This window comes from Desulfitobacterium hafniense DCB-2 (genome assembly GCF_000021925.1).
In the GTDB taxonomy this organism is placed as follows: domain Bacteria; phylum Bacillota; class Desulfitobacteriia; order Desulfitobacteriales; family Desulfitobacteriaceae; genus Desulfitobacterium; species Desulfitobacterium hafniense.
In genome coordinates this window covers 2,693,772-2,751,442 of sequence record NC_011830.1, presented here as the reverse complement: position 1 = coordinate 2,751,442, position 57,671 = coordinate 2,693,772, and the positions used below count along the sequence as shown (strand labels likewise).

Genomic DNA, 57,671 nt, shown 5'->3' with positions numbered 1-57,671 from the left:
TGCATCATTTCTTTATATTGGGTCAAGGTCAGGGAACTGCGGGCTTGGGAGCGGCTCATGAGGCGGCCGGCTCCGTGCGGAGCTGAATAGTTCCAGTCCGGGTTGCCTTTGCCGATACAGATCAGGCTGCCGTCCCGCATGTTGATGGGAATCAGGAGCCGTTCATCCTTTTGGGCTGAGACTGCGCCTTTGCGCAGAATCATGTGCTCTGTATCAATGTAATTATGAATGGTCGTGAACTGGTCCACGGCCTTGAGTTTCATCCCTTTAAGTATTTCATCCGCCATGGCTTTCCTGTTTAGGGCCGCGAAATGCTGGACAATTTTCATATCGTGGATATAGTCCTGAAAAAGTGCTCCCGAAGCATAGGCTAAAGCCTTGGGAACATCCGTTAGGACCTCTGCCTTTTTCCGTCTGACCTCTTTGGGAATTTCCTTATCCCGCCCTGCGGCTTTCAATTCGGCGATCAATCCTTCGATATCGGCCTTTGTGGACTTATTTAAAGCCCGATAAGCCTCCTCTTGATACAGCTTAGCTACTTCATTGCCTAAATGGCGGCTCCCTGAGTGAATTACTAAATAGTAAATTCCCCGGCTGTCTTGATTGATCTCGATAAAATGATTGCCCCCGCCCAGAGTACCGATGCTTCTGCGGGCACGGGTTAAATTGACTTCCCTTTTGCATTTGAGATCATCCAAATCAATACTCTCATGAAAACGGTGCTCCTTATTGCGGATATTAAAGCCGCTGGGAATTTTCTCATAGATCAGCTTATCCAGCTTTTGCAGTTCAAGGTGTGAACCTTCAAGCTGGGTTACTTCCATGCCGCACCCTATATCCACACCGACCAAATTAGGCACCACTTTATCTTTAATGGTCATGGTCGTGCCAATGGTACATCCCACACCGCTGTGAACATCAGGCATGATGCGAATCTTGCTGTCCTTGACAAATTCTTGATCGCATAAGGTTTCGATCTGTTGGCTGGCTCCTGCCTCCATCGTCTCGGTGAAGACCAAAGCGTGATTGTATTGACCCGTGATCTTGATCATGGTTTATCCTTTCGCAGCTTACTCTTAACACTCTGTCTTCTATTTGAAGAATAGTACAGACAGCTTCCAATCGGAGTAAAGGTGACGGCAAACAAATTATGCTTGGACAAGAATTCTTTCGATCTCTACTACATACATGGTGTGATAATCTTTCAGGGGATAATTCTTTTCATCCAGGCCCTCCACACTAAAGCACTCAGGTTTTAGTTCCTGGGCATAGAGCTTCTTGCCGAAGAGTGTCATGTTTGCTTCTTCAAAATAGGGAGTTCCATCACCTGCTTTGAGCACGGTTAAGCCGGATTCTTTAATCTTCTCCACATCTCTCCCGGATACACGTCCCAAATAGCCCAGCTGTTTTTTGTAAGAGCCGGGGAAAAAGGATAGAGACAAGGTAGTGGAACCATCCACAAACTCCTTGGTGTAGCGTGTGGGGCGAATAAAAATATAAGCTACATTCTTATTCCACAATACCCCAAAACCGCCCCAGGAGGCTGTCATGGTGTTGACTTTTTCATCTATGCCGGCGGTAATAAGCATCCATTCTTTGTCCAAAAGCTGAAAAGGGCTATGTACAAATTGTTCCGGGGTAATCTCTTTAAATTCGCGCATTTTACAAATCTCCTTTAACCTTGAAGTATTTCCATACACCGTACTAAGAATTTCTCTATGGTCTGCTCTTCTTCCTGCTTTTTTTGAGGAGTCATTTCACCTCTTCCTAAACGGTCGCAAAAACCAAGCAGGGCTATTTCCTCAATAGAAACTTCCGCGGCCATTTTTTTAACATTGGCAAAGGGCAGGCCTTTGACGACAAAGAGAATCTGCATATGCCAGCGGACCATTTTGGCGACTTGGTGGATGAATCGTTCATCCCGGGTTAACTCCCGGAGGAATTGGCCGGCCAGCTTCTCCCCCACTGCATCATGATCATAGGAAGTGATCCGCCCTTTGCGCACACGGGTGGTGGGGGCTTTGCCCAGGTCATGAAGCAAGGCGGCCCACATCAACACCTGGGGGTTTTGGCTGAGATGTTTTCTCTCCGCCGCGTTATCCAGAACCATCAGGGTATGATTCCAAACACTGCCTTCAGGATGATGCTTTGGAGATTGAGGGGTATCCTTCAGCGCTCCCAGCAGAGTAAAAGGATATTCAGTCTCAATTATTCCTGCCTTGTTTAATTCTATTATGAAGTTTGACGGTTTATTATCATTCATGAGGTGATTGTCGATTTCCTGAAAAGTTAGGCTTGGCATAGTCATTTCCCCTCGAATCATTTGATCTTTTTCCTACCTGCCTTTTAGTTTACCCAAAACAGGCAGGATATGACATAAAGAAAACCTGGCCGTTCAGCCAGGTCGGTAGCGTAATCCGTATGTGTTTCCAACGGGGTTTCAGCGGAATATCCTGACTGCTCAGAACGAATCGTCCATGATTTCGGGATAGGTTAAGACCATTCCTGTCACTTTATGGTCGGGCTTGATTTGGCGCGGATACTGTGCGGGATCTGTATCAAAATTAAAAGCTAAGGCAGCGGCGCCTTCCACCTTGAAGATGCCATAAAGAGTTCCGCCATGAATGCTTTCCGGCTCTACATACTTAGAGCGATAGGCGGCGAATACTTTCTCTGCCTTATCTCCCACCTTAACACCTAAATCCGTAACGGCTTGAGGGGAAGTGGCATTGATCTCCAAGACTTTCCCTGAATCCGCCCCGATAAAGACCTTGATTCCTTCGTAATCCCAACGGTAGACCGGCTCAGGAAAATGTCCCGTTTCGCCGCTGGGTGCTGTTTCCTGATAGTTCTTCCCTAAGGCTGCCATCACCTGTTCTCTGGTGTCCCCCAGATGGACACCGGAAATGCTGGGGCGGATGTTTTGGGTGCTCTTCTTTTGGGTCTTCTGCCCGGGAATGTCTTCTTCAGTATAGTTGATATTCCCCTCCTGATCCCAGGACTCTACCCTATAGTAAGTGTCTTTCGCTTTCCAGAGATAGTCGCTGTCCTGATCGCCCAGAGTATAGATTTCTAAAAAGCCCCAGGTTTCGCCATACTCATGGAATTCATTGCCGTAAGCGATAGCTGTGCTGTCCGGTTTCCAGACAGGGGTATCCATGCTCTTGGGTTTAAAAGGGCTTTCCTGCAAGGTCTCAGCATTGACAATGCTGTTGATGGCTCCTTCAGCCAATTTCTCGCTGATGATAAAGTGCTTGCTGTCAGGAGACCAGGATAAGCTGCGGACTGTGGGCTGAACATCCCTGACAAACCGAGCCTCTTCTTTCCCGATCTGCCAAAGGTAAGCTTCGTCCAGGCCCTTTTTACTGGCACCGCCAGGCTGGATATAGAGCACTTGCTCCTGGTCGGGAGACCAGGTGATCTGGAAAATTTCCTGATTGGCATTCAGGGCGGATTCAATCTTCTCCCTGGCTTTACTCTTTTGTTGGTCAGTTAAATCGGCCGAATCAGGCTCCTTTGAGCCTGCCTGATCGACGGGCTGCGGATCGCCCTTGCTTTGACCGGGAAAAGCGGAGCAGCCCGTTAAGATTAAAGATAAGCCAAGGGCAACTATTCCTGCCGTTTTAGTTAGTTTATTCATAAGCTCCTCCTCAGACCATTTACTGCGCTTGCCAAATATATAGACGTAAGCCCACAGAAAATTCTGTTGCTGCGAAGCTTAAATTTCAGAGGACATGAGTCCCGCAAGCATCAGGCCCCGTTGATATTTGCTTCGCTCTTCAGGGGTTAGCCGATAGGCTTCAGAAAGGGCCTCTCCTAATCTCACCACATCCTCCACTTGACCGCTTTTAAGTTCAAGTTCAAGCTCGCAGATAGATTCCCTTCTACTGCCTGCTACGATCTCCCCGATATCCAGAGCTAACTCAATGCGGCTGCCGTCCTGGCCGATGAGGTCAAGGGTGCTGCGCTTAAAGCGGGTGCAGAATATGGGGAGAAGTTCTTCATCTTTAATAAGGCTCTCCAACTCCCGGCCTATGGCCAAATCCAGAAAAGGCTCCAGCGTGGGGGCGTTCTCCGGTAGTTGCCGATTCCATTCACTTCTTATGGACAGCCCCTTCCGGGAAGAACCGAATCCTTTGATAGCGGCGATATACATCCCTGCGAAATTCCGTATTCTGTAACATACTTGATGATTGATGAGCAGATGGCTGGGAGTGTCATAATAGGTTGTCTCATATTCCCTGACCCGGAGCTGGAAATCCCGGCTTAACTCCTTAATTAAAGGGTCCTGAAGTATCATCTCCCCCAGTTGGGGATTAGGCACCTTGAGTTTTAGTTCAATTTCCTGAAATTCCTGAAATTCTTGAGCCGTTGCCGTGTTTTCCCGGCACTCTCCAGTATCCGCAACAGCCCCGCAGCCTTTCGGGACCTCCTTAGCTTTCCCAACCTTCAGCTCCTGAGCAATATAGGTTATGGCTTCCTCAAGAGCATGCTGGTATGGAAGAGGCAAAGCCTGTACTTTTTCCTGTATTTGTATGAAAGCCTGGAGATGAGCCTTTAGAGCGTATCTATCATTGCTATAACAGGAGTCTACCAACAGGCTCAAATCATAAGCTTCTTTCGTTTGTCCCTTTTGCATGAGATAGTCATAGAGAACAAGAGCAAATTTAAAGACGTCGGATTGATTGGCAATAGTAAGACTCATAGAAATTTCTCCTCGTTTACTTTTTTGGACAAATAAGAGTATGACAATTAAGAGTATAGATTATTTTAACATCCTACGATGGGAATATCTATGGAAAGGGATTTACCTTGAATAGTTGTCTGAATTTTGAAGGAATTACCTTGGAAATGTTTAATTATTATATTTAGGTTATGTATTAATTTTTATTTAAGGAGGAGTGCTCTATGAATTGTGAACGATGCGGTGATCTCATCCCTGACGGTGAAAGCTTTGACCATCGAGGCAAGATCCTTTGTGAAGATTGCTATATAGGTGCTCTGCAGCCGCCCAAGTCCTGTGATGTAGCCGCAGTCCATTCCGCTAAAACCCATCGCCAGCTCTCCAGAGAAAGCGGAGCCGACGGGCTCACCGAACTCCAGTCCACTATGTATAACCGAATTAAGGAGAGCGGAAAACTTACCCGGCCTGAGTTGATGACTTTGTTTAACCTGAAGGAATGGGAGCTCGATAAACAGATTGCCATATTAAGACACTGCGAGTTGATTAAAGCCCGTAAAATAGGCGAGCAGATCTATATTGTACCTTTTGAACTGGAATAGATGAATAGAAAGTCATGTTAAGAATAGCTTCCATTAAGAAATAAAAATGAGAAACAAAAACAGAGTGAGGCATCTCCATTTTGGAGATAGTCCTGACTCTGTTTTGCCCATATATATCAGTGGCATGTATAGCAAGTAAGCTCGCCCGTATGATGACAACTTAAACATTCGGCTCTATTGTCGTATTCCTTATGCATTTTATGGCATTTATAACACTCTACATCAGCATCATGGTTTTCATTGGGGCGAACATGGGGATTGGCATAACCGCCATCTTTCTTAGGCAGTACGGTGCTGTCTGCCGTAAGAGCGGCTATCTCTTCATAGGAACCATGGCACTGGAAGCACATCTCTTTGGGCATTCTTACGGTGATATTGCCGGGGACTGTTGTGGCGCCTTGATGGGCTTCCTGGAGGGTTTCCAAGCCATGACAGTCCACACAGTTTTGTCCTTCCTGAGCATGAGCCGAGATGGTAAGCTTGGTGTTCTGCATAGATTCTACATTGCTGGCATGGCAGAGAGCGCAGTCCATATCCGGTGTCCACCAATCCTTGGTGTCCGTCGCCGGTGCAGTGGGTTCTCCTGTGGTCGGTGGTGTTGGAGTCTGTGCGGTATCCGTGGTTTGGGGAGGAGTATCCGCAGTGTTTGAACATCCGGCAATCACGCCGATAGCCAGAAACATGATGATAAGTGCCATCATCCGTAATCGATTCTGTCTTTTCAGTTTAACCACTCCTTAGGAATGAAGATTTTCTTTTGGCTACAATATTGGGCAATATTCCAGCTCTGCCTTGATCGCGATTCCTTTGCTGATCACAAAGGAAGTCTGAAAAGACAAGAAATCATCTTTGGTTACATACAATTCCTGCCTGCCCTCAGGCACTTCTAATACGGCCACCCCATTGGCATCGGTGGTTGCTTTGTATAAGCCCAGCATCACATAGGCTTTAGCAATGGGGGTTTGCTCATATTTGTCGAGGACCTCAATCATGACTTGATGTTCAGAGGGCTTGGTGGTACGGCATAAAAAGGTCTCCGGCTGAGCGTGGTGTTGAATCTCCAGTTCCTGTGTGCAGCATTGGATCACCCATTTATGGAGGGTTTCTTCTTCTGGGGAACTGAGCTCTTGTTCTGTCCAATAGACTCCATTGGTCTGGGGCAATACTGCTTCCCCCAAATGTCCGTAAACCACACGATGATTGTCATCCTCGATGACTAAAGGAAGGCCCGCCAGAGAGCAACCGGCAGAGCATTTGGCGCCAATACTGACTTTGAAGGTTTCACCCTGAGGGACCGGGGAGGGCACCCCCCAGACGTTTAAGGTGATCCGATGGGGTTTTACTATAAAGGACAATTGCCCGGAACTTCCCGCAAAAGAAGTGCCTTCCTTTTCTTGATTGGAAAAGAGCACGGTCCAAGTGTATTCGCCAGGGTCTTGGGGCGCTGGCAGTGAAAATTCATGGGTATCATTGCTTATTCCGTCAAGAACTGCCAACTCAGTTTCAGCTACACTATGATTAAAAAGATCCATGACCTGAATCCTGCAACCTAAAAGGTCGTCATGAGCCTCGCTGATCACCCTGACTTGCAGCCATAGCTCCTTTCCCGCATCTACTTCTTCAGGGCGGAGATTCAGGATTTCAATCCGGGTCTGCCGTTTTGTCTCAGCTTGTGTATAGTCTCCCATTGCACCATTCTCCTTGATGATAAAGTCGAGTCAGGAAAGAGGGCCGGAAGCTTTGGCCCTCATCCCTTTGATTATTTTAAGCTTATGACCACGGGGTCTGTCCGGCGGCATTCTTACCTGCCACCCGTCCGCAGACGATACATTCGGTCAAATTGCCGCCGGCTTGATAAGTAAACTTAAAGACTGAAGATATTTCACCGGCTGTGTAAAGTCTTGGTATGGGCTTGGCATTCCAATCAAGGGCCTCCCGCTTGGCATTGGCATCAATACCACCCTTAGTGTTTGGTCCTCCCGGATACAGCTTCATAGCATAGAAAGGCGGTTTCTCAACGGGACCCATGGTGGCAGGAGTTCTGCCAAAGTCTTTATCTACACCGACAGCACAGTATTCATTAAATTTCTTCACATTGTCGATCAGAGTTTGCGTATCAATAAGCTCACGGTTTTCCGGATCGGCTTTGATCTTGGCCGCTAATTCTTCAAGGGTATCGGCTTTAAGGATCCAGCCCCGTTGGATGGCATCTAAATTATCCTTACTCCAAGGCAGGAAGCCATAACCCACGGTTGAGCCGCTGGTTCCTACCACCGGACTGGAGGTTCTGCGGGTTTCATCAAAGATGATCCAGCTGGGAATCCGGGGGTAGTTCATGGTTAAGAGATCATAATGGACAGCTTCTTTATAGAATTGATAACGATAGGGGCGTGTGGAATCGGTGATGATGTGTTCATCAGTATAGCGCTTGCCGAAGTTATCGACGATGACACTGTTCTTCGAAGAGGTTACGCTGGTGTTGGAACCCATTTTGAGGCCTTTTTCATCCCAATTCTTCCCGTGGGGGAAGGCTGACTCAATCCGAGAGGCTGCTTTAGCCACTTTGACCAAACCGGCGCCCACCAGGATAGCCATTTCAATGCCGTCACCCGTATTATCCGGTGATCCGTAAAATCCCCACCCTGTTACTCCGGGACCTTCCAGGAAAGCTCTGCGCATGGGGAGATTATATTCATATCCGCCACTGGACAGCACGACTGCCCTTTTCGCCTTAACTTTGATTTCCTTATCGCCTTGGGTAGCGATAACCCCACGGATTTCACCGTTCTCCCCTTGAATTAACCTTTTGGCCGGGGTACTGAATAAAATCTGAATTTCCGGACGTTTTCCTTTGATTCCCTCTTCAACAAGGGCCCAATAGAATGCTTCCCCTGCGGATTTCTGCTCTTTGGGCTGCTCATAGGCCGGGACATTGTCATCAGCATTCTGAAAATCCTTATAGCGGGTATTAATGGTTTTGCCGTATTTGGCTTCCTTAAACTTCGGGAACATCGGGAAGGATGCCTCCCCTCCGGGTGCCATGCCGGCGGGATCGAGGTCAGGAGCCTGGGTCATCAGGAAGTTTTCTACATCCATAATACCGTCGGCAAACATTTCCGCCATTTCAGCGGATACATGTTCCTGCTCGCCTTCGTTCTTCCAAGGAATATTTTCCCCGCTCATCATAGCTTTGATATACTCAACCCGGGCTCCCCTATCGCCCATTGGATCAGGGTTATGCCATACGCCGCCGCTCATTCTCGTATTGGGGTAATGAGTCTTTTCTGCCTGCTTTTCGATAACGAGAACTTTGGCGCCGGCATCGTGAGCTTCAATGGCTGCCGATGCACCTGCGCCCCCCAGACCAATGATGACGACATCGGCTTCATAATCCCAGGTTTGCTCAACCGGAGGCGGAGCCTCCGCCTTGGCGGCACTGTCTGAACAACCGGCTAACAGACCGGTGCCGAGAACAGCTCCTCCGGCCAAAATACCGGTGTTGCGCAAAAAATCTCTCCGGGATAAACTTTTTTCTTCAGTAGCCGTTTTTTTCTCAACCATGGTTTTTCTCTCCTTTTCCTTATTCGGTTTAGTTCCATCTTAAACCCCATTTCTTTAAGACATCACCTCCACTCGGCATCTTAATGTGTTAGTGATAATAATCTCTTCAATTATCATTAATTTACAATTTAGTATAATTTTATATGATTATCCTTCAAAAACCCAAATACTATGTTATAATAGTAACAAGCTCACCTGCCAAATAGAAGTTACAGATTGCTTAAAGTGTCTCAAGTTTCCCGTAGAAATCATAATAAGGAGCAACAAGTGATGCAAGAGTACCATGAAGTACAGTGGCGCATTTTTCACACTCTTGGTTGTCTTCTCGAAAAAACCAACCTTGATTCTATTAGCACTAAACAGCTCTGCGAAGAGAGCCATGTATCCCGTCAGACGTTTTACCGCTATTTTCACGATAAGTATTCTGTTGTTAACTGGCATTTTGATCTTTTAGCTGAAGATACTCTCCTGCAAATCGGCCGTACCCTGACCTGGCTGCAAGCCCATATTAAATTATTTGCCGAACTGTATAAAGAACGCTCCGTGTATGTTTATGCTGCCCATTCTGAGGACTACAATGCCATCGGCAAATATGCCTATCGCCGCTCAAGGGACATCTATACCGGAACGCTGACTAACTACATAAAGCTTTCACCCACGAAAGCCTTGCTTTTTCAAATTGATGCGGCAGCCTTGCTTACCTCACAATGTATGTTTATCTGGGGGGAGAAAGGTATGAGAGAGCCCCCTGAGGAGTTGGCGGCCTTGATGGATACTGTCCTTCCACCGGAGCTGAAGGGAATTTTCGATCATAACCTGCCCTCACCTGGTCTTTCACATAATCCTTTGACAAAAATAGAAATGTGCCAAAGAGCCCATTGATAATCCCATAACAGCAAAAGCAGCACCGGCAGTTCATGAACAGCTTTTGAACTCATCGGTGCTTTTTTAAATCTTCTTTCTTAAGTAAAAATCACTTTCCTATAGAGTGCAAAATTCCAAAGTGTTGCCGCGGCCATCATCATAAATTTAGCCCAAAAGTCGCTCACTCCCCAGCTTACCAAAAGTGCGATCAGCCAAGTGGTAAAAACCATATTGAACAGGATCAGGGAGATATATAAGACAAAACTGCGGCTTACCCTGGTACTGCTGCGAAAGGACCAATTCCGGTTCATTAAGAAATTGACTCCGGTGGCAATTCCCATGGCGAGAATATTTGCCGATGCCAGATCGAAACCGACGCCCCGCCGTAAGCCAAGGAATAGGAGCAGTTCCAAAAGGGCTGTGGAACCGCCGACAATGACGTATTTGAAAAATATGATATTCCCCTCCCCAGCCTCAGTCCGGAAATTCCAGTTTACTGGATTTTTCTGCGGATCGTTTTGAGTACACTTTTTTTCTGTTCGGAGATGATATAGCGGGGTCTTCCTTTGACTTCATCATAGATTTTTGAGATATAGATGCCGATAATGCCAAGACTGATCATGACACAACTGCCGATGCCCAGGATCAGAATGATCACTGTGGTAAACCCTGTAAAGGCCTGACCGCTGAACTTCATATACAGAGTCTGCCCTACTAGGACCACATCGAAAAGCAGCAGCCCGATCCCCAGTCCGGTGATGATTTGCAAAGGCATGGCACTGAAGGAAGTAATGGAATCAATAGCCAGCTTAAACAAGCTTGGCAAGGACCACTTGGATTTCCCTTCCCTTCGCTCCTGAACCGGAAAAGGAATCTGGATTCGTTTATACCCCAGCCAAGCCGACATGCCGCGGAAAAAGGTATCCTTTTCTTTAAGGGTTTTCCAAGTCTCCACTACTTTCTGGTCTAAGAGTTTAAAATCCGAGGCATTGGTTAGATTAATGCCAGTAGCTTTATTAAACAGTCTGTAATAGGTCAAGGCGGCTATTTTTCCCCACATCGTTTCCCTGCCCCGGGTGGCTTTGATTCCTTCAACCACTTCATACCCTTCATCCCGCCAGAGGCGGATCATTTCCGGAATGTATTCAGGAGGGTGCTGAAGATCCGCATCAAGGATCACACAGGCATCTCCTGTGGCGGTCTCCAGTCCGGCACATAAAGCAGCCTCTTTGCCAAAGTTCCTGCTGAATTTGAGAAGGAGTACATTATTAAAATCCTCGGCTAATCGCTGCAGCTCTGACCATGAACCATCCGTTGACCCATCGTCAATGATGATCAGCTGATGCTTGATCTTGGCACCTAATAAAATTGAACGGATTCTTTGGACATTGACATAGATTTGCTTTTCCTCGTTGTATACAGGTAGGATGATGGAAATCAATGAACTGCCCCCAAAATTATCGTATTGAGCAGGTCGAAAATTGCCCTAATTAAATTATTGACGCATTGCTTGCTTTTTTAAACAATTCCTTTAATTGGAGTGATACTTTGGTTAAGAATCTACGTGCTTATTGGCAAGCCAGAGCCAGTTTATTAAGGAGAGAGTGGCTGATGCTCCTTGTTTTCCTTTTCGCTATGCTCTGGATTCATCGTTACATTTTCCTTTATGCTGATGATTTATACTACAGCCGGGATGCTCAATACGGGCTGAATTACCTTCCCGAAGCTCTCCTGGATGAACTGAACTCCAATGGGCGGGTCTGGATCGGCGGCGCAATGGTTCTGGCCCTTAAACCCCAGATAGAGTTTTTCCGCATTCTCAATCCTCTTATCTTGATGCTGACAGTCTACATCCTGGCCAAAATGGCTGCTTTCTCCTATTCCTCGCGCCAGGGAAAAAAGGGCAATCCTGCTTTGGGGCTTGCCCTGCTCTGTGCTTCCTTGTTCTTTCTCTTGTTGCCTCTGAAGATTGCTCATACGACCATTTATTATGCTGCCTGTGCCTTTAATTATCTCTATCCCATGGCCCTTGTTCTGGTCTATGCCTATCTGCTCTACACCCGGATAAGTTCCGGGAGTAGAGGTGAAAAAGTTTTGCTGCTGATTCTGGCCTTTTTTGTCGGCTCCTCCACGCAGCAGGCGGGAATGATCGGCATCGGCTTTACAATAATGATCTCTCTCTATCTTTCTTTGATCCGCAGAAAGTTACCCTTCAGAACCTTTCTTCCCCTTTACGGAGTCATGTTATTAGGATATACACTGATCATCTATGGCTCTTTAAAGCGTTTGCTCTGGGAGAAGACGGCCGGTAATGAGGTTGTGCTTATGGACGTCATAACCGAGCTGATCAAGACGAATATTTTCTCTTTACCTGCGGCTCCTTTCGTGCTGCTCATCAGCCTTAGCTGTATTTTTTGGCTTGTTCTCTTTTCCCGTCCCGGCTCCCTGGCCGATGATTGTCCTGCCATAGCGGCAACCCTCTCCTCTTCGGAATGGTCAAGAGCCGCTGCACCTGAATTTGAGGACGGCAGACCTCTGGGCCGAAAACAACGCCTGTTTAATCGGGCCTTTGCTGTTCTTCTCGGTGTGGCTCTCATAGGGTATATATACTTTCTTCTGTACAAAAATATCCCCTTTGAACTTACTCATGAGAATCTTCGTTCCTTTTCTGGGTTAAGCGTAATCGCTTTTGTTTTTCTCTACCTTTCTGCCTTAGTCTATCTATCTGTGGTCCTGCTGATGAAAAAGAATGCTCCTTTCCTGTTTTTCAACACCATTAATGCCCTAGGGGCCCAGATCATGCTGATCGTTGTGGATGCGCGTTTTGCGGCAGCCTATAAGGTCATGTTTCCCTCTTTGCTCCTCTTAAGTGTCTTTATCTTCTATTCAGTCCTTGCTTTTCGTCAGAATATCCTTTATTTAGTTTTGGCTTGCTTTTTGGTTGCTTTAAGTCTTCAGCAAAAAGCCCTTATCCTTGTCGGCGTTGTGTGCCTTGGACTATCCCTCATTCATTGCCTCTACTCGATTTATCATGAAAGGGAGTCTCAGCGCAGGCTGAAACTTATGCAAACCAGTCTGGGTGTATTTTTCTGCTTTATCTCGGTCCTGGTTTTTGGCGCTACCCTCCAGGGCTACTATCAAGCATCCATCCCGCAGAATTATAATCTGGAGGCCATCAAAGAATACCACGAGGCAGAAAAAAAAGGAGGCCTCCTCCTGAAAAAGGTGCCTCCAAGTTATTATGGTTATGGTCTGGGGAATTGGAATGATATGCCCTACTTTATGAAAGAATGCTATGGCATTAAAGAGGATACGCCTATAGATTATATCGACTGAGCAGCTACTTTGACAAATCCTTTAGCTTTTCATACAAGCTCTTCATTTCCGGGCTGATCGAGGTCGGGTTGATGATTCGTACTTTGATATAGAGGTCTCCCCGGGTCCCCTTACGATCGATATATCCTTTGCCAGCGATGCGAATCTTACTATCCGTCTGTATTCCTGGGGGTATTCTGACTTTGATGGTGGAATCCAGGGTTTTCACGGTTACTTCCGATCCTAAAGCAGCATCCCAAGGGAGCACATCCACTGTGGTGGTAAGATTAATTCCTTCCTGAATATAGTTTCTATGGGGATGTAAGCGAATAGTGAGATATAAATCCCCGTTTTCTCCGCCGTTAATCCCTTGCTCACCTTGTCCTTTAAGCCGGATCTTTTCTCCTTCGTTAATCCCCTTGGGAATTTTCACAGAGAGACTTTTCTGTCCATTCCTGCCTCTTAGAGAGAGCTGTTTTTCCGCGCCATGAAAGCCTTCTTCCAATGTGATGTGCAGCTCCGACTCAATATCCTCCCCGGGATAGGCAAATTGGGAACGTGCTCCCCGGGTGCGGGGACCTTTTTGACCAAAGAAGCCGTCCAAACCGCCTTCGCCAAAAAAGAGGTTGAAGAAATCGCTGTAATCACCTGCTCCGGCAGTCTTAAATTCAAACTGGCCATTCCCGAACCCAAATTGGGAGGGGTCAAAATTATAGCCGTTATGGTAGTTGAATTCATTGCCAAAGTTGTCGTATTTCTCCCGTTTTTCAGGATCCCCCAGAACTTCGTAGGCTTCATTGATCTCCTTATACTTTTCCTCAGCTTCCTTGTTGCCCGGATTAATGTCCGGGTGATATTTTTTGGTCAGGCCTCGATAGGCCTTTTTGATTTCCTCAAGGGTCGCCTTTTTATCTACACCGAGAATTTGATAATAATCCTTATATTGCAAGGGACATCCCCTCCCTTCATCTCCTAGTTTTATAGTTTCTTTCCCTGGGTATTCATCAACAGGGTTCAATCCATAATATGGTGAGGAGAGGAACTGTGCATCCCCTCTTACCGTATCTATTCTTGACCTTCTTTGACATTAGTATAACTTTTTCACCCAAAAAATTCAATATTAATTTGACCAAATCTGACCTTTGACTTTGACAAATGTTTTGGCACTTTGACCATTTTTAAAATCCGGCCGCAGCTGGCCTGCCTTAAATCTCAATCTCAGTTGAAAAAGCAACGACCGCCTCCCCTGTTATCTGAACAAGTACGGGTTTATTGTTTTCTTTCTTCACATGTACACGCATAGTTCCATCTCTTTGAATTGCCTCACCCTGCATTATTGTAAACTCAAAGGCATCACTGCTTTCCAGATTCCTGCAAATTCCATAATGAACCAAATAAATGCCAAGGGGTCCATTTGCATTTCCAGTAACCGGATCTTCTGCGACGCCAATTGCAGGGGCGAACATTCTTCCGTGAACCAAAACTTCATCTTGAGGATTCAGCGTAAATACATAATAACCGTTGCATCCGATTTCCTCGCTTATGGCGGACAGCTTGGCAAGATTCGGCTGCAGACTATGCAGTTGACTATTGGATTTGAGCCCGACCATTACCTTGGCGTGACCAGCGGAGGCGATAGCTACCGGGCAATGTTCATGGAGATCACAAACGCTTATCCCCAGGGCATCTGCAATCCATTCGACCACTTCAGAACGAAACGGTTTTCCGACCTCGGGAGTTCCCTGTGTCATCACAATAGAATAATTGCTATTCTCCTGAATAATGTCAACAGGCAAAATTCCCGCTTTAGTCTTCTGCATCACTCGTCCTGAAACGGCGTCTCCTTCAACTGCCCGGACATAATGTGCAGCAATTGTTGCATGCCCACAAAGAGGAACCTCCGTTGTCGGCGTAAAGAACCTTACTTCCACATCATAGTCCGGTGATGTGGATGAAAAAATAAAAGCTGTCTCTGAGTTGTTTAGTTCTCGGGCAATTCTCTGCATCTGTTCTTCCGTTAGTCCATCAGCATTGGGGACAACGCCGGCCGGATTTCCGTGAAATCTTTGCCGTGTAAATGAATCGACCTGATAGATTCTATATTTTTTCATAATGATCAGTCACCTTTCGCTCGCTTAAGGCATAAAACATAATGGAATACTTTGGCTTTGAACGAATTTTTTATGTAACATAATCCAAACCCTTCGCCAGCAGATTTTACCTGTTGATGAAGGGTTTGGATTATGTGCGTTTAGACATAATAGTGAGATCCAAACGGGCCTTCCACTCGTTTTGGGCCCAAAAGGCAACCCCTTTTTCATTCTCCCGAAAAACAAAGATGTGACATTTATCGATACCTTCAGCCTTGAGGTTTTCCAGGCTTATATCAACCAACCGCTTGCCAATTCCCTGCAAGCGCCGGTCACTTCTGACCGCCAGGTGATGGAGATAGCCACGGCGGCTGTCATGCCCGCATAACACAGCACCCAGGATTTCCCCATCCTTTTCCGCAACTGAGCTCAGGTACGGGTTTCTAGCCAGGAAACGCCTGATGTTCTCCCGGGAATCCGTCTCACTGAGTCCAATTCCCTCGGTGTTTTGCCAAAGTTCGATGACTGCATCATAATCTTCTATCACCAAAGCTCTGATGGCTGCCGGTTTGGATTCTCCAGACTTCACGCTATCCCCCGCCTGCTTCCATGCCTTATTGATCACAATTTCCCCGGTTTCCGTTTGAAGTTCTTCATTGGTTTTTCTGAACCCATGCTTTCTATAAAAACCTCTGGCAGCAGAATTTTTGCTGTAGACCCCCACAGTAAGGTGTCCTTTTTCTTCCTGAGCCCGTTGGATGAGCTGGGTACCCGCACCCTTTCCCTGCTGGGAAGGTTCAACAAATAATCCACCTATATATTGGTCAAGCAAAGAGATAAAGCCAATCACCTTGCCCTCTTCCTCTGCGACCCAAGTCTCAGCCAGGGGAAGGTATTGATCCCTTATCGTCGTTTTTTCCGCTTCCCATATCTCTTTAGGGATGAAATCATGGGCTATGATGCTGGCTTTATACCAGATTTCAACGATTGAATCCCTGTCCTTTGGTTCAAACTTTCTAATCTTCATTGTACATTTCTTCACTTCACATTCATTCTTGTCATGGCCCTTAAATTTTGATAAAGAAGTAAACGATCATGAGGATTTCCACACCAAGCTTGATGATTGTTCCTCCCAAAAGACCTGTCAGAGTGCCAAAGCCTACGCGAATGGCTTGGCTGAGCTCTGTTTTGCGCAGCAATTCCGCCCCCATCGCGCCCAAAAAAGGGCCGACAAGGATGCCCAGGGGACCAAAAAAGAGTCCCACGATCATCCCAACGGCTGCTCCCCAGCCCGCTTGTTTGCTTCCCCCGAAATGACGTGTTCCTGCGGCGGTAGCCAGGTAATCCACCAGAAAAATAAAGGCAAACACCAGGCCCTGAATAAGGTAAAAGTTAAAATCCAGGGTGGCGAATTCCGTCATCAGCCCATAAATCAACATACCGCCGTAGATAAGAACAGCCCCCGGCAAAATAGGAAGAACAGTGCCCAATAAACCTATGATAAACAGCAGAACAGCAATGATCAATGCCACTGTGCTCAATCCAATTCCTCCCTCAAACTACCCGCATGGAACGAGACTTCTTCGTGATAAAAATCATCTGAATCTGAATCTGAATCTGAATCCCAATTAGCTTTAGTCCCCGAATTCGATCCCCATGCTGCGGGCGGCATTTAAGACAGGATCGTCAGGTTCCACCTGCTTCAGCTTGTGAACGGCTTCTGCCATTGGCACTCTGACGATGTCTTGCCCCTGCAGGGCGACCATCATGCCAAAATCACCAGCCAAAGCGGCTTCAACGGCAGCCACCCCATAGCGTGTGGACAGCACCCGATCCACAGCGATGGGAGACCCTCCCCGCTGCAAATGTCCCAGCACAGTCACCCTGGTCTCCATATCGGTGACCTTCTCTAAATCCGCCGCCAGCTTTGCACCGATTCCTCCTAATTTAATGGGATCTGTTCTCCCTGACATAGTGCGTTCCACAACCATGTCTCCGCCCAGGGGTTTAGCCCCTTCAGCCACCACAATGATGCTGAAGTGCTTGCCTAAACGGGCCCGTCTCTGGACAGCTTCAGCGATACTCTCCAGCTGATAAGGAATTTCCGGGATTAAGATGACATCCGCTCCCCCTGCCACTCCGGCATAGAGGGCGATCCAACCGGCGTAGCGTCCCATGACCTCTAAGATCATAATGCGGTGGTGGGATTCAGCCGTGGTGTGGAGCCGGTCCAAAGCGTCCTGGGCAGTAGCCACAGCAGTCTGAAAGCCAAAGGTTAAATCCGTGCACATCAGATCATTATCGATGGTTTTGGGAACACCCACCACCTTAAGCCCTTGCTTAGCAAATTCCCAAGCGATGCTTAAGCTCCCATCACCCCCAATCGCAATCAGGGCATCAATTCCTTCCGCTTTAAATCTGTCCAGCACTTCAGCGGAACGATCCTGAACCTGCCGTTCTTCCCCGACTTGTGTAGGATAGGCAAAGGGATTATCCCGGTTGGTGGTGCCCAGAATCGTTCCTCCCCGGGGTAAGATCCCGGAGACATCCTTAAGCTCTAAGGGACGGAAATCCCCTTCCACAGCTCCCCGAAAACCATCTTGAATTCCCACCACCGCTATACCGCGATGACAAGCTGTTTTTACAGCGGCACGAATCACCGCATTCAACCCCGGGCAGTCTCCGCCCCCGGTCAAGATCGCCAGCTTCCTGATTTCAGATTGACCATCCCGCTGCTCTCCTTTGATTGGTTCCATCTTATGTTCCCCACTCTCTTCTTTTTTCAGGTTTATCCTTCCAGTCCTTCAAATTGCATTCTATAGTAATGGGCATATATGCCTTCTATTTCCAGGAGCTCCTGATGATTTCCTCTTTCTTTAATGCCCTCATCAGTGATCACGATAATTTCATCGGCATTGCGAATGGTGCTCAGACGGTGGGCGATCACAATCGTGGTCCGGTTCTGGGCCAGCTCCTCCAGAGATTTTTGAATATAGCGCTCACTCTCATTGTCCAAAGCTGAAGTGGCTTCATCCAGAATCAATATGGGAGGATTCTTCAAGAAAACCCGGGCAATGGACAGGCGCTGTTTCTGACCGCCGGAAAGCCGTACTCCCCGCTCACCCACATAGGTGTCATACCCCTCTTCAAGAGAACTGATAAACTCATGGATATTGGCTTTTTTCGCTGCCTCAATGATTTCTTCATCGGTAGCTCCCGCTTTGCCATAGGCGATGTTTTGCTTAATGCTGCCATCAAACAGATAGACATCCTGCTGGACCACCCCAATGGCATTGCGCAGGGAGGCCAGGGTTACCTTGCGGATATCCTGACCATCGATGGTGATGGTTCCGGAAGTCACCTCGTAAAATCTTGGCAGCAAGGAGCAGAGGGTGGTTTTGCCGCCGCCGGAAGGGCCTACCAAAGCGATGGTTTCCCCTGCTTTGATCTTCAAGCTGACCTGATCGAGAACATGGGATTCCTCCTCATCATAGCCAAAAGAGACACTCTGATACTCAATATCCCCTTTGATCTGGGTTAAAGGTTTTGCCCCAGGTTCATCTTTAATATCCGGATGGGTCTCCAGAACCTCGACAAAACGCTTAAAGCCTGCATAACCCTTTTGGAATTGTTCCGTAAAGTTGATCAACACATCAATCGGATTAATGAAGATATTGATGTAAAGAATATACACCGCCAGATCAGAAGGTCTTAAAGTCCCATTGGCAATATGAATGCCCCCTGTGACGACCACTACGATGTAGAGCAGCCCTTCAAAGAAAGAGTTCCAGGCGTGGAACCCGCCCATGACCTTATAGGCTCCTGTTTTTGATTCCAGGAAAGCCTCATTGCTGTGGGCAAATTTCTTCTTCTCGATCCCTTCATTGGCAAAGGATTGGACTACCCGGATTCCTGCCAGACTATCTTGAACACTGGAATTCACCTTGGCGATTTTGACACGGTTATCACTGAAGATAGGCTGCATTACTTTATTCTTATAGAGGCTGAAAACAATAATCACCAGGGTTACAATCGAAAGGGCCAGCGTCATTTGCACATTCAAAGTCATTAAGATCACAAAAGAGCCGACAATCTTTAAGATCGATATAAAGAGATTCTCCGGTCCGTGGTGTGCTAACTCGGAGATATCGAATAAATCCGCAACCAGCCGGGACATCAGCTCTCCCGTATTCCGTTTGTCATAATAGGAAAAGGATAATTTCTGCAGATGGGTAAACAGATCCCGCCGCATATCTGTTTCCATTTTGGCACCCATGATATGTCCGTAGGAAACGATAAAGTACTGACAAAAATACTTAATGATGTACATAGCCAGCAGGGCTATACCTACCACCATGATTGTGTTCAGAATAGCTTCCCGCCCCTGGATAAATACACGGTTGATTAAATAGCTCAGAATCATGGGAAAGGATAAATCAATAGCGGATACGATGATCGCACACAGCATATCCGTGTAAAAAAGCAGACGGTAGGGTTTGTAGTAACTGATAAAACGCTTTAAAATATTCACTTCGAACTCCACTCTTTCTGGTCATAGTCATCATATCTTGGCAAAAATTCTGGTACAGTTCGCCCGGTCTGGCGATAAACCGCCAAAACCTTTGGCATAATTATCCTAGCACAAAAACCTCCAATTACCAATGATACATAGTATCATTCCGAAATTTTATATGTAGTTCAACCTTTCCAGAAATTCCTTCACTAAGCGGTTGTATTCCTCAGGCTGACACAGATTCGTCGGATCAAGGGCATGGGGAACGATTGCCAGGGAGGACTGGGGAATCTCCTTCATAGCACTCTTCATCCAGCCTACCCCTACTTTATTTTCCTCTCCGACAATTCCCAAGGCAGGGCAGCTCACTTGCTTAAGATAGGGAGTAAACTTAATTCGATTCATCGCCAAAAGCTGAAGCAGAAATTCTGTCCGGCGCATGCCCCGGACAAAGTTCACCACATGGTCCCGGGCATAAGGCCATGGTTTGTATTGATGTCTCATCATCGCAATCAGTACAGGTTTGGGGAGGTAAACACCCCATAGCCCTAAATATTCCACCAACATAAGCAGGGCTTCCCTGAAACTGCTTATTCGGGTATCCCCCAGAGCATCCCCAATGATCAACCCGGAAACCTTCTCCGGATAACGCAACACAAAATTAAAGCAGAAAACACCCCCATAGGATGTACCCGCCAAAACGGTTTGCTCTATGCCTAATTGCTCCATTAAGGCCGCCAGATCCTGACACTGGATGTCCAGGATTTTGTGGATAGGGCCGGTGAGCTTGCTGGAGCGGGCATTGCCCCGCAGCTCCGGGCAAATGACCCGGTGAGTCCGGCTGAAAAACTCAATCTGCGGGTCGTGGAAGCTCAGGTCAGCCCCCAGTCCATGAATAAAGACCAGGGGCTTACCTGCTCCACGATCCAAGTAATGTAGCTTTCCATCGGCGAGAGTTGCATTTGGCATTGACTTACCTCATTCAACAAATAGGATCGATTTTATGAATAGGATTTACTTTAGGGAGAATTCAGGCTGTCTTATCTTCTTGCCGATCCAAATTTCGCAATCCAGGCATGAGGGCTGGCAGCACTGCGATTCCCATGATCAGTATTCCCGAGATAAGAAACCAACGATTCACCCCTAGTGTATCCGCAAACAAAGCGGATAACACCAGGCCGAGAGGCATAGCTACGGAAACAACGCTGCCTAATAAAGCGAAGACTCGTCCCAGATATTCCGGGCTGATCTTTTCTTGAAATAAAGCCGTTTGTACTCCGCTATAAAAGGGGGCGGAAAAGCCCATGAGAGTCGAGCACAAAACAAAGACGGCATAGCCCTTCACCGGCAACACTCCTGATACCATGAGACTGACTCCCATCAGCAAAATGGAAGCGGCAAGGCTCATAACACGGTTCTTGAAGCCTCCCCAGACTCCCAGGACCAGTCCTCCCACCAGCATCCCTGCCGCAAAGACGATCTCCACGAGGGAAGCATGGAAGGTGGTTCCGCCAAAATATTTCATACTCATCAGGGGAAATAAGGCATTGATGGGCATAAAGAAGAGCATATACAAGGCCCCCACCCATAGAAGGGCAAACAAGCCCTTATTTGAGCGAAGCGCTGAATACCCCTCTTTCATCTCCAGCATTAGATTTCCCTGAGCTGCGCTCTCCCCGGCCTCTAACCTGGGAATAAACACAAACGCCGTAAGGATGCTGGCCAAAACAGCTCCCGCCACATCCACAAGGATGATGGAGTTAAGATCCCAGACAGCATAGAGAAGAGCCGCCAGGGCGGGTCCCAGTATATAGCTGGCAGACTGAATGGACTGAGTATAGCCGGCACATTTTGTCAATTGATCCTCCGGGACCAAAAGCGGTGTCACCGCATTCAGGGCTGGAGAATGGAAGGCGGTACCCACACTGCGCAGGAATAAAACCACCATAATCAGCCACACGGGCAGTTCCATGGCCAGGGAAGCCAGGGCCAGCATCAGGCCTACGGCGGCAATCAGAAGGTCGGCGCCGATCATGACATATTTACGATGATAGCGATCGACCAACACCCCGATGAAAGGCCCTAAAATCGCCTGAGGCAGAAATCCCACCAAAGTCGCTATGGACAGAACCATAGCTGAGCCGGTCTCTTCGGTAAGGTGCCAAATGATGGCCATTTGCAGGACGGCGCTGGTGATCAGGGATACGGCCTGACCTGCCCATAGAGTATAGAAGCTGCGCTGCCAGTGTTCAGTTTTTATAAGCATAGTCTTTCTCCTTTTAATTCATAGCTTTTAATTCATAACTTAACCTCAATCTTTCTTCCTGTGATAAACAAAAAACAGACCTCCGTCCAAAATCGGACTTCAGTCTGCAGGCTTCACCGCGCTATAAAGACACCATCAGAAAATCGGCAAACTCCTGGGAGTTTCCCTTTCCTTTACCATGTCTTCATTCGCCGATAAGCACAACAAAAAGAGCCCCATTCTGGAATGGGATCATGTCTTTTGCCGCTTACTTACCGAATACGAACGGAATACAACATGGTTCAGGTATCCTCCTTTTAATCAACAGTACCTTTTGTTGAAAAGTACGTTTTATTATAACATCAAGGATGTGTTTGCTCAATAGAAACTTTGAGCAAACAATTCCCTCATGACACAAGGCCTCCGGGAAAAAAGCGATGCTCTCGTCAGCCAACCTCATCTTCGCAGCTCTTTGGAGGATAAATTATGTAAGTATTCTTCAACAACCAGTTCTGTATTTTCAGAAATAGATTTTGTGCCATCAATATGTATGACAGGACACACAAGAGTTTTTGCCCATTGCTCAGTTCTTGATAGAGGCCGTGATGCCACAAAGTCAACAAACTTTAAGTGCTGCTCGTACATATCACCGCCTTCACAGATACGTTCTCCATGCTGTTCATAAGCTCTTTGCTTTATGCGTTCAACACGAGTTTCAAGTGGTGCTGATATAAATACAGCAAAGTTATACCTCGATGAAATTTCCTCACCAAAATCACCAACGACGGCAGAAACAACAAATGAACCACTTTTCTCGATATCGGCAAGCATTAAATTTAAACGGTCCTCACGTGTGCGCTCTACTGTGTATGGAATTTCTGATTTTATAAAGTGATAATCTTCAATATCCATATACTTAAAATTCAAAATACGCGCCAGCTCTCGTCCCAGAGTGGATTTTCCGCTGCCGTTTGATCCAAAAACAATTATGCCTCTCGACATCCTTACACCTTCCAATTTACATAAATAGTCTAAAGGACAAAACCTACCGAAAATTTCCGGTTTATCTACATGATAAATAAACTTTGACTCCATAATATCGTTAAAGAAAAGACATAGCAATTCCTTGGTGAAAAGCTATGTCTTTTTTGTAAAGATGGTGGAAAAAAGATTTCTTATCTTTCACCAGAGCGAGCGCCAAGTTATCAAAATAAATCAGATTCTTCGCAGGTATTCCAATGATATGACTACTGCTTTAGACCAAAAGAACATCCGCATTTATGATTGCCCTAAAAACAATCATAAACCTTATATTAGTTTAATTCATACATATCCTTTGCTTTTGGAAACTTTTTTAGCATAATGTCATTTGCGGCTTTAACTTTTTTAAGGTACTCGGCATAAGCGGGACTGAGTATTTTCATGTTAGCTATTAAAACTTCCTGATAGCCACTTTCTTTTTGAAAATTCAACATATACCTTTGAAATTTGCCTGCTTCGGAATTTTGATACTCATCAGAACTTTTAAATTCAATATACTGTTCAATTTCTTCCCGATTGCGTTCTAAGTAACCGTCTGTATCAGCAAGCATTTCATGCATTTTTCCGTTTGTTTCTTCCTCAATCTTTGCCGCATCTATCTTTTCACTGGCATTGAAAAGCGCCTCCAGAAATTCAGAAAGTTCCGCAGGCAAATACAGATCCACACGATCAAGATACTGTACAATAGCATCATAGGCATATTTTTTTTCATCCGTGTCAATTGTTCCATTCAAGAATCTGCCAAAATGCATAGATACATAAAGGCCATAGTTTCCGGGGAAAGCAAAAACCAATTTTTCTTTTATGGTGTATAAGTACTCATCAAGCGTTTGCAGGTAGTCAAATTCACGATTTATATCGTAATTAGCAATCAGGCTATCCATACACTTTTGTATATCATTCAAACGCTGCATACGTAATTCCGTGATATATTTGCACTTGGCTAAAGCCGCGGGTTTATTTGAGCTGGTTAGTATCTCTGCAATATCGGCAATGCTGACGCCACATTTTCTAAGCACGGAGATCTCTTTCAGTACAGCTATATCAGCATCGCTGTAATCCCTGTATCCGTTTTCGAGTATCTGCGGATGTATCAGGTTTTTAGATTCGTAATATTCTATTGCTTTTTTGGTTAGCTTGCACTTCTCACAAACTTCTTTTATCTGCATAATCTTTCCTCCTAACACAATTCTAATTGCTCTCAAAATTATCTTAAGCCAGCCCCCAAGGGGGTAGTCAAGTGTTTTCTGATATTTGTTTGTGAGTGCAATAAAACGATACTTTCTGTTTTATGATTTGGTTTTATTCTCCACCGCTAATCCGCGGGCAATATAACAATTATCAATCTCCTCATAATTTGGTGCCTGACATGGGTCTGATCGTTCGCAATTCGGTATTGGAGATTTTCTTATCGATGTAAACCGTATCGGCAATCCTATGGAAGAATAAAAATTCTTTGTGTTCTGTACTTGAAAATGGAGATGCGGCTCACTTGTGTTGCCTGAATTACCGCAGCGGGCGATTGTATCACCACGCCGCACCTGCTGTCCGACCTGAACAGCGGCGCTACTCCTGAATGTTTTTCCTTGTAGGTTTGAGTCCTATCAGAGTGAAGCTATACCCCAATAAATCTACGAAAAAAGAACTTCCACTTTTCATCGTGGAAGCCCTCGAAAGGCTTGGATTTACTGGCTTTGTAAGCAATAAATCTTTTTTGCCTTTTGTTTTTGATGGAGCTAGCGGGACTCGACCCTGCGTCCTCTTATATATGCAGCAAATATCCAGATCTTGAAGATTCGATTGCTCCACCCGGCTTGTGGCGTGAAACACTTGAAGCACAATCCCCAAAGAAGCAGGGCGTATATAAAATCGTAATCGATTCCGAATTTGGAGCAAGTTTAGTATGGAAGTCCGCTATACCAAAAAGAAACCCATATAATCTTACCAGTTTACCGACAAGTCATCCGATAAAAATGATGAACCGGCCCCACCCCATGGCCTAAGGGAAAGGCCTGTTCGATAGCGCCAAAAAGATACTCTTTTGCTTTTTGAACCGTTGTTTGCAGTTCATAGCCCAAGGCTAAATGAGCCGCAATGGCTGAGGAAAGGGTGCATCCGGTGCCATGGGTATGCTTTTGGTTTAAATGGGGCGCCTTAAACCAGGAAAAATCCTCGCCGTCAAAAAGGAGATCGTTGGCAGCATCTTTTAAATGTCCTCCTTTAATGAGCACACTCTCCGGACCCAACCGGTGGAGCTCCTGGGCCGCAAACTCCATTCCCTCTTCGTCGAGGGCCTCTATGCCCAGCAGACAGCAGGCTTCAGGCAGATTGGGCGTAACCACTCGGGCCAGGGGGAGCAGTTCCCGCTTCAGGGTTTCCACAGCCTCCGGCTTGAGAAGAGCGTAACCGCTCTTCGAGATCATTACCGGATCGACCACAATATTGGGAGCCTTCCATTCTTTCAGAGATGCGGCGATTTGTGTGATGATCTCCGGGTTGGAGACCATGCCTATTTTTACCCCATGGACCGGGATATCCTTGAAAACTGCGTCGATTTGAGCTTTGACCATATCCCGCCCTATCTCGGCCACCTCATCCACCCCCAGGGTATTTTGAGCGGTCACCGCGGTTATGACGCTCATCCCATAAACCCCCAAGGCGGAAAAAGTCTTCAAGTCCGCTTGGATTCCTGCTCCGCCGCTGGAGTCGGAGCCGGCAATGGTTAAAAGATTTTTCAAGTCCCTTCCTCCTCTTCCCTTCCCCAATGTTTAACTGTCTGGAGAATATCCTGAAACGATTGGAATAGCCGGGCTTCTTTGCCTACCTCCTGGCAGTGCTGATAGAGCCTGCTCCTGGCAAAGACCTTATCCGCCCTTTCCGCCGGGCAAAAATCGGAAGTCCCATCTCCGATATAGACGGATCGGCAACCGGGTTTAAGCAATTTTTCCATCAGCTGCAGTTTGCAGACCCCGCATAGATCACATTCGCCGGAGCTGTAGGGGGTTTCTACGTCAAGTTGGGGAGCAAACAGCAATGTGTTGGCATAGTAAGGCAGGTTCAATCCCTCTCTTTGCAAGAGGTACTCAATATAGAAATCATATCCGTCGCTGAGAATGATGAGGGGAAATCCTCTCTGTTCACAAAAAGCGGCAAAATCTAAAAATCCGGGATCGAACACCGCCTGATCCATAAGCTGGCGAAAAACTTCCGGGTCATTGCTCTTAAACAGCTTAAAGGTCCGGCGGGCGCACTCCAGGGTGGAAAGCTCTTTTCTTTCCCAAAGTTCATTAATCTCCCGCCATCCTTCCCCGGCCAAGGTTTCCACGAGGACTGCACACATATCCTGAGTGACGATGGTGCCGTCAAAATCCACGAAGAAAATCCTGTTCAATTCCTCCATAAATCCACCAACCCCTTGGCGGCGGCGCAAGGATCTTCCTGGCTTAGAATGGCTGAGATCACCGAAACTCCGTCAATCCCCGTCTCTTTCACCACCCTGAGGTTTGCTGCTCCGATGCCGCCGATGCCAACAACGGGAAGACTAACGCCGGCTTTGATTTCCTTAAGCTTTGCTAAGCCGATGGCTTCTGCAGCATCCTTTTTGCTTCCCGTAGGAAATACCGGACCGGCCCCCAGATAATCCGCCCCCATCCTCTCTCCCTGGAGCGCTTCTTCCAGACTGGAAACAGAATAGCCGAGGATTTTGTCAGGGCCGATTATATTCCGGACTTTGGCCAGGGGCAGATCCTGTTGGCCCACATGCACCCCGTCGGCATCCAGGGCCAAGGCCAGGTCCACCCGATCATTGATGATCAGGGGTACTCCGAATTCCGCCGCCAGCTCTTTTACTTTCACCCCAATGTCATAAAACTCCCGGGAATTTGTCTCTTTCTCCCGCAATTGGAGCAACGTCACTCCACCCTCCAGAGCTTTTCTTATGGATAATAAAAAATCTTTCGGCCCGACCAGGATTCGATCCGTGACCAGGTAAAGGCTATAATCTACAGCCATTGCACCCGCCCCCTTTTCTCGATCAGTGCCTCATCCACCAGGCTGAGCTGGTCGATAAGGTGAGCCCGGAATGTTCCCGGCAATTCCCCGCCGGAGGTCTCCTGAGCTAATTCTCCCGCCAGAGACATGGTCAGCAAAGCGGCAACCGTTGCTCCGAAGGCGTCTTCATAAGCTCCGCAAAAACCGGCCACCAAGGCCCCGGCCATGCAGCCGGCCCCCGTGATCCGGGTCAGCATCTCTGTCCCATTTTCGATCAAGCAGGCTCTTTGTCCATCGGCAACGATATCCACTTTCCCGGTGGCCGCCACGACGCAGCCATAAGCTCTGGCCAGGCTTTGACAAGCTTCCAGGCCATCATTCCCTTCATCCAGGGAATCCACTCCTCTGACCCGGGCTGCCAATCCGGCCAAAGCCTTGACCTCGCCCAAATTCCCTTTGATTACCGTAAAGCGGCCAAAATGCCCCAGCCTTTCAATCGTTGCTTTTTTACGGGGAATGGCTCCGCAGGCTACCGGATCAAGGATCACCGGAATCCCTTTTAAGGTTGCTCCCCGGATGGCCAGATAAGCTGCCATTTCCTGTTCCTTGGTTAAGGTTCCTAAGTTAAGATACAAGGAGCCGGCAAGCTGGCTGAACTCGAACACTTCATCCGCTGCTTCGCACATAGCCGGTGATGCTCCCACAGCCAGCAAACTATTAGCGCAGTCGTTGACCGTAACAACATTGGTAATGGCATGGACCAGGGGGGTTTTGTGTTTGAGGGCTTGAAGAGCTTTTGTTAGTTTTTCTTTCATGATCCTACACCTTCTTTTCCTTTAAAATTTTATTATTCAATTCCCGTAAATTGATTTCCTAAGTTTGAGAGCTTTTTGTCTTACCTAAGTAAGATCAGCGTTTTTTAGCAGCCTTTAAAAGGTGTCCCCATATAGTCGCTGATTAATTGATAGGCGCAGAATTTTCCGCACATGGTGCAGCGCTCCTGGCTGTCTTCATTTTTGGCTTTTCGCATTCGCCCCGCTTTTTCCGGATCAATGGACAGCTGGATTTGTTTTGGCCAATCCAAGGCTTTGCGGGCTTTGGCCATTTCCAGATCCCATTCCCAGGCTCCTTTAATGCCTTTAACCAGATCGGCTGCATGAGCTGCGATGCGGGCAGCGATCACCCCTTCTTTGACATCCTCCTCCGTAGGCAAACCAAGATGCTCCGCAGGGGTGACATAGCAGAGGAAGTCCGCACCGCTGGAAGCTGCGATAGCTCCGCCAATAGCTGATGTAATATGATCATATCCCGGAGCCACATCGGTGACCAAAGGGCCTAAGACATAGAAAGGAGCATTATGGCAGAGGGTCTTTGCCAACTGCATATTCGTTTCAATCTGATGGAGAGGAACATGTCCAGGGCCTTCGACCATAACCTGCACCCCTGCTTCCTGAGCCCGTTTGACCAAGCTTCCCAGAGTGATCAGTTCTTTAATTTGGGGGCCGTCTGTGGCGTCGGCTAAGCAACCTGGCCGGAGGCCATCTCCCAGACTCAGAGTAACATCATAGTGCAAAGCGATGTTTAACAGGCGGTCGTACTGCTCGAAAAGGGGGTTTTGTCGCTGATGATGCAGCATCCAGGCGGTAATAAAGGACCCGCCCCGAGAGACGATATCCATCACCCGTCCCTGTTCCCGGAGTTCCTGAATGACCTCTAAGGTTACGCCACAGTGAACCGTGATAAAATCAGCTCCGTCCCGGCAGTGTTTCTCGATCCCGGCGAAGATTTCGTCATCCGTCATTTCCACTAAGCCCCGGCCGGCCTTGTGAGTATCCACCATGACCTGGTATAAAGGCACCGTTCCCACCATGACCGGACTATCCTGGATAATCCTTCTTCTGATCTCATCAATATCTCCGCCTGTACTTAAATCCATGATGGAATGGACACCGGCCGCCACAGCAATCTCCAGTTTGCTCAGCTCAGGGGCTAGCTCCGGATAGGCATCGGAGGTTCCGATGTTGGCGTTCACTTTCGTAGACAGACCCTTGCCGACTGCCATGGGACGAAGTCCCTGATGGTTGATGTTGCAGGGTAAAACCGCTTCCCCTATGGCGATCTTCTGCCTCAGTTCCTCCCCGGTAATTCCCTCCAATTCAGCTGCTTGGACCATTTCCGGAGTAATGATTCCTTTTCTTGCTTCTTGCAGTTGAGTCAATGAAACCACACCTTCCTTAATATAAATAAAAATATAAAAAAGGCGGATATAAAAAATACAGACCGGGTAGGTCTGTATTCTAATAAACATATCGTTATTATCCACCTTCCCTACGCTGGCATTACCCAGATCAGGTTAAGGGTCAAAGGATTCTTGGGTCCTTTATCTCAGCCGACCTTATTCGGCCCCCCTAGTGATTATGCAGTTACAATTATTGGCACCTAAAGTATATCACATGTTATACGGAATTAAAAGAGAACCGGCTGATTTTAGACATTTTCAGCTATAGAGTAAATCAACTTCTCCGTGCTCTCCCAGCCTAAGCAAGCATCCGTAATGGATTTTCCATAGATGTTTTCCCCGATGCCCTGCCTTCCTTCCTCCAGATAGCTCTCGATCATCAGCCCTTTGATCATCTTCTTCAGCAGGGAATCATACCTACGGCTGTACAGCACCTCGCCGGAAATACGGGGCTGCTCATAAAAGCACTTCATGGAGTTGGCATGATTCACATCCACGATAATGGCCGGATTAACCAATTCCAGTCTTTCATATTCCCGAGCGGTCCGAATCAGGTCTTCAAAATGATAATTGGGGATATTTTCACCATTGGCATTCACAGCCCCTCTTAACACGGCGTGAGCATAAGGGTTCCCAGTGGTTTCAACTTCCCAGCCATTGTAGATGAAAGAATGATTGCTGTGTGCTGCAATCAATGAATTAAACATCACGGTCATATCGCCGCTGGTGGGGTTTTTCATGCCCACCGGAAGTTCAACACCGCTGACGGTAAGGCGATGCTGTTGATTTTCCACGGAACGGGCTCCGATGGCCACGTAACCCAGGACATCGGCAAGATAGCTGTAATTCTCCGGATAGAGCATCTCGTCAGCAGCCGGCATCCCAAATTCCGATATGGCGCGGATATGCAAGCGGCGAATGGCTTTAATACCCTCGCACATATCCGGGGCCTTTTCCGGGTCCGGCTGATGAACCATCCCTTTATACCCTTCCCCTGTGGTCCGGGGTTTGTTGGTATAGATCCGGGGCACGATGAGGAGGGTATCCTTGACCTTTTCCTGGACTTTGGCCAATCGTTCAATATACTCACAAACGGGATCTTCATGATCGGCGGAGCAAGGACCGACAATCAATAAGAACCGTTGATCTTCATTGGTCAGGATCTTCTTCATCTCGTCCACCCGTTTGTCCCGGAGCTCAGCCACTTCTTTGCTTAAAGGCAAATGGGCAATAATTTCTTCCGCCGGCGGTAATTTCTTGATAAAATTCATACTCATAGATCAACACCTCTACTCTTCTCCATATATGGCAAACTGATATAGTTACAAGTATAAATCTACCCTATAAAAATCGCAAGAAAAAAACTCCTTATATATAACAATTCTTTTGGGTTTATTGTTATACTTTTTAAGCAACCAGCAAACGGTTGAGCAGTCATAAAAATCTGACGGGCATAACATCGCCCGCCAGATCGCTGCTTTCTGCAGTTTCCTTATCCTGATTTAATTGAATCAACATAAATCTCTTGGCTGACAATTAAAAGCTGGTTTACACTGCATGATTCGTTAGCTTTACACTTTTTTCTTTTCCTCCAAAATCTTTCCGGTAAAGGACAATAGAACAAATGACGCCTAAACAGATCATGATCACCTGAAGCCAAAGGGTTACTTGAAATGCATATACGGGATATGGCTTTATCCCATCAGAAACGGCATTGATGATAATTCCCCAAATCTGTTGAAAAAGTCCTGCTCCAAAAATCCAGGCAAAGCTGTTCACGATTCCCATCGCAGTCCCTAAACGGGATGTGGGCATGACTTCACGAATATAAATAAATGTGGTGGAGATGACCAGCATCTGTAATGCCCCCATTAAGAAATTAAAAAAGCTTAACTCTGTAATGCTTATGGTTGCCGGCTGCAAAGCAATCCATAGCCAGTTAAACAAAAACAAAATACAACCCAATACCATGGTTTTCTTGGAGCCAATCTTTCTGACCACTGCACCGCTTAGGATACATCCTGCAAAGAGCCCCCATGCGTACCAGGACAGAATATCCCCACTGGCCTCCTTGGATAATGCCAGGGCATCGGTCAGATAGATGCCTTCCCACATGGAGCCGAAAGTCTGTGAACTGGAGTTCACACCGAGAGACAGTAAACCGATTAACCATAAGACAGGCATTTTGAGTACGGCAGTAAAGGGAACCTTTTCTTGCCCGGCTTCTTCGCTTATGGCGGCAACCACTGCAGTTTCCCCATGGAGTTCATCCGGTGTAAGCAACCCTCGTTCCGCCGGCTTATCTCTCAATAAGATATACGTTACCACTGCCAATATCAAGGAAAAAACTGCTATGCCGAATAAAGCTGTTCTCCACCCTGCAAAACTCATTAATGTCCTTAGCGGCGCTGTGCCCAGGACGCTGCCCAAAGAACCCAGTCCCATAAATATTCCCCAAAGCATTGGATATTGACGGGTCGTAAACCAAGCAGAGATTATTTTTGCCCCACCGATCAAAAAACCAGACACGGCTACTGCCAGAAGGATTCTACCGATAATTAACACTGTAAAATTTTCAGCAAGGCTGAAGACCAGTGAGCCAATGGCCGCTATCATAAGAATTGCCGTCAGTCCCCGGCGGGCGCCTAAACTATCCAGCATAGTGCCTACCGGGGCTTGAGCAAAGGCATAGATCCAGGTAAAGGCCATGCCCATGAAGCCGAAGGCAACCGCACCCAGGGAAAGGTCTGCCATTAAATCGGGTCCCATAATAGCCGGCGTAATCCGATGGAACAAAGTAAGCATATAGCATAAAACGCAAATGACATACATGGGCCATTGTAAAATTTTCAATTTGCGAAGCATAGAACTTCGCTTGGAATTGTCCATTCAATTCCCTCACTTTCTAAACGGTACGGATAGTGACCTTCACTACGGACAATTAAGATCCAAAGTCATCACCATAGCATCTTCAGGCGGATCGGTGTAATATGCTTGCTTGGTAGCTCGGGGCAAGAATCCTAGCTTCTTATAGAAGCTGCAGGCAAGTGTATTTGAGGAGCGGATTTCCAAATTTAAGCGCTTCACCCCACGGGGTTTCATCCATTCCAGCACTTGCCTGATAAGATATGAGCCATGCCCTTTGGCCCGGAAGTCAGGATGTATGGCTAATCTTGTGATATACCCTTCATCAAAAATCAGCCATACGCCCAGATAACCCAGAAGTATGCCATAGGAATACAGGCAAAAGTAGTAAGCATCTTCGTTATGCCTGAGTTCTGTTACAAAAGCTAACGGCGACCATGGCGAGGGAAAGGATCTTAGTTCGATTTTCATCACATCTTTGAGATCCTCTTCACACATCATGCGCATGATTAAAGAACCATGGGCAGATAATTCTCTTGCCTTGGTTTTTTCCTGGATTTTATACAGTGAAAAAAATTTTTCGTCGGGACCTGATTCCAGCCATTGATGCCAAACTGCTTGAACGCTGTATAGTCCGTAATGCCATTGATAATAACCCGGAAGACTCCTCTCCTTATTTTTTAAATACTCTGCAGCAGGCAGGGCATCCCCACTAACCAAAATTCGGTTGTCTTCCAACTCCACTTCTTTCCTTAGCTCTTCAGTGGTCAGAATATGGGGCTCCTCCAAACACACCGGAATCTGCCGGCAGGAATCCCATTGATAGCTGGCTTTAAACCACAGGGATTGAGCCAGGTTTTGGATGACCGCCAGCCCCTTTTCACAATCCTGAGCCGCCCACCCTAACATATCCAAAGACCAAACACTGATCAAAGGGATTTTCAATTCAGTGACCAGAAGATGCAGCTTTTTACCCACTTCTGATTCCCCCACTTCTGGTGAATAAGCGGCTTTCACAATACCTGCAAAGTCCATATCCGTCAGCTGTGAACCCAATCCATGCAGCAATCCTGCCAAGAGCGTTTTAAAATCCACCGTGGGAGCCTGGTAAAGAGAAATTTGTGTTTCTCCCAACAGTTTTCCATTCTCGCCCAAGGCAATCGTCAGTATTTGAGCGGTCTTCATCATTGTGCAATATTTCATGGATTGCTCCTTGTCACTGTAATTTCCGGTCCGGTCAACCGGGCCCCACACTTTTTACACTTAGGGTCGATTGAATCGGGAATAGTGTGTTTACCACAATGGGTGCATTTAACCGGCTTGGGCATAGGGGGCTTGCACCGTCCGCAATAGGGATTGCAGATCCAACATGTCAAAAGCATTTCTCACCCACTTTCCTGGCTAAAAGCAAAAGCATTGAAGTCAAGGGCGTGTGTTCTATATAAATTTACTGAACACAAAGCACAATAGGGAGGCAACAATGATCATGCCTAGACAGATTGGGAAAACCTTTCTGATCACGGCTTGCTCTTCCCCTACTGCATCAATGACGGCAGCCGCATTTTGAAGTTTTCCGGGAGAAATTACGCTGGCCAGCCCGGCTCCGATCCCAGTGGCGGCTGCCACCACTAAAGGATTCAGGAAGAGTTCCTTAGCAGCAATAAAGTTGTATTTGGCAAACATCCCCAGGGCGGCAGCTTCACTGGATGTAACAAACCCGCCAAAAAGACCAAGGGGTGCGACAATTAATGGATAAACCCAGCCGAAGATCCTTGCCGATTCGAGGGCCAGAACGGAAACCATATTATGCATGGCATCCGTAACCTGCCAAACCTCTCCAACAGGCTGTAACCCGGTGTTGTTCATCAATAAGCCAAGGGCAAAGAAAACAGTCAGGGAGATCAGAGGTTTCGGTGCCCGCTTGCCAAACTTGCTCAGGCTTCCCTTAATTTGGGTGCCGGTTGGCTTCAACCAGATGGCGGAAACGATTGTGCCGACCAAAACCCAAAAATAAGCGTTCCAAAATACCCGGAGGTAAATCTTCTGACCAGGAATGATTTGAACCGGCATTCCTAGGCGGAGGGTTAAGAAATCATGAACAGGCTGATAGAAATTAACAAAAAATAAAAGGCTAATCGTCAGGAGCCAAGGCGAAAAGGCAGCCAATAAACGTCTTTCTTTCTCGACCTGTAAATCCTCATCGTTAAGAACACTGCGATCAAGAATTTTATAGCCCTTTACTTTGAGATACAGGCATTCAACCAGGATCACCAGGACTCCGGCAATCACCCCGGTTAAGACGATGCCTGGATGAAGGGCGGGCACATAGGCTATGGCGACCGCTGTTAAACCGGCGATCAAACCGCCTGACAGCGCCGGGAAGAATCCTGCCTTCATCAGCTCGGTTCCCCCCACCAAATACAGCATGGCAAAGGCGATTAAGGTGGAGATGATCGGCAGATAGAGAGCAAATATTTGCGACGCTTCAATCAGGGAGACTCCTGTTATATCGGAAAAAGCGACAAGTGGGGCACCAAGCATGGAGTAAGTGCAAAGGGCGTCAAAGCCAAGGGCCGGGAGAGCAATGGCCATAAAGTTGGAATACCCTAAGCCTCTTAAGACGGGAGGCAAAACCGCCACCGGTGTTGCACCGGCAGAAACCAAGGTGGTTCCGGCGCCAAGATTGATGATCATGATTTGTGAAGCCTTATTGGTAATCGCTACCGTCTTTAAGAAAGTACAAATTCTCCTTAGCGCACCGGTCTCCTCCATAAAGCAAATTTGCAGTAAAGTAGCGGCACACACGATAGTAACCGGAAATGACTGGACGACGCCTGCCAAGCTGGCTCTGATACTGACCGCAAGAGAAGTTGAGAAAAAGGCCAGAGCAATCATAACGCAGAGAGCCCAGCCGATCAGTGAAGCAATATGAACAGGCGTATTTCTCCAGGCAATCAGAAGAAAAATGACGATGATGGGAAGTAAGGTCATGATACTTAGAAAACCCATGCCCATTTGTTTTCCTCTCTTTTCACCATTGAATTCACTCTTTTGTGAAAGTCATAACTTCTTCAGTCACAGTGAGCTATTGGAATAATCAACGGGGAGGATCAAGATCCCCATGAACCACAGGGATCCTGACCCTAACCTATTGTAAGTCTACTTCTTAGGTTTTTCTGCTCCGCACTTTTTACATGCTGGTTCTTTGGTAGAGTTGAAGGTTTCACATTGACTGCATTTCCAGATCAATTTTTCGGTCGGCGGCGGTCTGAAACCACCTTTTTCCTGACGACTCATTGAAAAAAGACCTCCTTTTTGTGTAAGCTATACTTTACCTTGAAAATAAAACCATGTTTGGTTTTTCAACCAGCTTTTTGGATAGCTCTTCAAGGGTCCCGTAGTACATGATTCCTGACTGGCAATGATGGACACAAGTCGGCAACCTGCCTTCCTTCACCCTGTCTTCACAGAGATTGCATAACTCTGTGGGTAAGGGCAAATAGGTCCAGGACCATTTGCCGTAAACATTTTCCCGGGGTCCGTCTTCCAATACTTTGATGCCAAATTGTCCGACAGGTAACCCTAATTCCTTTTTGCAGGCTACCTCACAGGTATGACAATTGGTACAGTATTCATAATCGATGAGAATCCCGTATTGAGCATTATCTTTTGACATAGCCAAACCCCCCTAACCTTGTCACAATTTCAGTGGGCGTTACTTGATCATTCTCAGGCTCAACCTTGTAAACCTTGCAGATCGTGGATTTATAAGGAGCACCATAATGGGTCGGACCATGGACTCCCATGGTGGTTAAGTTGTTCGAGTTACTGTCAAATACTCCAAACAGGACCGGCTCCGCACCTTCCTTTTCGGGAAACCACCAGCCATGACGCGCCCTGACCACTTTGGGATCCAGCCCATAATTAAATTTAACCTGCTGTTTGCATTTACCCCGTTTATTTTCAATCCAGGCCCAATCACCTTCCTGAAGACCGAGTTTTTGCGCTGTTTCCGGATTAATGTCCATCTCAGGCTGGGGATGAACTTCCCGCATCGTGGGGAGCTGGCGGTGTTCAGAGTGGAACAGCCCAATCTGCCGGTGTCCTGTGGTCAGAATGAAGGGATACTCCTTCATGAGTTCAGGAGTGGAGTAAGGCCCTTCATAGGGCTCCATATGGTGGGGCAGCGGATCAAATCCCCAAACATCAAACAAAGGCGAAGAAACTTCATATAACCCTGTCGCAGTAACAAAGCCCGGCTGCCCGTCCTGGCGCAACAGGCCTTTTTCATATTTCTTGTAGGTATGGTTCCAGTCCCACCAGTCATAGACTTTATGGGTCAATGCTTCAAAGTCATAGTCCACACCGTTGCCATCATCGTAGAGCATATCGGTGAGCAGATCACGAACGTCTTTGTACTTGTTAAAGTATTCAGGATTGATCCGCTTGCCCAGATCCAGCACGATCTGTTCATCGGCTTTGCTCTCAAAATAGGGTTCGGCTGCTTTGGTAATGGCTCTTAAAGGCTGCCACCAGGATCGGTAGCTATCGCGTTCCACGCTCATGGCTGCCGGCAGGACTAAGTCGGCAAAGGCCACTGCAGTAGGTGTCATATAGTAATCGACCACAACCGTATAAGGCACGTTCTTCCAGGCCGCATAAACTCTGGGCGCTTCACCGGCCATATTGGCGATAGGATTGCTGCCGTGAACCCAAAGCATTTGAACCGGGTAAGGTTTGCCGGATTCCATGGTCTCCAGAAGTTTATCAGGCGGAATAAACGGTGTATATCCGGATTCGTGGATGGCAGATTCATAAGTTCCAATCCGTTTTTGCAGCATTTCTTCAGAAATGCATTCAAGGCCGCAGCCATATTTTTTCGAACTGTTATAAGCATAGCGAAGGAGAATATTGCCGCCGGGAACATCCAGGTTTCCTGTAATTGCGACCATATCCGAAATGGCTGCAGAGGCTTCCATACCGGCAATTTGCATGTCGATGGCCAGACCCCATTGAATTCCTGCGGGTTTGGCTTTAGCATACATACGAGCGGCTTCTGTGATTTGCTCTTTAGGAATCCAGGTAATTTCCGCTGCTTTTTCCACAGAATATTCCTGAACCCGCTCGACCAGTTCATCAAAGCCGTAAGTCCACTGCTCCACAAAATCATGGTCATAAAGGTCTTCGTTGATGATGACATTGAGGAAACCCAGAGCCAAGGCACAATCGGTACCGGGCCGGATTTTCAACCATAGATCGGCTTTAGCTGCCAGCCAAGTCAAGGCGGGGTCAATCACAATCAGTTTGGTGCCCAGTTTCATTAAATCAACCAGCCAGTGCCCGACAAAGCCATCCCCATTGGAGGCTAAGGGCTCATTCCCCCAGACGACAACGACTTCCGGTACTTTCCATTCAGGGTTGTCATACCGCAAGGGATGAAACTGGGAAGCATCGAGAACCCAGCAGTCTCCCTGCTTAATCAGATTGGCTGTCATCCGGGGCTGGTAGCAGGAGTCGGCGCTGAGGAAGCCAAAGGAAAGGTTAGGGCTGCCGAATACGGCGCGGGTAATCATCGCCGGCTGCCACATGCAATTGCGGCCGGTTCCGACTAAAGATACGATGCCTTGGGGACCTGTTTTCTGTGAGATTTCTTTATGCTTTGCTTCAATCCAGTCGTAAGCTTCATCCCAGGAAACCCGTTTCCATTTATTCTCGCCTTTTTTCCCAACTCTCATGAGCGGCCATTTCAGGCGATCGTTGTTGTAGATTTGTTCCACCATGTTAATACAGCGCAGGCATAGTCTGCCTTGGTTATAGCTGAAATTGGGATCACCTTCGATTTTTTCCAATTTACCGTCTTTGGTGTAGCAGAGAACACCGCAGCCGTTGTGACAACCGGGTCCTGTCCAGACCGAGGTGCGGGTGACTTCATATTCCCCTTCTTGCCAGCGCCAATCCTCTTTGTAAAGATCCTTGCTATACTTGTTAATCATGAACTGTTTTTCCCTCCTTAATTTTTATATAAAGATGTGTGATAAAAAGGGCTCGATAAAAACACCTCCTTCATTTAATATTTGCGGCATTATTCTTTATTGGAGTCAGGTTTTTCAGGCTTTTGAGGAGCTCTTTGCGGCGCTCTTTGTGGCCCGGCCGGACCCGCAGCGTTCTCTTCCGCCTCAGGTTCAGGCAGCTCTGCCCCACACTTTTTACATGTTTTATTGGCCGGTGGATTAAAGACATTGCACTGGGGGCATTTGGTCATCAGCTTAGTAAAGGTTGGGGGTCGGAAACACATTTTCTGATTCCTCCTTTGCTCTTAAGATTTAGTTTTGATACTTTGTACATTGTGATATATTGCATTTTCCGTGCCAGGTTCGCAAAGGCCTTGGTTGGGCTATTTTAAGCAAATCACCTCATCTTTAAGGAATTGCAAACCGACTGATTTTAAGAAACACCGTTTGCTTTCGAGAAAGAGGAGCCAATACAAAAAACTCTATAAACGGCAAAAAGGGCTTCTCCCTGCACTCAGCTGTTCAGGAGAAGCCCTTATCTTGAGATTACTGTTCAGTTAATCAGAATTCTTGAATGTTCCCATATCTATATTAAGCTCTTTTGCTTTGCGATACAGTGTTGACTTAGCCATTCCTAATAGTTCGGAAGCTTTGGTAATATTGTTTCTGGTTTTATAGAGGGCGTTTTCAATAAGTATTTTCTCCATAACATCAATTTTATAGATGTTTTCGAGAGTGTAGCTGCCGGTCATACCGGGAGGATCCCTATAATTCTCTGCTGGTGAAGAAGAAGCGGCATATAATGATTCGGGCAAATGCCTGCATTGGATTAAATCCCCTTGAGCTAAATTCACTGCATAAATAACACTATTTTCAAGTTGCCTTACATTTCCAGGCCACCCATAACTTTTCAGAACCTCAAGAGCCTCTTCACTGATGAGGGGAGCCTTGCGCTTGATCTTGGCACAGTATTTACCGATAAAGTAATTTGCCAAAACCTCAACGTCATTATCCCGCTTTCTTAAAGGCGGAAGCTGAATGGAAAGGATGGATAGCCGGAAAAACAAATCACTTCTGAATAAATTTTCATGGCTCATTCTCTCCAAATCTTTATTCGTGGCTGCAACCAGCCTGAAATCAACCTTTTTATAAGTGTGTCCTCCAATTCGCATCACTTTTTTATCTTCGAGCACTCTTAAGAGGATAGCCTGGACCTCGAGGGGCATATCCCCTATCTCATCAAGAAAAAGGGTGCCCCCATGAGCAAGTTCTATCTTCCCCGCTCTGCCTCTGCGTTCAGCGCCGGTAAAGCTGCCTCCTTCATAACCAAACAGTTCGCTCTCAATAAGTTCCCGGGGCATTGCCGCACAATTTACGGCAATAAATGGCCCTTGGGGACGATGGGCATTATGGATGGCTTGAGCAAAAAGCTCTTTACCTGTTCCACTCTCGCCAGTCAGAAGGATATTCTCGTTGGATAAGGAAAAGCGTTTTCCTAAGGAAATCGTTTCTTTGATGGCTTTGCTTTTACCAATGATTTTATCAAAGGTATAGGTAGCAAAGGCTCCCGTTCGATTGGTAACAAGGGCATTGATTATTTCCATAGGATTAACTCTCAAAACCGCACCGTTGGGATAGTTGCCATGTTTATCAAGAGGACGTATGAGCACTAAATAACTTTTGTCATGATTATTGCTGCAAATGGCTTCCTCAATATCAACGGTTTCATTGTTCCGAACCGCCTCACCAATCTGGGGGCCTAAAAAGCGATCAATAGTCCTGCCTATGATCTCCTCTTCGGCAGTATTGAAGATATTGACCACTTCTTTGTTGATCGTAATTATTTTCCCCCTGTTATCCGTAATAATTATTCCCTCCTCAATCACGGATAAAATTACTTCCTGCATATGATGAGCGCTTTTCAGCAATTGATAGCTCTTGGTAAAACGCAGCTTGTTTTCTACGGCTACCGCCATAGCTGTGATGAGACCCAGGGGATAGGTGCTTAAATAATAGGAGTCGTGGGACAAGGGAAAATCAATATGGTAGCTTACAACCAGGTAGCCGATGATTTCGTTATCCTCATTGGTCAGAGGTGCTGCAGATGTACAGGAATTTTGAAAGACAGTACAGTAGTGTTCGGGCCCGACAATATATACCGGCTTCTTTAGATGCATACTTAAAACATGTGCACAGGTACCGACGGTTGCTTCCGACCATACCTGGCCCACTATGGAACTCTCTGGGTAATCCGCAGAAATTAACTTGATCTTTTCTCCCTCATGACTCAGCAAGACACCATTCTTATCAAATAAATAAAGCGCATAATTGGAAGTCATGATATCCTTTATTTTTAAATCAACAAAAACGGCTTTGGTAATTTCAATCAGGTCTTTGTTTTCAGCCAGGATCCTGGCTATTTCGTTGGAATTCAAATGCTCGGCAAGACTGCTTTTATAAGGATTGACTCCTAAATCATGAGAGCGCAACCAGGATTCTGCTACTTCAAGCCTAATACAAGCGTATTCCTTGGGATCAAGGGTATGGTTTTTTAAAAAGAATTTTTTACATTCCAGTAGTTGCTCCCAACCTGTGTTGGTTAGAATTAAATTATGTGCATCATGCAAATTTTCTTTAGTATCTGGCATTCCTTATCCCCCTTAAATTTTTTCGATACTCTACAAAATGCATGGCCATCGTGAAAGTTATCTCTAGTTCAATGGCGAAGAATATTATCCCGCTCATTGTTTATTTTTAATTCTAACATAATTTTTGGACTTTTAAAAAAAAACTTACTAATGTGTTGCATGTTATTGAGACAGGTGCTGTTGCCACAGAGTAAATAAACCAGACCTTTAACTATGAGTTGAAAGGTCTGGTTTATCGTTATTGTTTCATCTAGGTTCTACTCAGTCAGCCAGCCATCACCAAAAACCCACTTGATGGCGTCTAATACAGATGGGCTAAGTCTAGCTCTCTTAAATTCATATTGTTTGGTTAATTCCACAAACTGGTCGGCTTCACTTTTGAGAACTTTGGCAAAGAAAGCATTTTCATGATCGGCATCCTTGATAATCAGCGGATTAAGAGAGCTTTCATTTAACGCTGACTTTAGCTTGTAGAAACTTCTCCGATTTTTTCCTACAAAATACCCGTAATTGGGGTGATCCCTTACACAGTCTTCCTGAAAGTCTGAGCGACTCAGAACTTCTGGCATATGATTCACACACCTTCCCCATATGATCTTGACCATGACGGAAACTAAAAAATGCTCTATTCCATTATACCTATCTTTTGTAAGATAAATGTTATGTCTTTTTTAAGATTGGTTGAAGCATTGCAAATAAAACCAGACCTCAGATTGCTCTGAGGTCTGGTGATGGGTCCTTTAGAAGGGAATTTGAAACTTGTTTTCTTCTGATAACTTTGATGAACCATCACAGCTTCCCTAAAGACTCGTCAGCTGCTACTCCCAAGAGCTCTCTTTAGCGGCATTCTCCCCGGCGATGCGGGCAACAGTGGCATAGTTCCCCAAAGAACCATGAGGACGTCTCCACCCCATGACATTGCCTAACTCCCCTGCAGCATAGAGATGAGGAATGACTTTTTCCTGGTCAATAGAGATGCTTTCGTCAACTGCTTTGCCGCTGTATCCGGCAAGTTGGTCAGCCTGTTCAATGACCTGGGATTTTGTATTAACCCGGACACCATTGCGTTGGGTATGACGGATCAAGGATGCTTTCAACCCGTAAAAAGGTGGTTTGGCAATTTTAAACAGGGCGGTTTTGCCAAAGTCTTCATCCTTGCCTGCACCCACGAAACCGTTGTAACGGCTGATGGTCTTTTCCAATTCTGCCGCAGGAATTCCCATCTTTTCAGCCAGTTCAGGAATACTGTCGGCTATGGCGATGCAAGCCGGGTCAAACATAAGACCCTTTTTGGGGTTAGGATTCTTCAAATCCTCAATTGGCCACTTCAAGGCTGCCGCACTTTCGGAGTCGGCTATCGCCCAGACATTCCGAGGATGGGGCAGACTAAGATATTTCGCAGTATAGGGCCATTCGGGGTTCTCATTAATACTTCCCGCTTCACCTTTAGCAGGATCAGCTTTTCTGGCCCCTTCCATTTCGTTAATATAACGGACACCGTCATTCTTCACCAAAATAACCCGCTCAAAGAATGCGGCAGGACGGGGAATTCCCTTGCCATCGGCATAATACGCTGCTGTTTTAAAATCGGGCGGTTCCCATCCCCAATAGGACCGGGAGCCGTAAAAGAGATAAATATAGGAAGTAAAGGACATATCGCTGAAACCGGCTCCTACTTCCGCAGCGGCAAAGTGACCGTCCCCGGCGCTGTCCACAAACAGTGTGCCGTCAGCCGGGGTGCCGCCGTCACCGAAGCAATCCGGCCCCACGACCCGCGGATCCCAGGCCTGAGCCATGCGATGATTGTCGGTCCAGGTTCCTGTACAAAGGATGACCCCTTTACGGGCTTTGATATTAATCGTACCTTCGGGAGTTTCTGCAGATACGCCCAGAACCGGACCGCCGGGCTCGCGATAAACTTTCTTCATCCGGTGTTTGAAAAGAATCGGAACCCCCATTTCCTGCAGCTTTTTCTCCCAGACTGTGGTCCAGGCCAAACCAAAGCTCATGGGGCTGTTGGGTTTAGCATCATAAACATCAGGATTGGCTGCCGGATAGTGGGAGCGGCCCACCCGGTGCACTTCCGGACTGGAATTCCCTACAGTGGGGTACCATTTAAAGCCCATAGATTCCATCCATTCGATGAGCTCCGGCCCTCTTTCAACATACGTGCGAATCAGTTCCGGAACGCCCCGGTATCCACTGGCTTTCATTTCATCCTCAAACCAGTCTTCCAACGAATCCTGCATTCCCGCTTCCTTTTGAATCCGTGTACCGCCCAAAATAGCATGACCTCCGGCGGTTTTATACAGTCCGCCTACCCAGTCATTTTTTTCAAGGATGATCACATCTGCTCCCGCATTTTTAGCCTCAATCGCCGCGGCTAAACCGCAACCGGTACCGACAACGACGACATCCGTCTCCTTATCCCATTTTTCCGGCAGCCAGGGCTTTGCTTCAGCGGCTTGAAGTTTTGCTTCGGTTCCCCCTTGTGCGTCCTGGCTGCAGCCCGAGAGCAGGAAGCCGGCACCGACAGCTGTACCGGCAGTCATAATACCTGCATTCTTTAAGAAATCCCGACGAGAAAGTCTTTCCCTTTTCAGTTCTTCTTTCTTTTCTTTAGACATTGTTAAGCCTCCCTTATCTTTTTAGGTACCCGTTGCAACGTCCTTGACTTCCGGCCACCACCTCCATTCATCGTCAATTCATTGCCAAAGAAGGCGAATCGGGGGCTCTTTACCATCATGTTCACTAAAACTATTGATAATTTATAGAGGTTCGGTTCTTAGAATAATTAGTGATTGATTTAATTTTCACATGAACTTTATTGTATATGCCATAACCAATACTTTTAAGATTAGGATTCAATACTATTTATTTTGATTTTAAGCAGCGATTAAAGTTGATTATTTAGAAATTGTTGCTAATCTGAAACTTTACATGATGAAGATACACTATCCTTGCCGATAAAGTCAATATTACCTAGTTAAAAATTTCACACAATATGTGTTGTTTTAACTGACAATAGTTTTCTTTTCTGCATCATTTGCTAATTCTCTATTAATTCAAACAAGAGTTGCCATCTTTCTTCACTTCTTTACTGCTCTTTATTTGATTAATACTAAAGGGATCCAGGGTGCTTACCCGATTGATAAAGCGCTCTTCAAAGGAGTAGGGATAAATATTTAAACTGGTATCCTTTTTGCCTGAAAACTCTTCGATATAGAACTCAGCGGTCACCAAGCCCTGCTGACTTAAAATCTCCAGAGTAATCAAAATATCTTTGTGCCTGTTTTGATGATGATCGAGAATCTTGACCGGATACCAGCAGTAGTCATCTTCCAGGATTTCAAACTTCTCTGAGTCGAGCCGTGTATAGCTGGACATGCATTCTTTAAAGGTCAGCCGGGAGCCAATATTGGGGAAGCCTCCCTCTTTGGAATCAAAGAAAGAAAGGTTGATACGCAGATTTTTGAAGGGCAGCGGAAAACCCAAATAGACCTTGGAATCCACCATCCGAATACAGGAGGAGATGGCGGCCAAAGTTACCACACTTACCCCTAAGTTGACGCGATCCGCATCCACGATTTCCTCCACGGTTGGCAGGCGGCCTACTTTGCTGGTACTTTTAAGCTCCTCAAAGATTTTCAGAATAAAGTAAAGGGTAAAAGAGACCGTTAAAAGCCAGCCGCTGAAGATGAAGGCTTTTTCAAAAAGAGGGCGCTCCGACATAATTAAACTGAAACCCATCGTGGTCCAGATCAGGATGCAAAACCCCAGGGCGTATTGGACAAATTGGATGATAATCTTGGAAAAGCCATGTTTTTGGTTGATGATTTGTTCATAGAGAATGAAGCTGCGGAAGACTTCTTTGCCAATAGTGCCTTTCTCATGAAATAAATTCTTCTCATAGGGCAACGCAGCCAGGGTCCAGAGGATTTCCCGGCTGCGCTGCACATTATGTTGACTGTTCATAGAGATAAAGATGGACATAAGCCCTACCAGGGACAAAATCCCCGTCCCAAAGCTAAGCAGAATAGTAAGTGTTGAACCGGTCATGACTGTACTCCTTCAAAAACGGCATAGTATAATAACTTTCCTAGTCTTTCCGAAGGTGAGTCATGTCATCCATCTAGTTTCTATAATTGCCCTCCTGCTCTTCAGGCAGGTTAACAGGATACGGGATCAGGTCCAAGAAGAATTCTTGCCCTTTAACATTTTTGTAGAACTCTTTGACGCTTTCCAGGATTCTCTTATCCATTTCAATTCCTCCTTAATCAATAGACAAGACACCCATATGAAATGAAACTCTAAAAATAGTATGGGTGAGTCTGAGTTCTATTATTTAGGGAATTGAACCCATGGTAAGAGTCTCCATGGAAATTTTTAAATGACAATCTGAGCTTAATCTAATGCAAAATAGGCAAGTGTTTAAGGAGCGTGAAGTTCATAGAATAAATAATTTTGAGGCTGTTGTAAATGTCGAATTTGACAATATTTAGATAAATAGGTATAATATTTATTAATTAGATATACAATCCAGAATGACACCTCAAATTCTGAATACTCGAAAGAAATGCTTTTAATCAGTACTTCTAAATGTTGTATTATATTAGAAATCATTCTGGTAAGGCCATTCAAGAAGGGTGGTGATTCTATAGGATAGTAGTTCGAACATTTACAATTATGTTGTTGAAAGGGGTTTTTCTTATGAAAAAATTCGCTATAAGAGCATTATCCTTTGTTGCTTTTATCACTTTAGGCCTGTTACTTAGTGTTCCAGTTTTCGCTGATTCTGTAAACACTTCGAAAGACGATATTATTTCAACTGTTGAAAAAGCTATCGCATTGTTTTATGAAAATAAAGATATGGGCGCTAATAATGATTTGAGCAAAATTATGGATACTGACATAAGTTCTTATCTTGCAGATAAGGCTACAACTCATCAGTATGCTACTAGCCTTAATCAAAATGATAAGGAAAATTACTCTGTTCAGGTCAAACTTTTAGAAAATGAAATGTCTGAAGATTTTCTAAAACTTAAGTTTCAGGTCATTACTACGTATAATTATGCAAGTCATTATACTGCTCTTGGGGAACGACCTGATATATCAACTGTAAGCGAAGTGGTATATGTTGTCTATGACCGTGTCAAGAATTTAATCACTGATTTTTACTGCCCTACCAATTACTATGATATAGCAGTTAGAGACGAGGACCCTAATATTTCAATGGAAATGGCAACTCGTAGTGCTTATCCTTTTGCTATAACTGCTAATATAACCGCCCGTCAAGAAATGCTGAAAAATGATATCTATAAAGTATATGAAGAGCAAAATTCTGAAGTTAGCAGTATAACACCATCGCGAACAAGCTTTTTAAGTCCCAACGCTATCTTAGCATATGCAAGGGCAAACTATGACAAAATTAATCCCAGTAGTGGTAATGGTACAGTTCCTTATTTTGATTTTTCAGTGTACCCGGGAAACTGGGATTGCACAAACTTTGTTTCACATGCATTGTTAGCAGGAGGCGCTAATGTCTATGATACCGGTGGAAGCGGCATTAGCGGTACTGGTTGGTACTTCAGAAGTGAAAGCAATAGAAGTTCTTCATGGAGTGGTGTTCCTGAGCTGTATAATTTCTTGATAAGTAATACTCATCCGAATACTCCTGCTGGTTATAGCTATGCTTACAGTAATAATCCAGGTTTATGGTCAGTAGGTGATATCGTTCAGTTCAGATTCTCTGGAAACTCTGTGTATTCTCATTCGACGATCATAACGCGTAAGGTGTATTCAGCAGATCAGTCTAGAGCTTATGCCTATGTGACAGGCCGCTCGGATCCCTATAACTACAACGACAATGATCCTGTTGACAATATGGCTCCTGGTGGAAGTAAGCGCACCATATATGTATATAATTATTAATTTTTTTTACAACTAACCACTTGGGGCTGCCGCAACGTTGCGGCAGCCCTTTCTTTTTAACTGAAGGTGTAGCTACAAAAAAAGAGTTTTCTAACCAAGGAGGAGTCAAGAAAGTGTTGAAGGATAAAAAAATTATGCCCGGAGTGACTGCTGTTATAATACTTATTGTCATAGCAGCAATAAGTATTAGTTTTATATCGGGCCCAAAAGAAGGTGAATATAAGATACCGATTGAACCCACTATTGCCGAATGGTCATCCGATCAGAATATGGGAGCGCATCTGCCCATCCTCGACTATGCTTCCGATAATATCGTAATTTTTCATAGCTATTTCGGACTGTTTGTCTATAATCTTGATTCACAAAAGCTTATACGCAGCCTAAACTTACAGTCGATCGGCTGTGCGGACGATTCCTGTGTTGTCTCCGTTAGCAAAGACGAAAATACAGTACAGCTCCATCCTGGTGACAGTGAAAGCATGTACGTCTATACAATTTCAAAGAATAACCTGGTGAAAGCAGCTTATAAGCCGATGGAAGAACCGTTTGATGGATTGGTCTCAATCCTGGATGTGATGGATTTTGATAAAATCGGCAATTACAGTCACAATGCCGTTATATTCAATAATGGTGAGTTTGGCTGTTTGCGTGCATCTGAATGGACAGTGAGTTCTCTAACTTATGTTCGTGGAGATAGGGTTCACGAATTGTTTAAACAAAAATAAATGAATCTATATTGCAGAGATGCCGGCGAAGGAAAGAGTGCTAAAGACAGGAGAGAAGCAGGTGTGTAAGGGGTGTGACACACCTGCTTCTCTTCGCTGGCTATTCTTCCATGATATCGACCATCTTGTTGACATAGCGGTTGAGAAACTGAGTAATAGATTTAAAAACACCTTATTGCCTTAATTTTTAATGGAGATGCCTCAAGTGACAATATGATCCTCACCATAGACCATATATTTCATAGTGGTCAGCGCTTGCAGCCCCATAGGTCCCCGAGCATGAAGCTTCTGGGTGCTGATGCCGATCTCGGCCCCAAAGCCGAAACGCCCGCCGTCGGTGAAACGAGTGGAAGCATTAACGTAAACAGCCGCGGCATCCACCTCATTTAAGAATCGCTGAGCTGTGGTGTAGTTCTCGGTGATAATCGTCTCTGAATGCTTGGTTCCATACTGATAAATATGGTCCATGGCTTCATCCACACCTTGAACCACCTTGGCACTGATGATCAGATCCAGATGCTCTATTCCCCAATCCTCTTCCTTGGCTTTGGCAGCGTAAGGCAGGATGGCACAGGTCTTTTCACATCCCCTTATTTCCACCCCATAATCCCGGAATTTTTCTCCCAGCAGAGGCAGAAATTCCTGAGCTACCGCCTCATTCACCAAGACAGCCTCCAGAGCATTGCATACGCCGGGTTTTTGGGTTTTGGCATTGAAGACAATGCTGACCCCTTTAGCCAGATCGGCTTCCCCATCGACATAAGCATGGCATACTCCGGTACCGGTCTCAATGACGGGAACAGTGGCTTCCTTGACTACAGTCTCAATAAGCCCTGCCCCCCCTCTGGGGATGATGACATCCACATAGCCGTTCATTTTCATGAGCTGCTGAACCCATTGCCGATTCGTATTCTCCAGGAGTTGAATGCAGGCTGTGGGCATGCCCTGGCTTTCCGCTGCCCCAGCGATCACCTTGCTCAGAATCTTATTGCTCTCAATAGCTTCGGAGCCTCCCCGGAGAATGACCGCATTGCCGGACTTCAGGCAGAGAGCCGCCGCATCCACTGTCACATTGGGGCGGGCTTCATAGATCATAGCCACCACACCTAAGGGGACCCGGGTACGCTGAATGCGCAAACCATTGGGACGGGTCCAGAACTCCCCTTCCCCTACCGGATCGCCTAAATTCACCACTTCTTTAAGGGCATCACTCATTTGGCGAATTCCTTCAGAGGTCAAAGCCAGGCGATTGACCAAGGATTTTTTGGTTCCCTTTTGAATAGCTGCCTCTACATCTTTCCGATTGGCCTCCAAAATTTTTTGTTCATGATTCAGCAGAGCCTCCGCCATCGCCAGAAGAGCCTTGTTCTTAGCGGCGGTGCCGGCATAAGCCAGCTTGCGGGCGGCATCTTTGGCTTTTTGGCCGATTGTGATCAGTTCCGGTGCAAAATCCATCCTCATCGACTCCTTTCAATCTGAATTCAGTTACCCAACCCCAGCAGTTTTTCCATCCCCTGCCGGTATATCCTCGGCAGGTACAAAGAAAACTGAAAAACGGGACCTGTCCCCTTGATTCATTCGATCATCAAGGTCATATTATCGCGATGAACGACCTCTTCACCCTCTAGATTGGGGATGGTGGCCAACATCTCTTCCGAGTGCTTGCCACGGACTTTCTCTAACTCTTCACTGCTCAGCTCCACTAAGCCGCGAGCCACCTCAATTCCGTCCGGGTTATTGATGCGTACCAGTTCTTTTCGTTCCCAGACACCGTCGATGCCGGTAATGCCTGAAGCCAGCAGGCTTTTTCCTTTGAGTAAAGCCTTTACGGCCCCCTCATCAATAAAGATGCTTCCCTCGGATAGGCCGCCATAGGCGATCCAGCGTTTCTTGCCCATAATGCGGTGGGCAGCCGGGAAAAAGTAGGTGCCTAAAGGCCGCTCCCCTTGAATCAGTTCAATGATTTCTTCCATGCGCTTGGAGTGCAGGAGGAACATCCCCATACCAAAACGGGTGGTGATCTCCGCTGCCTTTAGTTTGGTCACCATCCCGCCTGTACCCATGGAGCTGCCCGCACCTCCGGCGATGTGCATAACTTGGGTCAAATCCTCCACTTCCTCAATGAGCTCTGCCTGAGGATTGAGTTTGGGATTGGCAGAATAGAGTCCGTCCACATCCGTGAGAATCACCAGCAAGTCTCCATGAACCAAACCCGCCACCAGGGCGGAAAGGCGGTCATTATCCCCGAAACACAGCTCTTCCACCGCCACAGTATCATTTTCATTGATAATCGGAATCACCTGATAACGCAGCAGCTGCTCTAAGGTGTTTTGAGCATTGCGATAACGGGAGGCCTCAGCTAAGTCAAGGCGGGACAGCAGGACCTGAGCGCAGACCAAGCCCCGTGCCTCCAAAGCAAGGGCGTATTTCTCAATCAAAACGCCCTGACCTACAGCGGCAACTGCCTGTTTGCCGGCCATATCCTTAGGCTTGGTTTTTAGACCCAGCTTCCCCACCCCGGCAGCCACTGCACCCGAGCTGACCAGGACACATTCTACACCAAGCTGGCGGATCCCGGCAATGACCCCGGCAATCCTCTGAATAGCTTGATCATCAAGACCGCCTTCAGGATGGTTTAAACTGCTGCTCCCTACCTTGATCACGATTCTACGCAGGTCACTCACCCCAAATACTCCCTTTCCATTGCTTGTGCACGATGCTTGCAGGCTTTAGCGGCCTGGGCCACAAGCTCTTCTAACCCCTGCTCCCGGAAGACCTCCAAAGCCTCCTGGGTGGTTCCTTTGGGCGAGGTTACGGCCACCCTCAATTCACCGGGGGATTTCCCGCTCTGAGCCAGCATCTTAGCTGCTCCCATTAAGGTTTCTTTGGCCAGGTTCTCGGCTACCTCCTGGCTGAAGCCCATATCAACCCCTGCCTTGACCAAAGCCTCAGTAAAAAGATAAAAATAAGCCGGCCCGCTTCCGCTCATGGCGATGAGGGGATTAATCTGTTCCTCAGTTATCCAGATATATTTCCCAACTGCCCCAAAAATATCTTCCACATCCCTCTGCTTCGCTTCATTGACACCCTGACCTTTGACCAAGCCGGTCATGGAATGCAAGACGGCGCTTGAGGTATTGGGCATAGCCCGAATAATGGGACAATGAGGCAAATGTTTTTCCAGCAAGGCCAGGGGAATTCCTGCCGCCACGCTGATCAGGAGCTGGTTTGAGCTTATACCCTCCCTGATTTGGGCCAACGCTTCCCCAACATCCTTGGGTTTCACTGCTAAAAGGATGATCTCCGAATCCTTGACCGCTTCCCTAAAAGAGACGGGAATGACCCCATAGTCCTCTTTCATTTGGGCCAGCTTAGCCTGGTTAGAGCGATTGGTCACCCGAATTTCGTAGCTTCCCGTCACCATCAGCCCTTTGATAATGGCCTCAGCCATGTTTCCTGCCCCGATAAAACTGATCTTTTTCATTCGAACCGCCCTCGCTTTCTATGTAAAAAAAGACCCTTTCATCCCTTTGCCAAGGACGAAAGAAGTCTTCCGCGGTACCACCTTTATTGCCATACGCCACTTAAACCCGATAACGGCGGGAACCGTTTGATTCATCATCAAAGCCTCACGATTGGGTTCAGCCACCACATTTCAGGAAGTCGCACCAAACCTTCCCTCTCTTGCCAAATGAGTAACCTACTGGATCGTTCCTCGGCAGTATACCTCATTAAATTAGATCTATTGTAGCATAACACCTTGTTATAATCCAGTACTCTGTACCACCTAATTCTAATTCCTCATATTCCTCACATTTCCGACGGTTAACTTCCCGTGACTGCATTGTCGTAATTTCCATTTAATTTGACTGGCTTAAGTGTGCTGAGGTATGCTATTTCTATAGTTCTTAAAACACTTGGAGGAATCCATAACATGCCTTTTCCTATTATTAACGAACTGGAGATACGCACCCTGGCCTCCAGCAAAAAAGCCTACGAGTTGGGAGTGGCCTATGCCCTTAAGGGCAGGGTAAGCCAATTGTCTCACGATGGGGAAAGAAACCTGATTTCTGCCGTCGTCATGGGCACCTGGCTTTACGAGGTTGAGATTATCCTGAGCAGAAATGGTTCAATTCATTCCTGTCATTGCACTTGTCCGGCCTTTGCCGAATATCCCGGAGCCTGTAAACATGTGATAGCCGCCCTGAAAGCCGTACAAAGAAAGCTGACCGGTTCTCAGCCAAGATTGGCTGTTGTCAAAGAATCCGTAGCTGATTTTATGGCCTTATTTGCGAACCCCGACCCCAAATCTGTTCGCGAAACTTTAAATCTTGAGTTTGAACTCCAAATAGAAATCCATCGTCGGGTCCACGCTCAGCTGCAAATCAAGGTAGGGCAAAACCGTCTTTATATTGTGAAGAATTTAGAAGAGTTCCTAGCCGCTATCCAAGGGGGACACCTACTGACATTCGGCAAACAATTCACCTATGATCCCTTCCTGCACACCTTCAGTGATGAGGATCAAACCATTATCCACATGCTTCAGGAAATGTCAAAGCAATATGAAGCCTTCAATGAGCAGCGGAGCTTCCACTACGCATCCCCCTTCAGCCAAAAACCTTTCGTTTTGACTGAATATTACTTAGGCAAATTCTTTGATGCTTTAGGCGCTAAACACTTCTCTTTAGCCCTCACCTCCTCAAGAGGCGGGTTACCTGAACTTTCCCCCTCCCTCCAGATCATACGCCAGGATATCCCCTTGGATTTTGCCATCCAGTCTAAAGAGCAGTACCTGACTCTGGCTTTGCAAAGCAAGCTTCCCCTGCAGCTTACCGAGGATGGACGCTATTATCTTTATGATCAGAATATCTACCAGGTCTCATCTGAACAACAGTCCTTCCTGCCTAACCTCATTAAAGTTATGTCGGGAAAAAACCTCCAAACTCTCACCTTTCCGGACCATCAGAAAGATTTTTTTGCTTCTGAAGCGATACCCCTTATTGAACAGATGGGTTCTGTTGCCATTGACCCCCAACTGGCCGAAAAATTCGTACGGGAAGAGCTGCAGGCCAGGATTTATTTTGATAGGATGGGTGACTACGGCATCCGAGCCCGCCTGGAATTTCATTACGGGGATCATATAATCAATCCCTTCACCTCTCAGACAGGGGCTAATCGCCAGGAGGCGGCTGACGCGCAAATTCTTATCCGCAATATCGAGAGAGAAAGAAAAATACTGGGGATCTTTGAGCAAGCAGAATTTATCGTTTCCCAAGGGGTAATAAGTTTGGAAGATGATGAAAAGCTCTTTGCTTTCATCACCACCTGGCTTCCCCAGCTCCAAGATTGTGCGGAAACTTTCTATTCGGATGACTTCAAACTTACCATTCGCACTTCCACCAGCTTTTCCGGCCGGGTGCGTTTGGATGAATCCTCAGACCTGCTGGAGATATCCTTTCAATATAGTGATATCGACCGGGATGAGCTGACCCATATCTTTCATTCTTTGCAGGTGAAGCGGAACTATTACCGGCTGCGGGACGGCTCCTTTCTCGACCTGAGGCAGCCTGAACTGGAATCTATGGCCATGTTTCTTGAGCATTTAAACCTCAGGGGGGAGGATTTGAACGAACAGACCCTAAGGCTTCCCAAGTTCAGAGCCATGTATATCGACAGCTTTTTGCGTCAAGCCAATTTACCTGGAATTCAGCGCAATAAAGCCTTTAAACAATTAGTCCAAAGCATTCTTGAGCCCCAGGACGGGGAATATGATCCGCCGCCATCCCTTATGAGTGTACTGCGGGATTACCAGAAGACGGGATTCCGGTGGCTTAAAACCCTGGCTGCTTATGGTCTGGGCGGCATTCTGGCCGATGATATGGGACTGGGAAAAACCTTGCAGACCCTGGCCTTTATCTTGTCCGAAAAGCTTTCCTCCCCTGCTCTGGTGGTTGCCCCCACTTCTCTCATCTATAACTGGCAGGCGGAAGGGGAAAAATTCGCGCCGGGCTTGCATATCCTGGTGGTCGATGGCTCACCCCAAGAACGCCAGGAGCAATTAAAGGGCCTCGATCAAGCTGATTTAGTCGTCACCTCCTATGCTCTGCTCAGACGGGATATCGAGACCTTTGCCCAGGTTGACTTTTCCTACTGCTTCCTGGATGAAGCTCAGAATATCAAGAATCCCCAGACCTTGAACGCCAAATCTGTTCAGAGAATTAAAGCGAAGAGTTATTTTGCCCTGACCGGCACGCCCATAGAAAATTCTCTTGCCGAACTTTGGTCCCTCTTTAATTTTTGTCTGCCGGGCTATCTGCTCTCTCACCAGGAATTTCAGAAAAAGTACTCCACGCCGATCATTAAAGACGGCGATCCCCTGGCCCTTAGGGAATTAAGCCGGCATATCAAGCCTTTTATCCTGCGCAGGCTTAAAAAAGACGTTCTGAAAGAACTGCCCCCGAAGATCGAGACGGAAATCAAAGCCGCCTTAACCGAGGAGCAGCGCAAAATCTATCTGGCCTATCTTCAGCAGACCAAAAGCCAGATTGCTCAAGAACTTGCCACTCATGGTTTTGCCAAAAGCCAGATCCAAATTCTCGCTGCCTTAACCAGACTAAGGCAGATCTGTTCCCATCCGGGAATGTTCATCGACAATTATACGGGGGAAAGCGGAAAAATGCTCCTCTTCCAGGAACTCTTAGAGGATAGTTTAGCCGGCGGCCACCGGGTGCTGGTTTTTTCCCAGTTTACCTCCATGCTGGATATCATCGGGGAGTATCTCCACTCTGAAAACATCGACTATTTTTATCTCAGTGGGTCCACAAAAGCTCTTGAACGTTCACGTATGGCCGCTTCGTTCAATAACGGCGAGGGTCAGGTTTTCCTGATCTCCTTAAAAGCCGGTGGAACGGGGTTAAATCTGACCGGTGCCGACACCGTAATTCATTTCGACCCCTGGTGGAATCCGGCTGTTGAAGATCAGGCTACAGACCGGGCCCATCGCATTGGACAGCAGAATTCTGTCCAAGTGATTAAGCTCCTCACCCAAGGGACCATTGAAGAAAAAGTCAACGCCCTGCAAGCTAAAAAGAAAAAGCTCATTGATTCCGTCATCCAACCCGGTGAAACTATGCTCTCGAAATTGACGGAGAAGGAATTGCGAGAGCTTTTCGAGTTAAACTAAATAAGTGAAGCCAAAGAAAGGAGGCTGTGCCGAGATTGAATTTAGTTCAAGCCAACATCACGTCCGGCGGATACCTAAAGAAGGACCTCATCCTCAAGGATATTTCCTTTGAGGTAAAGCCCGGTGAGCTTGTCGGATTAATTGGGCCTAACGGTGCGGGAAAAAGCACGATCCTCAAGGCGATTATGGGACAGCTTCCTTATCTGGAGGGAAAGGTTGAATTTGAGAATGCCCACACCCATTATGCCTATATTCCGGAACAACCGGTCCTCTATGATAATCTCACCTTGTGGGAGCATTTAGAGTTCGCCGCAGCCGTGGGAAAAATGAGCCAGGAAACCTTTGTGCCCAGAGTTGAAGAATTGCTGAAGCTCTTCCGCCTCCATAAGGAGAAACACCAACTCCCTGTCACCTTTTCCAAAGGAATGCAGCAAAAAGTCATGCTCATCCTCGGCTTTTTGCTGCGCCCTCCTTTATATATTGTAGATGAGCCTTTCATTGGCTTGGATCCCCACGGCATGCGGGACTTTCTCCAGCTCGTGGACCAAGTGCGTCAGGATGGAGCGGGTATCCTGATGTCCACCCACTCCCTGGATACGGCGGAAAAGATCTGCACTTCTTTCATCCTTATTCATGAAGGAACCATCATCAGTCAGGGAAATCTGGAGGATATACGCCGGCAGAGCCGCTTGCCGGAAGGCTCTCTCTTCGACTGCTTTATCAACCTCCTGGAGATACAGCCATGAACAATGTCCACCGTCTTTTCCGGCATCGCCTTTTTGCCGACTGGAAATTTCAATATTCTATTTGGAAGCTGGTGGTGGATTGGATCGTAGCCCTCTATATCGTCATCCCCGGCTTAGCTCTTTTCCTGGATACCTATGTGGACTGGTGGCAGGAACCCCCTTCTCTCTTTTTCGCTTTGCCTTTGACCATCCTTTTGCCCATTGCTGTGGTGTTTTGCCGGTCAGGCACCTTACGAATCTTTGTGGAAGAAGCAGATCAGCTCTTCCTCTTTCAGCACCGTTCCTGGCTCAAGGGGCTCGTGGCCTACAGCATCGCTTTTCAGATCTTAGCCAATCTCCTCATCACCGGTTTGCTGGCTTTTCTCTGTGCACCTTTTCTGCTGGCTGTCCATCATGTCGATCTGGCCGGTTTCTTTTGGTTCTTTCTCCTCCTCTTGATTTGCCGCATCAATGCTGGTCTCTTCAAGCAATGCCTTCAGCATCGCTGGGAAGGCTGGCGCTACATTCTGGCCCAGATCCCCTTGCTCGGGTTTTATACGGCTCTCTTTTGGGCAGCCCTTGCTTCTATAGGCAACCGGCCCCTTTATTTTCTGCTCACCTTCCTTCTCCTTCTGCTGCTGATCCTGCTGATCTTTTACAGGCTGTCTCTGCCAGCCACCTTACTTAAAGATATTTCCCTGGCTCAAACCGAAAAAATGAAATTTGCCAATGTGTTCTTGAAATACATGGGGACCTATACCAAAAAGCCAATACGCTTAAAAAAGCATCCCTGGCTGTTTAAAAACTCCGGCCGGCTCTTTAAAGAACGAAGTGCTGATAAAGTCCTAACCGAAATTGGCCTCAAGGGATTTTTGCGCCACCGTTCCAATATGCTCTTTTATCTGCAAGTCGTGGGTATCTATGGAGCTTTTCTCACCATCTTGCCTTCTCTATGGCAATGGATCCTCTGGGGTGGGGCCATCTTCTTTTTGGCCTCCCTGGGAAAACTACAGTGGCTTGAGTGGATCAACTCTCCCTTCGTCTCCTTATTTGTCCTGGACCGGAAAATAAAGCAAAAAGCCGCCGGCCGGTTCCTCTTTTTCTTCATTTGTCCCGGGCTTATCTTTTTGGGGTTGGCGGTCACCTTCTTGACACAACAATGGTTTTTAGGGCTGGTGTTGCTGCCCGTTGGGATTTTCCTCAGCAAAATTACTGCGGATAGCCTGACGTTCTTTCAAAGCAACTAGACATTCAAGGCTCCATCTATAGTACAAAAGGCATTGCTCTATCTTGATAATAGCCCTCTTGGGCTTCGATAATATTCTGGAGATCCAGCCGTCCTAGGTCACTGGATCTTTTTCTTTTCTCTTTTCAGCCTTTCTTAAAGTCTTTACCTTTACTTTAATTCTTTAATTGAACATCGAATTTCTTTCTTCTTTAATTGACTTTGACTTACTATAATGCAATATATATTTGACATTAAGATTATTTTACTATACTATATGTATTAAAGGGGGAGTGACTATTGAAGAATCTTCGCTTAAAAGCGGCACGTGCCGGCTTGGATATGTCCCAGGAACAATTGGCCATAGCCGTGGGGGTAACGCGCCAGACCATCGGCATGATTGAAGCAGGTAAATTCAACCCATCTTTGCAGTTATGCATAGCCATTTGTAAAGCGCTTGGCAAAACCTTAAATGACCTTTTTTGGGAGGATGATAAAAATGAAAGATGAACGAATCCAACAAGCCCAGAATAAAGTTCGCAGTGAACTGGCTGTGATCACCTATCTGGCCATAGTCTTATCTTTTCTTGTCAAAACCTTAGCCTTTGACATGAGTCTTGCTGAATGCCTCACGGAATATCTGATCCTGATCCTCTTTCCCCTTTATCAGTTTATCCGTATGCATACCATGAAGATCAGCCTCTATAGCTCTCCCGGCAGTAAGCAATATCGTCATAATCTCTTGTTCGTTGCTGCAATCTTGCTGATTACAGCCGCTTTGTCTGTTTTCAGCATGTTAAACCGCTCCACTATCGTCGATTTTCATAAGCCAGTCCTTTTCCTGGTTTTGTTTATGGTCCTGTTCGTTGTTGTTTACTTTATTGCCAACGGATACAATCGGCACAAAGCCCATAAGTATGAAGCAGAGTTTGATGAGAAAGATTAACGCTGAGCACCTCCTGGTCTGTGCATACCACTGTCACAGACTGGGAGGTGCTTCTTTGTTCCCCCATGATAAGGTGACTATTGACTAGAATCCCTAAAATTTGCTACCTTTATAGGAGTGCTAAACAGAAGGAGCAATCGAGATGAATAAGAATGATGTAGCAAGTATCCGCAAAGAATTTAAAGTGGATAATACGAAACTAAAGATCGCCGAAGTCGTGAGCATTTATGTCAAAGGGGATTTAAAGCAGGTCATCGGCATCGAAAAAGAG

At 46.6% G+C, this 57,671-nt stretch carries 53 protein-coding genes, 1 riboswitch and 1 other annotated feature (2 of these 55 cut by a window edge); of the genes, 11 read left to right on the top strand and 42 right to left on the bottom strand.

The window, feature by feature from the left end:
• From DHAF_RS12620 to DHAF_RS12600, 5 genes are all read right to left on the bottom strand, one after another.
• Nucleotides 1-1,052, bottom strand: partial view of an RtcB family protein gene (locus DHAF_RS12620; protein ID WP_015944085.1) — the 5' portion only. It extends 151 nt beyond the left edge of the window; the window shows 1,052 of its 1,203 coding nt (coding positions 1-1,052); it begins with the start codon at nt 1,050-1,052; its stop codon lies beyond the left edge, outside the window.
• Nucleotides 1,053-1,148: 96 nt separating this feature from the next.
• Nucleotides 1,149-1,661 (bottom strand): flavin reductase, encoded by a 513-nt coding sequence (locus DHAF_RS12615; RefSeq protein ID WP_005816594.1) that lies wholly within the window; start codon nt 1,659-1,661, stop codon nt 1,149-1,151.
• A 14-nt stretch (nt 1,662-1,675) separates the two neighbouring features.
• Complete coding sequence (locus DHAF_RS12610) at nt 1,676-2,323, bottom strand: HDIG domain-containing metalloprotein (protein WP_015944084.1); 648 nt, start codon at nt 2,321-2,323, stop codon at nt 1,676-1,678.
• Between the two features lie 138 nt (nt 2,324-2,461).
• Entirely contained in the window at nt 2,462-3,640 is a 1,179-nt protein-coding gene (locus DHAF_RS12605; RefSeq protein WP_005816598.1) for a hypothetical protein, read from the bottom strand.
• Between the two features lie 78 nt (nt 3,641-3,718).
• A complete protein-coding gene (locus DHAF_RS12600) occupies nt 3,719-4,705 on the bottom strand; it encodes a CYTH domain-containing protein (RefSeq protein WP_015944083.1) in 987 nt (328 codons plus the stop codon).
• Nucleotides 4,706-4,908: 203 nt separating this feature from the next.
• Here DHAF_RS12600 and DHAF_RS12595 point away from each other — a divergent pair, with 203 nt between their 5' ends.
• Nucleotides 4,909-5,283 carry a hypothetical protein gene (locus DHAF_RS12595; RefSeq protein ID WP_005816601.1) on the top strand — a complete coding sequence of 125 codons (375 nt, stop codon included), beginning with the start codon at nt 4,909-4,911 and terminating at the stop codon, nt 5,281-5,283.
• 116 nt (nt 5,284-5,399) lie between these two features.
• Here the strand turns inward: DHAF_RS12595 and DHAF_RS12590 are convergent, their stop codons facing one another.
• From DHAF_RS12590 to DHAF_RS12580, 3 genes are all read right to left on the bottom strand, one after another.
• Complete coding sequence (locus DHAF_RS12590; protein WP_005816603.1) at nt 5,400-5,984, bottom strand: cytochrome c3 family protein; 585 nt, start codon at nt 5,982-5,984, stop codon at nt 5,400-5,402.
• A 60-nt stretch (nt 5,985-6,044) separates the two neighbouring features.
• Nucleotides 6,045-6,971 carry a hypothetical protein gene (locus DHAF_RS12585; RefSeq protein WP_005816605.1) on the bottom strand — a complete coding sequence of 309 codons (927 nt, stop codon included), beginning with the start codon at nt 6,969-6,971 and terminating at the stop codon, nt 6,045-6,047.
• A gap of 82 nt (nt 6,972-7,053) precedes the next feature.
• A complete protein-coding gene (locus DHAF_RS12580) occupies nt 7,054-8,844 on the bottom strand; it encodes an FAD-dependent oxidoreductase (protein WP_015944082.1) in 1,791 nt (596 codons plus the stop codon).
• Nucleotides 8,845-9,114: 270 nt separating this feature from the next.
• On the opposite strand from DHAF_RS12580, the gene DHAF_RS12575 reads away from it, so the two are divergent.
• On the top strand, nt 9,115-9,726 hold the full coding sequence (locus DHAF_RS12575) for a TetR/AcrR family transcriptional regulator (protein WP_005816608.1): 612 nt from the start codon (nt 9,115-9,117) through the stop codon (nt 9,724-9,726).
• An 80-nt stretch (nt 9,727-9,806) separates the two neighbouring features.
• On the opposite strand, the gene DHAF_RS12570 is transcribed toward DHAF_RS12575, so the two are convergent.
• Together DHAF_RS12570 and DHAF_RS12565 are read right to left on the bottom strand one after the other, a co-directional pair.
• Entirely contained in the window at nt 9,807-10,145 is a 339-nt protein-coding gene (locus DHAF_RS12570) for a GtrA family protein (RefSeq protein WP_080510896.1), read from the bottom strand.
• A 56-nt stretch (nt 10,146-10,201) separates the two neighbouring features.
• A complete protein-coding gene (locus DHAF_RS12565; RefSeq protein WP_005816612.1) occupies nt 10,202-11,149 on the bottom strand; it encodes a glycosyltransferase family 2 protein in 948 nt (315 codons plus the stop codon).
• Between the two features lie 107 nt (nt 11,150-11,256).
• On the opposite strand from DHAF_RS12565, the gene DHAF_RS12560 reads away from it, so the two are divergent.
• Nucleotides 11,257-13,044: a DUF6056 family protein gene (locus DHAF_RS12560; protein ID WP_035214600.1), complete on the top strand. Its 1,788-nt coding sequence runs from the start codon at nt 11,257-11,259 to the stop codon at nt 13,042-13,044.
• Nucleotides 13,045-13,048: 4 nt separating this feature from the next.
• Here the strand turns inward: DHAF_RS12560 and DHAF_RS12555 are convergent, their stop codons facing one another.
• The 29 genes from DHAF_RS12555 to DHAF_RS26585 all read right to left on the bottom strand — a co-directional run bounded on the left by DHAF_RS12555 (nt 13,049) and on the right by DHAF_RS26585 (nt 44,926).
• Nucleotides 13,049-13,972, bottom strand: coding sequence for a DnaJ C-terminal domain-containing protein (locus DHAF_RS12555; RefSeq protein WP_011459679.1), 924 nt, complete (start codon nt 13,970-13,972; stop codon nt 13,049-13,051).
• A gap of 256 nt (nt 13,973-14,228) precedes the next feature.
• Nucleotides 14,229-15,137, bottom strand: a complete 909-nt coding sequence (locus DHAF_RS12550) for a PhzF family isomerase (protein WP_338009699.1) — start codon at nt 15,135-15,137, stop codon at nt 14,229-14,231.
• Between the two features lie 127 nt (nt 15,138-15,264).
• Entirely contained in the window at nt 15,265-16,140 is an 876-nt protein-coding gene (locus tag DHAF_RS12545) for an N-acetyltransferase (RefSeq protein ID WP_005816620.1), read from the bottom strand.
• A 40-nt stretch (nt 16,141-16,180) separates the two neighbouring features.
• On the bottom strand, nt 16,181-16,654 hold the full coding sequence (locus DHAF_RS12540) for a DUF456 domain-containing protein (RefSeq protein ID WP_015944081.1): 474 nt from the start codon (nt 16,652-16,654) through the stop codon (nt 16,181-16,183).
• Between the two features lie 93 nt (nt 16,655-16,747).
• Nucleotides 16,748-17,869: a 6-phosphofructokinase gene (locus tag DHAF_RS12535; protein WP_005816624.1), complete on the bottom strand. Its 1,122-nt coding sequence runs from the start codon at nt 17,867-17,869 to the stop codon at nt 16,748-16,750.
• 32 nt (nt 17,870-17,901) lie between these two features.
• Nucleotides 17,902-19,644 (bottom strand): ABC transporter ATP-binding protein, encoded by a 1,743-nt coding sequence (locus tag DHAF_RS12530; protein ID WP_011459675.1) that lies wholly within the window; start codon nt 19,642-19,644, stop codon nt 17,902-17,904.
• Nucleotides 19,645-19,800: 156 nt separating this feature from the next.
• Nucleotides 19,801-20,595, bottom strand: a complete 795-nt coding sequence (locus DHAF_RS12525; protein WP_011459674.1) for an alpha/beta fold hydrolase — start codon at nt 20,593-20,595, stop codon at nt 19,801-19,803.
• A gap of 61 nt (nt 20,596-20,656) precedes the next feature.
• A complete protein-coding gene (locus tag DHAF_RS12520) occupies nt 20,657-21,892 on the bottom strand; it encodes an MFS transporter (protein WP_015944080.1) in 1,236 nt (411 codons plus the stop codon).
• Nucleotides 21,893-22,327: 435 nt separating this feature from the next.
• Complete coding sequence (locus DHAF_RS12510) at nt 22,328-22,873, bottom strand: AAA family ATPase (RefSeq protein WP_015944079.1); 546 nt, start codon at nt 22,871-22,873, stop codon at nt 22,328-22,330.
• 311 nt (nt 22,874-23,184) lie between these two features.
• Entirely contained in the window at nt 23,185-24,081 is an 897-nt protein-coding gene (locus DHAF_RS12505) for a MerR family transcriptional regulator (protein WP_005816639.1), read from the bottom strand.
• A gap of 120 nt (nt 24,082-24,201) precedes the next feature.
• Nucleotides 24,202-24,453, bottom strand: coding sequence for a M23 family metallopeptidase (locus DHAF_RS25140; RefSeq protein WP_005816641.1), 252 nt, complete (start codon nt 24,451-24,453; stop codon nt 24,202-24,204).
• A 408-nt stretch (nt 24,454-24,861) separates the two neighbouring features.
• The gene (gene thiD / locus DHAF_RS12500; protein WP_015944078.1) at nt 24,862-25,650 is read right to left on the bottom strand and encodes a bifunctional hydroxymethylpyrimidine kinase/phosphomethylpyrimidine kinase; all 789 of its coding nucleotides are present in this window, start codon (nt 25,648-25,650) and stop codon (nt 24,862-24,864) included.
• Nucleotides 25,647-26,312 carry an MtnX-like HAD-IB family phosphatase gene (locus tag DHAF_RS12495; protein ID WP_015944077.1) on the bottom strand — a complete coding sequence of 222 codons (666 nt, stop codon included), beginning with the start codon at nt 26,310-26,312 and terminating at the stop codon, nt 25,647-25,649. The genes thiD and DHAF_RS12495 overlap by 4 nt, the downstream gene beginning before the upstream one ends.
• Nucleotides 26,300-26,923, bottom strand: a complete 624-nt coding sequence (gene thiE, locus DHAF_RS12490) for a thiamine phosphate synthase (protein ID WP_015944076.1) — start codon at nt 26,921-26,923, stop codon at nt 26,300-26,302. Before thiE ends, DHAF_RS12495 begins: the two co-directional genes overlap by 13 nt.
• A complete protein-coding gene (gene thiM / locus DHAF_RS12485; protein WP_005816651.1) occupies nt 26,914-27,717 on the bottom strand; it encodes a hydroxyethylthiazole kinase in 804 nt (267 codons plus the stop codon). Before thiM ends, thiE begins: the two co-directional genes overlap by 10 nt.
• A gap of 104 nt (nt 27,718-27,821) precedes the next feature.
• A complete protein-coding gene (gene thiC, locus DHAF_RS12480; protein ID WP_015944075.1) occupies nt 27,822-29,120 on the bottom strand; it encodes a phosphomethylpyrimidine synthase ThiC in 1,299 nt (432 codons plus the stop codon).
• Nucleotides 29,121-29,209: 89 nt separating this feature from the next.
• Nucleotides 29,210-29,322: riboswitch (TPP riboswitch) on the bottom strand.
• A gap of 67 nt (nt 29,323-29,389) precedes the next feature.
• A complete protein-coding gene (locus tag DHAF_RS12475; protein ID WP_005816655.1) occupies nt 29,390-30,418 on the bottom strand; it encodes a 3-deoxy-7-phosphoheptulonate synthase in 1,029 nt (342 codons plus the stop codon).
• A 271-nt stretch (nt 30,419-30,689) separates the two neighbouring features.
• Nucleotides 30,690-32,030, bottom strand: a complete 1,341-nt coding sequence (locus DHAF_RS12470; RefSeq protein ID WP_015944074.1) for an MFS transporter — start codon at nt 32,028-32,030, stop codon at nt 30,690-30,692.
• Between the two features lie 42 nt (nt 32,031-32,072).
• Nucleotides 32,073-33,209 (bottom strand): ribosomal protein S18-alanine N-acetyltransferase, encoded by a 1,137-nt coding sequence (gene rimI / locus DHAF_RS12465; protein ID WP_015944073.1) that lies wholly within the window; start codon nt 33,207-33,209, stop codon nt 32,073-32,075.
• Between the two features lie 234 nt (nt 33,210-33,443).
• The gene (locus DHAF_RS12460; protein WP_015944072.1) at nt 33,444-35,021 is read right to left on the bottom strand and encodes an L-lactate permease; all 1,578 of its coding nucleotides are present in this window, start codon (nt 35,019-35,021) and stop codon (nt 33,444-33,446) included.
• Between the two features lie 144 nt (nt 35,022-35,165).
• Entirely contained in the window at nt 35,166-35,303 is a 138-nt protein-coding gene (locus DHAF_RS26080; protein ID WP_005816662.1) for a hypothetical protein, read from the bottom strand.
• A gap of 34 nt (nt 35,304-35,337) precedes the next feature.
• Nucleotides 35,338-35,682 carry a 4Fe-4S dicluster domain-containing protein gene (locus tag DHAF_RS12455; RefSeq protein WP_005816664.1) on the bottom strand — a complete coding sequence of 115 codons (345 nt, stop codon included), beginning with the start codon at nt 35,680-35,682 and terminating at the stop codon, nt 35,338-35,340.
• The gene (locus tag DHAF_RS12450; protein WP_005816666.1) at nt 35,669-37,999 is read right to left on the bottom strand and encodes a molybdopterin-dependent oxidoreductase; all 2,331 of its coding nucleotides are present in this window, start codon (nt 37,997-37,999) and stop codon (nt 35,669-35,671) included. The genes DHAF_RS12455 and DHAF_RS12450 overlap by 14 nt, the downstream gene beginning before the upstream one ends.
• Nucleotides 38,000-38,088: 89 nt before the next feature.
• Entirely contained in the window at nt 38,089-38,301 is a 213-nt protein-coding gene (locus DHAF_RS12445) for a hypothetical protein (protein ID WP_015944071.1), read from the bottom strand.
• A gap of 273 nt (nt 38,302-38,574) precedes the next feature.
• The gene (locus DHAF_RS12440) at nt 38,575-40,665 is read right to left on the bottom strand and encodes a sigma-54 interaction domain-containing protein (protein WP_015944070.1); all 2,091 of its coding nucleotides are present in this window, start codon (nt 40,663-40,665) and stop codon (nt 38,575-38,577) included.
• A gap of 257 nt (nt 40,666-40,922) precedes the next feature.
• Nucleotides 40,923-41,234, bottom strand: coding sequence for a hypothetical protein (locus DHAF_RS12435; protein WP_015944069.1), 312 nt, complete (start codon nt 41,232-41,234; stop codon nt 40,923-40,925).
• 249 nt (nt 41,235-41,483) lie between these two features.
• Complete coding sequence (locus DHAF_RS12430; RefSeq protein ID WP_015944068.1) at nt 41,484-43,292, bottom strand: FAD-dependent oxidoreductase; 1,809 nt, start codon at nt 43,290-43,292, stop codon at nt 41,484-41,486.
• A gap of 433 nt (nt 43,293-43,725) precedes the next feature.
• Nucleotides 43,726-44,724, bottom strand: a complete 999-nt coding sequence (locus tag DHAF_RS12425) for a hypothetical protein (protein WP_005816680.1) — start codon at nt 44,722-44,724, stop codon at nt 43,726-43,728.
• Between the two features lie 73 nt (nt 44,725-44,797).
• Nucleotides 44,798-44,926, bottom strand: a complete 129-nt coding sequence (locus DHAF_RS26585; RefSeq protein WP_015944067.1) for a hypothetical protein — start codon at nt 44,924-44,926, stop codon at nt 44,798-44,800.
• 449 nt (nt 44,927-45,375) lie between these two features.
• On the opposite strand from DHAF_RS26585, the gene DHAF_RS12420 reads away from it, so the two are divergent.
• On the top strand, nt 45,376-46,596 hold the full coding sequence (locus DHAF_RS12420) for an amidase domain-containing protein (protein ID WP_005816684.1): 1,221 nt from the start codon (nt 45,376-45,378) through the stop codon (nt 46,594-46,596).
• 113 nt (nt 46,597-46,709) lie between these two features.
• Nucleotides 46,710-47,321 (top strand): hypothetical protein, encoded by a 612-nt coding sequence (locus DHAF_RS12415; RefSeq protein ID WP_015944066.1) that lies wholly within the window; start codon nt 46,710-46,712, stop codon nt 47,319-47,321.
• 201 nt (nt 47,322-47,522) lie between these two features.
• Here DHAF_RS12415 and DHAF_RS12410 read toward each other — a convergent pair whose 3' ends face one another.
• From DHAF_RS12410 to proC, 3 genes are all read right to left on the bottom strand, one after another.
• Nucleotides 47,523-48,776, bottom strand: a complete 1,254-nt coding sequence (locus tag DHAF_RS12410; protein WP_015944065.1) for a glutamate-5-semialdehyde dehydrogenase — start codon at nt 48,774-48,776, stop codon at nt 47,523-47,525.
• Between the two features lie 119 nt (nt 48,777-48,895).
• The gene (gene proB, locus DHAF_RS12405; RefSeq protein ID WP_005816693.1) at nt 48,896-50,005 is read right to left on the bottom strand and encodes a glutamate 5-kinase; all 1,110 of its coding nucleotides are present in this window, start codon (nt 50,003-50,005) and stop codon (nt 48,896-48,898) included.
• The gene (proC, locus tag DHAF_RS12400) at nt 50,002-50,805 is read right to left on the bottom strand and encodes a pyrroline-5-carboxylate reductase (protein WP_015944064.1); all 804 of its coding nucleotides are present in this window, start codon (nt 50,803-50,805) and stop codon (nt 50,002-50,004) included. Before proC ends, proB begins: the two co-directional genes overlap by 4 nt.
• 48 nt (nt 50,806-50,853) lie before the next feature.
• Nucleotides 50,854-51,046, bottom strand: a binding site (T-box leader).
• A gap of 209 nt (nt 51,047-51,255) precedes the next feature.
• On the opposite strand from proC, the gene DHAF_RS12395 reads away from it, so the two are divergent.
• The 6 genes from DHAF_RS12395 to DHAF_RS12370 form a co-directional block, all read left to right on the top strand.
• Nucleotides 51,256-54,504, top strand: coding sequence for a DEAD/DEAH box helicase (locus tag DHAF_RS12395; protein ID WP_015944063.1), 3,249 nt, complete (start codon nt 51,256-51,258; stop codon nt 54,502-54,504).
• A gap of 26 nt (nt 54,505-54,530) precedes the next feature.
• Nucleotides 54,531-55,250, top strand: a complete 720-nt coding sequence (locus DHAF_RS12390; RefSeq protein ID WP_018307285.1) for an ABC transporter ATP-binding protein — start codon at nt 54,531-54,533, stop codon at nt 55,248-55,250.
• The gene (locus tag DHAF_RS12385) at nt 55,247-56,476 is read left to right on the top strand and encodes an ABC transporter permease (RefSeq protein WP_005816703.1); all 1,230 of its coding nucleotides are present in this window, start codon (nt 55,247-55,249) and stop codon (nt 56,474-56,476) included. Before DHAF_RS12390 ends, DHAF_RS12385 begins: the two co-directional genes overlap by 4 nt.
• A gap of 278 nt (nt 56,477-56,754) precedes the next feature.
• A complete protein-coding gene (locus DHAF_RS12380; RefSeq protein ID WP_005816704.1) occupies nt 56,755-56,964 on the top strand; it encodes a helix-turn-helix transcriptional regulator in 210 nt (69 codons plus the stop codon).
• The gene (locus DHAF_RS12375) at nt 56,954-57,400 is read left to right on the top strand and encodes a DUF6773 family protein (protein ID WP_005816706.1); all 447 of its coding nucleotides are present in this window, start codon (nt 56,954-56,956) and stop codon (nt 57,398-57,400) included. Before DHAF_RS12380 ends, DHAF_RS12375 begins: the two co-directional genes overlap by 11 nt.
• Before the next feature lie 142 nt (nt 57,401-57,542).
• On the top strand, nt 57,543-57,671 hold the start of the coding sequence (locus DHAF_RS12370; protein WP_005816708.1) for a DUF4317 domain-containing protein. 1,035 nt of this gene lie beyond the right edge of the window; only the first 129 of its 1,164 coding nucleotides appear in the window; its start codon is at nt 57,543-57,545; its stop codon lies beyond the right edge, outside the window.

Coding starts and splice junctions, on each gene's coding strand:
- DHAF_RS12525 (WP_011459674.1), bottom strand. CDS start 20,595: ATGCCAAATGCAACTCTCGCCGATGGAAAGCTACATTACTTGGATCGT.
- DHAF_RS12455 (WP_005816664.1), bottom strand. CDS start 35,682: ATGTCAAAAGATAATGCTCAATACGGGATTCTCATCGATTATGAATAC.
- DHAF_RS12575 (WP_005816608.1), top strand. CDS start 9,115: ATGCAAGAGTACCATGAAGTACAGTGGCGCATTTTTCACACTCTTGGT.
- DHAF_RS12520 (WP_015944080.1), bottom strand. CDS start 21,892: ATGCTTATAAAAACTGAACACTGGCAGCGCAGCTTCTATACTCTATGG.
- DHAF_RS12475 (WP_005816655.1), bottom strand. CDS start 30,418: ATGAGTATGAATTTTATCAAGAAATTACCGCCGGCGGAAGAAATTATT.
- DHAF_RS12425 (WP_005816680.1), bottom strand. CDS start 44,724: ATGACCGGTTCAACACTTACTATTCTGCTTAGCTTTGGGACGGGGATT.
- DHAF_RS12375 (WP_005816706.1), top strand. CDS start 56,954: ATGAAAGATGAACGAATCCAACAAGCCCAGAATAAAGTTCGCAGTGAA.
- DHAF_RS12495 (WP_015944077.1), bottom strand. CDS start 26,312: ATGGAGGAATTGAACAGGATTTTCTTCGTGGATTTTGACGGCACCATC.
- thiM (WP_005816651.1), bottom strand. CDS start 27,717: ATGAAAGAAAAACTAACAAAAGCTCTTCAAGCCCTCAAACACAAAACC.
- DHAF_RS12605 (WP_005816598.1), bottom strand. CDS start 3,640: ATGAATAAACTAACTAAAACGGCAGGAATAGTTGCCCTTGGCTTATCT.
- proC (WP_015944064.1), bottom strand. CDS start 50,805: ATGAAAAAGATCAGTTTTATCGGGGCAGGAAACATGGCTGAGGCCATT.
- DHAF_RS12580 (WP_015944082.1), bottom strand. CDS start 8,844: ATGGTTGAGAAAAAAACGGCTACTGAAGAAAAAAGTTTATCCCGGAGA.
- DHAF_RS12595 (WP_005816601.1), top strand. CDS start 4,909: ATGAATTGTGAACGATGCGGTGATCTCATCCCTGACGGTGAAAGCTTT.
- DHAF_RS12450 (WP_005816666.1), bottom strand. CDS start 37,999: ATGATTAACAAGTATAGCAAGGATCTTTACAAAGAGGATTGGCGCTGG.
- DHAF_RS12510 (WP_015944079.1), bottom strand. CDS start 22,873: ATGTCGAGAGGCATAATTGTTTTTGGATCAAACGGCAGCGGAAAATCC.
- DHAF_RS12585 (WP_005816605.1), bottom strand. CDS start 6,971: ATGGGAGACTATACACAAGCTGAGACAAAACGGCAGACCCGGATTGAA.
- DHAF_RS12420 (WP_005816684.1), top strand. CDS start 45,376: ATGAAAAAATTCGCTATAAGAGCATTATCCTTTGTTGCTTTTATCACT.
- DHAF_RS12600 (WP_015944083.1), bottom strand. CDS start 4,705: ATGAGTCTTACTATTGCCAATCAATCCGACGTCTTTAAATTTGCTCTT.
- DHAF_RS12535 (WP_005816624.1), bottom strand. CDS start 17,869: ATGGAACCAATCAAAGGAGAGCAGCGGGATGGTCAATCTGAAATCAGG.
- DHAF_RS12395 (WP_015944063.1), top strand. CDS start 51,256: ATGCCTTTTCCTATTATTAACGAACTGGAGATACGCACCCTGGCCTCC.
- rimI (WP_015944073.1), bottom strand. CDS start 33,209: ATGAAATATTGCACAATGATGAAGACCGCTCAAATACTGACGATTGCC.
- DHAF_RS12590 (WP_005816603.1), bottom strand. CDS start 5,984: ATGATGGCACTTATCATCATGTTTCTGGCTATCGGCGTGATTGCCGGA.
- thiE (WP_015944076.1), bottom strand. CDS start 26,923: ATGGCTGTAGATTATAGCCTTTACCTGGTCACGGATCGAATCCTGGTC.
- DHAF_RS26080 (WP_005816662.1), bottom strand. CDS start 35,303: ATGAGTCGTCAGGAAAAAGGTGGTTTCAGACCGCCGCCGACCGAAAAA.
- DHAF_RS12545 (WP_005816620.1), bottom strand. CDS start 16,140: ATGAAGATTAGAAAGTTTGAACCAAAGGACAGGGATTCAATCGTTGAA.
- DHAF_RS12470 (WP_015944074.1), bottom strand. CDS start 32,030: ATGGACAATTCCAAGCGAAGTTCTATGCTTCGCAAATTGAAAATTTTA.
- DHAF_RS12445 (WP_015944071.1), bottom strand. CDS start 38,301: ATGTGTTTCCGACCCCCAACCTTTACTAAGCTGATGACCAAATGCCCC.
- DHAF_RS12410 (WP_015944065.1), bottom strand. CDS start 48,776: ATGGATTTTGCACCGGAACTGATCACAATCGGCCAAAAAGCCAAAGAT.
- DHAF_RS12430 (WP_015944068.1), bottom strand. CDS start 43,292: ATGTCTAAAGAAAAGAAAGAAGAACTGAAAAGGGAAAGACTTTCTCGT.
- DHAF_RS12505 (WP_005816639.1), bottom strand. CDS start 24,081: ATGCAGATAAAAGAAGTTTGTGAGAAGTGCAAGCTAACCAAAAAAGCA.
- DHAF_RS12610 (WP_015944084.1), bottom strand. CDS start 2,323: ATGATTCGAGGGGAAATGACTATGCCAAGCCTAACTTTTCAGGAAATC.
- DHAF_RS12460 (WP_015944072.1), bottom strand. CDS start 35,021: ATGGGCATGGGTTTTCTAAGTATCATGACCTTACTTCCCATCATCGTC.
- DHAF_RS12385 (WP_005816703.1), top strand. CDS start 55,247: ATGAACAATGTCCACCGTCTTTTCCGGCATCGCCTTTTTGCCGACTGG.
- DHAF_RS12435 (WP_015944069.1), bottom strand. CDS start 41,234: ATGCCAGAAGTTCTGAGTCGCTCAGACTTTCAGGAAGACTGTGTAAGG.
- DHAF_RS12615 (WP_005816594.1), bottom strand. CDS start 1,661: ATGCGCGAATTTAAAGAGATTACCCCGGAACAATTTGTACATAGCCCT.
- DHAF_RS12440 (WP_015944070.1), bottom strand. CDS start 40,665: ATGCCAGATACTAAAGAAAATTTGCATGATGCACATAATTTAATTCTA.
- DHAF_RS26585 (WP_015944067.1), bottom strand. CDS start 44,926: ATGGATAAGAGAATCCTGGAAAGCGTCAAAGAGTTCTACAAAAATGTT.